Origin of the sequence: Lysinibacillus cavernae (assembly GCF_009724685.1) — a bacterium.
In the GTDB taxonomy this organism is placed as follows: domain Bacteria; phylum Bacillota; class Bacilli; order Bacillales_A; family Planococcaceae; genus Lysinibacillus; species Lysinibacillus cavernae.
On the sequence record NZ_WMEF01000001.1, the window covers coordinates 576,715 to 634,385 of the forward strand.

60 protein-coding genes and 1 riboswitch (1 of these 61 running past the window's edge) are annotated in these 57,671 nt (G+C 36.9%); of the genes, 30 read left to right on the forward strand and 30 right to left on the reverse strand.

The annotated features are described in order from the left end of the window. Window positions 1-7 precede the first annotated feature (7 nt). From GJU32_RS02835 to GJU32_RS02850, 5 genes are all read left to right on the forward strand, one after another. Window positions 8-595: an ECF transporter S component gene (locus GJU32_RS02835; RefSeq protein ID WP_155590416.1), complete on the forward strand. Its 588-nt coding sequence runs from the start codon at window positions 8-10 to the stop codon at window positions 593-595. Window positions 596-1,201: 606 nt separating this feature from the next. After that, window positions 1,202-1,333: a hypothetical protein gene (locus GJU32_RS23525; protein WP_274381797.1), complete on the forward strand. Its 132-nt coding sequence runs from the start codon at window positions 1,202-1,204 to the stop codon at window positions 1,331-1,333. Window positions 1,334-1,508: 175 nt separating this feature from the next. Beyond that, window positions 1,509-2,855 (forward strand): sodium-dependent transporter, encoded by a 1,347-nt coding sequence (locus GJU32_RS02840; RefSeq protein ID WP_155590417.1) that lies wholly within the window; start codon window positions 1,509-1,511, stop codon window positions 2,853-2,855. Between the two features lie 189 nt (window positions 2,856-3,044). Beyond that, window positions 3,045-4,379 carry a type I glutamate--ammonia ligase gene (gene glnA / locus GJU32_RS02845; protein ID WP_155590418.1) on the forward strand — a complete coding sequence of 445 codons (1,335 nt, stop codon included), beginning with the start codon at window positions 3,045-3,047 and terminating at the stop codon, window positions 4,377-4,379. A gap of 90 nt (window positions 4,380-4,469) precedes the next feature. Beyond that, a complete protein-coding gene (locus GJU32_RS02850) occupies window positions 4,470-4,655 on the forward strand; it encodes a sporulation protein Cse60 (protein ID WP_155590419.1) in 186 nt (61 codons plus the stop codon). A gap of 49 nt (window positions 4,656-4,704) precedes the next feature. Here GJU32_RS02850 and GJU32_RS02855 read toward each other — a convergent pair whose 3' ends face one another. Further along, window positions 4,705-5,091 (reverse strand): NUDIX hydrolase, encoded by a 387-nt coding sequence (locus GJU32_RS02855; protein ID WP_230874908.1) that lies wholly within the window; start codon window positions 5,089-5,091, stop codon window positions 4,705-4,707. Window positions 5,092-5,256: 165 nt separating this feature from the next. Here GJU32_RS02855 and GJU32_RS02860 point away from each other — a divergent pair, with 165 nt between their 5' ends. Next, on the forward strand, window positions 5,257-6,552 hold the full coding sequence (locus GJU32_RS02860; RefSeq protein ID WP_155590421.1) for a helix-turn-helix domain-containing protein: 1,296 nt from the start codon (window positions 5,257-5,259) through the stop codon (window positions 6,550-6,552). Between the two features lie 36 nt (window positions 6,553-6,588). On the opposite strand, the gene GJU32_RS02865 is transcribed toward GJU32_RS02860, so the two are convergent. Then, window positions 6,589-7,995: a M20 family metallopeptidase gene (locus tag GJU32_RS02865; protein ID WP_155590422.1), complete on the reverse strand. Its 1,407-nt coding sequence runs from the start codon at window positions 7,993-7,995 to the stop codon at window positions 6,589-6,591. A gap of 26 nt (window positions 7,996-8,021) precedes the next feature. Beyond that, a complete protein-coding gene (locus GJU32_RS02870; protein ID WP_155590423.1) occupies window positions 8,022-9,257 on the reverse strand; it encodes an MFS transporter in 1,236 nt (411 codons plus the stop codon). Between the two features lie 290 nt (window positions 9,258-9,547). On the opposite strand from GJU32_RS02870, the gene GJU32_RS02875 reads away from it, so the two are divergent. From GJU32_RS02875 to GJU32_RS02885, 3 genes are all read left to right on the forward strand, one after another. After that, window positions 9,548-10,411: an AraC family transcriptional regulator gene (locus GJU32_RS02875; protein WP_155590424.1), complete on the forward strand. Its 864-nt coding sequence runs from the start codon at window positions 9,548-9,550 to the stop codon at window positions 10,409-10,411. Between the two features lie 161 nt (window positions 10,412-10,572). Next, window positions 10,573-11,076, forward strand: coding sequence for a pyridoxamine 5'-phosphate oxidase family protein (locus GJU32_RS02880; protein ID WP_155590425.1), 504 nt, complete (start codon window positions 10,573-10,575; stop codon window positions 11,074-11,076). Window positions 11,077-11,166: 90 nt separating this feature from the next. After that, window positions 11,167-11,955, forward strand: a complete 789-nt coding sequence (locus GJU32_RS02885) for a GNAT family N-acetyltransferase (RefSeq protein WP_155590426.1) — start codon at window positions 11,167-11,169, stop codon at window positions 11,953-11,955. 9 nt (window positions 11,956-11,964) lie between these two features. Here the strand turns inward: GJU32_RS02885 and GJU32_RS02890 are convergent, their stop codons facing one another. Beyond that, on the reverse strand, window positions 11,965-12,228 hold the full coding sequence (locus tag GJU32_RS02890; RefSeq protein WP_155590427.1) for a phospholipase A2 family protein: 264 nt from the start codon (window positions 12,226-12,228) through the stop codon (window positions 11,965-11,967). A 183-nt stretch (window positions 12,229-12,411) separates the two neighbouring features. Here GJU32_RS02890 and GJU32_RS02895 point away from each other — a divergent pair, with 183 nt between their 5' ends. From GJU32_RS02895 to GJU32_RS02905, 3 genes are all read left to right on the forward strand, one after another. After that, the gene (locus GJU32_RS02895) at window positions 12,412-13,461 is read left to right on the forward strand and encodes a DUF418 domain-containing protein (protein ID WP_155590428.1); all 1,050 of its coding nucleotides are present in this window, start codon (window positions 12,412-12,414) and stop codon (window positions 13,459-13,461) included. A gap of 134 nt (window positions 13,462-13,595) precedes the next feature. Continuing rightward, window positions 13,596-14,258: a hypothetical protein gene (locus tag GJU32_RS02900; protein ID WP_155590429.1), complete on the forward strand. Its 663-nt coding sequence runs from the start codon at window positions 13,596-13,598 to the stop codon at window positions 14,256-14,258. Between the two features lie 23 nt (window positions 14,259-14,281). After that, window positions 14,282-15,544, forward strand: coding sequence for a glutathionylspermidine synthase family protein (locus GJU32_RS02905; protein ID WP_155590430.1), 1,263 nt, complete (start codon window positions 14,282-14,284; stop codon window positions 15,542-15,544). 45 nt (window positions 15,545-15,589) lie between these two features. On the opposite strand, the gene GJU32_RS02910 is transcribed toward GJU32_RS02905, so the two are convergent. Continuing rightward, window positions 15,590-16,063: a YbaK/EbsC family protein gene (locus GJU32_RS02910; RefSeq protein ID WP_155590431.1), complete on the reverse strand. Its 474-nt coding sequence runs from the start codon at window positions 16,061-16,063 to the stop codon at window positions 15,590-15,592. 125 nt (window positions 16,064-16,188) lie between these two features. On the opposite strand from GJU32_RS02910, the gene GJU32_RS23295 reads away from it, so the two are divergent. The 4 genes from GJU32_RS23295 to GJU32_RS02925 all read left to right on the forward strand — a co-directional run bounded on the left by GJU32_RS23295 (window position 16,189) and on the right by GJU32_RS02925 (window position 18,245). Continuing rightward, window positions 16,189-16,698, forward strand: coding sequence for a hypothetical protein (locus tag GJU32_RS23295; RefSeq protein WP_230874909.1), 510 nt, complete (start codon window positions 16,189-16,191; stop codon window positions 16,696-16,698). Between the two features lie 26 nt (window positions 16,699-16,724). Beyond that, window positions 16,725-17,336, forward strand: coding sequence for a PstS family phosphate ABC transporter substrate-binding protein (locus tag GJU32_RS23300; protein WP_230874910.1), 612 nt, complete (start codon window positions 16,725-16,727; stop codon window positions 17,334-17,336). 31 nt (window positions 17,337-17,367) lie between these two features. After that, window positions 17,368-17,464, forward strand: a riboswitch (guanidine-I (ykkC/yxkD leader). Between the two features lie 125 nt (window positions 17,465-17,589). Next, entirely contained in the window at window positions 17,590-17,931 is a 342-nt protein-coding gene (locus GJU32_RS02920; RefSeq protein WP_155590432.1) for a DMT family transporter, read from the forward strand. After that, complete coding sequence (locus tag GJU32_RS02925) at window positions 17,931-18,245, forward strand: DMT family transporter (RefSeq protein ID WP_155590433.1); 315 nt, start codon at window positions 17,931-17,933, stop codon at window positions 18,243-18,245. Before GJU32_RS02920 ends, GJU32_RS02925 begins: the two co-directional genes overlap by 1 nt. 47 nt (window positions 18,246-18,292) lie before the next feature. Here GJU32_RS02925 and GJU32_RS23305 read toward each other — a convergent pair whose 3' ends face one another. The 4 genes from GJU32_RS23305 to GJU32_RS02945 all read right to left on the reverse strand — a co-directional run bounded on the left by GJU32_RS23305 (window position 18,293) and on the right by GJU32_RS02945 (window position 22,099). After that, window positions 18,293-19,171, reverse strand: a complete 879-nt coding sequence (locus GJU32_RS23305; protein ID WP_155590434.1) for a glycine betaine ABC transporter substrate-binding protein — start codon at window positions 19,169-19,171, stop codon at window positions 18,293-18,295. Window positions 19,172-19,258: 87 nt separating this feature from the next. After that, on the reverse strand, window positions 19,259-20,113 hold the full coding sequence (locus GJU32_RS23310; protein ID WP_155590435.1) for an ABC transporter permease: 855 nt from the start codon (window positions 20,111-20,113) through the stop codon (window positions 19,259-19,261). Beyond that, a complete protein-coding gene (locus GJU32_RS02940) occupies window positions 20,106-21,305 on the reverse strand; it encodes a quaternary amine ABC transporter ATP-binding protein (protein WP_155590436.1) in 1,200 nt (399 codons plus the stop codon). Before GJU32_RS02940 ends, GJU32_RS23310 begins: the two co-directional genes overlap by 8 nt. 158 nt (window positions 21,306-21,463) lie before the next feature. Then, window positions 21,464-22,099: a GntR family transcriptional regulator gene (locus GJU32_RS02945; protein ID WP_155590437.1), complete on the reverse strand. Its 636-nt coding sequence runs from the start codon at window positions 22,097-22,099 to the stop codon at window positions 21,464-21,466. Window positions 22,100-22,368: 269 nt separating this feature from the next. Between GJU32_RS02945 and GJU32_RS02950 the strand changes: the two genes are divergently transcribed. From GJU32_RS02950 to GJU32_RS02965, 4 genes are read left to right on the forward strand one after another with little or no spacing between them, the layout of a single operon-like run. Continuing rightward, a complete protein-coding gene (locus tag GJU32_RS02950) occupies window positions 22,369-23,100 on the forward strand; it encodes a GTP cyclohydrolase II (RefSeq protein WP_155590438.1) in 732 nt (243 codons plus the stop codon). Window positions 23,101-23,115: 15 nt separating this feature from the next. Beyond that, window positions 23,116-24,228, forward strand: coding sequence for a bifunctional diaminohydroxyphosphoribosylaminopyrimidine deaminase/5-amino-6-(5-phosphoribosylamino)uracil reductase RibD (gene ribD / locus GJU32_RS02955; RefSeq protein ID WP_155590439.1), 1,113 nt, complete (start codon window positions 23,116-23,118; stop codon window positions 24,226-24,228). Next, on the forward strand, window positions 24,225-25,310 hold the full coding sequence (locus GJU32_RS02960; protein ID WP_155590440.1) for an FAD-dependent monooxygenase: 1,086 nt from the start codon (window positions 24,225-24,227) through the stop codon (window positions 25,308-25,310). The genes ribD and GJU32_RS02960 overlap by 4 nt, the downstream gene beginning before the upstream one ends. Window positions 25,311-25,326: 16 nt before the next feature. Beyond that, window positions 25,327-25,884 carry a 5' nucleotidase, NT5C type gene (locus GJU32_RS02965; RefSeq protein WP_155590441.1) on the forward strand — a complete coding sequence of 186 codons (558 nt, stop codon included), beginning with the start codon at window positions 25,327-25,329 and terminating at the stop codon, window positions 25,882-25,884. A gap of 44 nt (window positions 25,885-25,928) precedes the next feature. Here GJU32_RS02965 and solA read toward each other — a convergent pair whose 3' ends face one another. The 4 genes from solA to GJU32_RS02985 all read right to left on the reverse strand — a co-directional run bounded on the left by solA (window position 25,929) and on the right by GJU32_RS02985 (window position 31,025). Beyond that, window positions 25,929-27,047: an N-methyl-L-tryptophan oxidase gene (solA, locus tag GJU32_RS02970; protein ID WP_155590442.1), complete on the reverse strand. Its 1,119-nt coding sequence runs from the start codon at window positions 27,045-27,047 to the stop codon at window positions 25,929-25,931. 126 nt (window positions 27,048-27,173) lie between these two features. Further along, the gene (locus tag GJU32_RS02975) at window positions 27,174-28,523 is read right to left on the reverse strand and encodes a uracil-xanthine permease family protein (RefSeq protein ID WP_155590443.1); all 1,350 of its coding nucleotides are present in this window, start codon (window positions 28,521-28,523) and stop codon (window positions 27,174-27,176) included. 51 nt (window positions 28,524-28,574) lie between these two features. Continuing rightward, a complete protein-coding gene (gene guaD, locus GJU32_RS02980; protein WP_155590444.1) occupies window positions 28,575-29,942 on the reverse strand; it encodes a guanine deaminase in 1,368 nt (455 codons plus the stop codon). Between the two features lie 192 nt (window positions 29,943-30,134). Continuing rightward, window positions 30,135-31,025, reverse strand: a complete 891-nt coding sequence (locus GJU32_RS02985) for a LysR family transcriptional regulator (RefSeq protein ID WP_155590445.1) — start codon at window positions 31,023-31,025, stop codon at window positions 30,135-30,137. 116 nt (window positions 31,026-31,141) lie between these two features. On the opposite strand from GJU32_RS02985, the gene GJU32_RS02990 reads away from it, so the two are divergent. Together GJU32_RS02990 and GJU32_RS02995 are read left to right on the forward strand one after the other, a co-directional pair. After that, entirely contained in the window at window positions 31,142-32,326 is a 1,185-nt protein-coding gene (locus GJU32_RS02990; protein ID WP_155590446.1) for a YbfB/YjiJ family MFS transporter, read from the forward strand. A 185-nt stretch (window positions 32,327-32,511) separates the two neighbouring features. Continuing rightward, window positions 32,512-33,252, forward strand: coding sequence for a class I SAM-dependent methyltransferase (locus GJU32_RS02995; protein ID WP_155590447.1), 741 nt, complete (start codon window positions 32,512-32,514; stop codon window positions 33,250-33,252). 171 nt (window positions 33,253-33,423) lie between these two features. On the opposite strand, the gene GJU32_RS03000 is transcribed toward GJU32_RS02995, so the two are convergent. The 6 genes from GJU32_RS03000 to GJU32_RS03025 all read right to left on the reverse strand — a co-directional run bounded on the left by GJU32_RS03000 (window position 33,424) and on the right by GJU32_RS03025 (window position 38,817). Continuing rightward, window positions 33,424-34,224: an ABC transporter ATP-binding protein gene (locus tag GJU32_RS03000; RefSeq protein WP_155590448.1), complete on the reverse strand. Its 801-nt coding sequence runs from the start codon at window positions 34,222-34,224 to the stop codon at window positions 33,424-33,426. Next, window positions 34,224-35,255, reverse strand: coding sequence for a FecCD family ABC transporter permease (locus tag GJU32_RS03005; protein WP_155590449.1), 1,032 nt, complete (start codon window positions 35,253-35,255; stop codon window positions 34,224-34,226). The genes GJU32_RS03000 and GJU32_RS03005 overlap by 1 nt, the downstream gene beginning before the upstream one ends. Continuing rightward, a complete protein-coding gene (locus tag GJU32_RS03010) occupies window positions 35,252-36,286 on the reverse strand; it encodes a FecCD family ABC transporter permease (protein ID WP_155590450.1) in 1,035 nt (344 codons plus the stop codon). Before GJU32_RS03010 ends, GJU32_RS03005 begins: the two co-directional genes overlap by 4 nt. 1 nt (window position 36,287) lies before the next feature. Beyond that, window positions 36,288-37,352 carry an iron-siderophore ABC transporter substrate-binding protein gene (locus GJU32_RS03015; protein ID WP_155590451.1) on the reverse strand — a complete coding sequence of 355 codons (1,065 nt, stop codon included), beginning with the start codon at window positions 37,350-37,352 and terminating at the stop codon, window positions 36,288-36,290. Between the two features lie 414 nt (window positions 37,353-37,766). Continuing rightward, on the reverse strand, window positions 37,767-38,252 hold the full coding sequence (locus GJU32_RS03020) for an NUDIX hydrolase (RefSeq protein WP_155590452.1): 486 nt from the start codon (window positions 38,250-38,252) through the stop codon (window positions 37,767-37,769). Between the two features lie 19 nt (window positions 38,253-38,271). Then, on the reverse strand, window positions 38,272-38,817 hold the full coding sequence (locus tag GJU32_RS03025) for a GrpB family protein (protein WP_155590453.1): 546 nt from the start codon (window positions 38,815-38,817) through the stop codon (window positions 38,272-38,274). 137 nt (window positions 38,818-38,954) lie between these two features. On the opposite strand from GJU32_RS03025, the gene GJU32_RS03030 reads away from it, so the two are divergent. After that, entirely contained in the window at window positions 38,955-39,422 is a 468-nt protein-coding gene (locus GJU32_RS03030) for a 2-thiouracil desulfurase family protein (protein ID WP_155590454.1), read from the forward strand. Between the two features lie 43 nt (window positions 39,423-39,465). On the opposite strand, the gene GJU32_RS03035 is transcribed toward GJU32_RS03030, so the two are convergent. Then, window positions 39,466-41,850, reverse strand: a complete 2,385-nt coding sequence (locus GJU32_RS03035; RefSeq protein ID WP_155590455.1) for an FtsX-like permease family protein — start codon at window positions 41,848-41,850, stop codon at window positions 39,466-39,468. 3 nt (window positions 41,851-41,853) lie between these two features. Next, window positions 41,854-42,612 carry an ABC transporter ATP-binding protein gene (locus GJU32_RS03040; protein ID WP_155590456.1) on the reverse strand — a complete coding sequence of 253 codons (759 nt, stop codon included), beginning with the start codon at window positions 42,610-42,612 and terminating at the stop codon, window positions 41,854-41,856. Window positions 42,613-42,778: 166 nt separating this feature from the next. Between GJU32_RS03040 and GJU32_RS03045 the strand changes: the two genes are divergently transcribed. Further along, window positions 42,779-43,525: a DUF4184 family protein gene (locus GJU32_RS03045; protein ID WP_155590457.1), complete on the forward strand. Its 747-nt coding sequence runs from the start codon at window positions 42,779-42,781 to the stop codon at window positions 43,523-43,525. A 34-nt stretch (window positions 43,526-43,559) separates the two neighbouring features. Here GJU32_RS03045 and GJU32_RS03050 read toward each other — a convergent pair whose 3' ends face one another. The 6 genes from GJU32_RS03050 to GJU32_RS03075 all read right to left on the reverse strand — a co-directional run bounded on the left by GJU32_RS03050 (window position 43,560) and on the right by GJU32_RS03075 (window position 49,317). After that, the gene (locus GJU32_RS03050) at window positions 43,560-45,002 is read right to left on the reverse strand and encodes a sensor histidine kinase (RefSeq protein ID WP_155590458.1); all 1,443 of its coding nucleotides are present in this window, start codon (window positions 45,000-45,002) and stop codon (window positions 43,560-43,562) included. Between the two features lie 9 nt (window positions 45,003-45,011). Beyond that, on the reverse strand, window positions 45,012-45,722 hold the full coding sequence (locus tag GJU32_RS03055) for a response regulator transcription factor (RefSeq protein WP_155590459.1): 711 nt from the start codon (window positions 45,720-45,722) through the stop codon (window positions 45,012-45,014). 32 nt (window positions 45,723-45,754) lie between these two features. Beyond that, the gene (locus tag GJU32_RS03060; protein WP_155590460.1) at window positions 45,755-46,462 is read right to left on the reverse strand and encodes an ABC transporter permease; all 708 of its coding nucleotides are present in this window, start codon (window positions 46,460-46,462) and stop codon (window positions 45,755-45,757) included. Between the two features lie 19 nt (window positions 46,463-46,481). After that, entirely contained in the window at window positions 46,482-47,354 is an 873-nt protein-coding gene (locus tag GJU32_RS03065; RefSeq protein ID WP_155590461.1) for an ABC transporter ATP-binding protein, read from the reverse strand. Between the two features lie 221 nt (window positions 47,355-47,575). Further along, window positions 47,576-48,592 carry an ABC transporter permease gene (locus GJU32_RS03070; protein WP_155590462.1) on the reverse strand — a complete coding sequence of 339 codons (1,017 nt, stop codon included), beginning with the start codon at window positions 48,590-48,592 and terminating at the stop codon, window positions 47,576-47,578. After that, window positions 48,589-49,317, reverse strand: coding sequence for an ABC transporter ATP-binding protein (locus GJU32_RS03075; RefSeq protein WP_155590463.1), 729 nt, complete (start codon window positions 49,315-49,317; stop codon window positions 48,589-48,591). Before GJU32_RS03075 ends, GJU32_RS03070 begins: the two co-directional genes overlap by 4 nt. 263 nt (window positions 49,318-49,580) lie before the next feature. On the opposite strand from GJU32_RS03075, the gene GJU32_RS03080 reads away from it, so the two are divergent. Continuing rightward, window positions 49,581-50,567 (forward strand): ABC transporter substrate-binding protein, encoded by a 987-nt coding sequence (locus GJU32_RS03080; protein ID WP_196426564.1) that lies wholly within the window; start codon window positions 49,581-49,583, stop codon window positions 50,565-50,567. A 185-nt stretch (window positions 50,568-50,752) separates the two neighbouring features. Here GJU32_RS03080 and GJU32_RS03085 read toward each other — a convergent pair whose 3' ends face one another. The 3 genes from GJU32_RS03085 to GJU32_RS03095 all read right to left on the reverse strand — a co-directional run bounded on the left by GJU32_RS03085 (window position 50,753) and on the right by GJU32_RS03095 (window position 53,495). Continuing rightward, entirely contained in the window at window positions 50,753-51,550 is a 798-nt protein-coding gene (locus GJU32_RS03085) for an ABC transporter permease subunit (protein WP_196426565.1), read from the reverse strand. Further along, window positions 51,547-52,440 carry an ABC transporter ATP-binding protein gene (locus tag GJU32_RS03090; protein ID WP_155590466.1) on the reverse strand — a complete coding sequence of 298 codons (894 nt, stop codon included), beginning with the start codon at window positions 52,438-52,440 and terminating at the stop codon, window positions 51,547-51,549. The genes GJU32_RS03085 and GJU32_RS03090 overlap by 4 nt, the downstream gene beginning before the upstream one ends. 155 nt (window positions 52,441-52,595) lie before the next feature. Beyond that, window positions 52,596-53,495, reverse strand: a complete 900-nt coding sequence (locus tag GJU32_RS03095) for a hypothetical protein (RefSeq protein ID WP_155590467.1) — start codon at window positions 53,493-53,495, stop codon at window positions 52,596-52,598. A 454-nt stretch (window positions 53,496-53,949) separates the two neighbouring features. Between GJU32_RS03095 and GJU32_RS03100 the strand changes: the two genes are divergently transcribed. The 5 genes from GJU32_RS03100 to GJU32_RS03120 form a co-directional block, all read left to right on the forward strand. Next, window positions 53,950-54,510, forward strand: a complete 561-nt coding sequence (locus GJU32_RS03100; RefSeq protein ID WP_155590468.1) for a hypothetical protein — start codon at window positions 53,950-53,952, stop codon at window positions 54,508-54,510. Window positions 54,511-55,073: 563 nt separating this feature from the next. Next, window positions 55,074-55,646: a class I SAM-dependent methyltransferase gene (locus GJU32_RS03105; protein WP_155590469.1), complete on the forward strand. Its 573-nt coding sequence runs from the start codon at window positions 55,074-55,076 to the stop codon at window positions 55,644-55,646. Then, window positions 55,646-56,233, forward strand: a complete 588-nt coding sequence (locus GJU32_RS03110) for a DedA family protein (RefSeq protein WP_155590470.1) — start codon at window positions 55,646-55,648, stop codon at window positions 56,231-56,233. Before GJU32_RS03105 ends, GJU32_RS03110 begins: the two co-directional genes overlap by 1 nt. A gap of 52 nt (window positions 56,234-56,285) precedes the next feature. Beyond that, complete coding sequence (locus GJU32_RS03115; protein WP_155590471.1) at window positions 56,286-56,987, forward strand: response regulator transcription factor; 702 nt, start codon at window positions 56,286-56,288, stop codon at window positions 56,985-56,987. Next, window positions 56,971-57,671, forward strand: partial view of a sensor histidine kinase gene (locus tag GJU32_RS03120; RefSeq protein ID WP_155590472.1) — the 5' portion only. 814 nt of this gene lie beyond the right edge of the window; 701 of the gene's 1,515 nt are visible here — the first part of the coding sequence; its start codon is at window positions 56,971-56,973; its stop codon lies off the right edge, out of view. The genes GJU32_RS03115 and GJU32_RS03120 overlap by 17 nt, the downstream gene beginning before the upstream one ends.

A 57,671-nucleotide genomic window follows, 5' to 3' on the forward strand; every position in this document is an offset into this window, starting at 1 on the left:
GTTTTCTATGAAGAAAAATGTCAAACTTCAATCGTTTATTACGATTGGCATGCTGAGCAGTATTTCATTTTTATTAATGCTTTTTAATTTCCCAATTCCGCCATTCCCAGCATTTTTGGAAGTCGACTTTAGTGATATGCCTGCTTTACTAGCGGCCATCACAATGGGGCCAGTTGCTGGTATTTTAGTAGAACTATTTAAAAATGTGTTGGATTGGATTTTCTCAGGTACGCCAACTGGTGTGCCGGTAGGCCATATGGCAAACTTTACAACAGGTATATTATTTATATTACCAGTAAGCTTTATTTTTAATCGATTCAAATCAATTGCTGGTCTTGTTGGAGGTTTAGCTACAGGAACAGTTGTGATGGCAGTGGGAATGAGTCTTTTAAACTATGCAGTATTTTTACCAATGTATACGTACTTCTTAGGAATGGAACCTGTTGTAGGTGACTCACTTTATAAAATGATCGTCGCTGGAATTTTACCATTTAATATTGTGAAAGGTATTTTATTAACGGCAATCATGGCGTTATTATTTACAACAATGCGTAAATGGATTGACCGTCAGCGCTCTATGTATATAGCAAAATAATTTGCGATGAACCTCGGGTGAATGTCCTCGAGGTTTTTTTGTTGGGGATGGATAGAAATAGAAAACTGGTGGATAGAAGTATTAAAGTGACGGATAGAAATATTAAAGTGATGGATAGAAGTATTAAAGTGATGGATAGAAATAGAAATAGAAATGGTGGATAGAAGTATTAAAGAGATAGATAGAAATGCAAAAGTGGTGGATAGAAGTATTAAAGTGATGGATAGAAATAGAAATGGTGGATAGAAGTATTAAAGTGATGGATAGAAATAGAAGTGGTGGATAGAAGTATTAAAGTGATAGATAGAAATGCAAAAGTGGTGGATAGAAGTATTAAAGTGATGGATAGAAATAGAAATGGTGGATAGAAGTATTAAAGTGATGGATAGAAATAGAAAACTGGTGGATAGAAGTATTAAAGTGGCTGATAGAAATAGAAATGGTGGATAGAAGTATTAAAGTGACGGATAGAAATAGAAAACTGGTGGATAGAAGTATTAAAGTGGCTGATAGAAATAGAAATGGTGGATAGAAGTATTAAAGTGACGGATAGAAATAGAAAACTGGTGGATAGAAGTATTAAAGTGGCTGATAGAAATAGAAATGGTGGATAGAAGTATTAAAGTGGTGGATAGAAATAGAAAACTGGCGGATAGAAGTATTAAAGTGATGGATAGAAATAGAAAACTGGCGGATAGAAGTATTAAAGTGACGGATAGAAATAGAAATGGTGGATAGAAGTATTAAAGTGATGGATAGAAATAGAAATGATGGCTAGATGTATTAACTGACAAAAATAGAAAAAAGTAATAGAATATGAAAATCGACTAGTTCTTTATTATTATAACCTAGTCCAAGGTCAAGTTTTCATGTAGAATAGAGAAGAGTTTAGAATGTTGAGGAGTTTGAAGAGATGAGTGAAAAAAAAGGACAGTGGTCAAGTAAATTCGGGTTTATTTTAGCATCAGCGGGTGCTGCGATTGGACTAGGGGCAATTTGGAAGCTTCCGTATGTGACAGGACAAAGTGGCGGAGGAGCGTTTTTCCTAATCTTTGTGCTATTTACATTGTTGATAGGGTTGCCTATGTTATTGTCAGAGTACATTTTAGGTCGGGGTACACAATCGGAGGCAGTAACCGCGTATAAAAAAATTGCTCCAACAAAACCAGGCTGGGCTTGGGTCGGTCGGATGGGCGTGCTTGGTTGTTTTTTATTATTAACTTTTTATAGTGTTGTTGGAGGCTGGATCTTTATTTATAGCGGGCTAGGTGTAGCTGGAACTGTAATAGATTCTGCAATTGATCCAGCTGAGCTATTTGGAAAGATTATAGGGACACCTTGGATCACACTAGTAGGTTTGGCTTTGTTTACATTAGCAAATGTACTTGTTATTTCATTAGGTGTACAAAACGGGATTGAAAAGGCGAATAAATGGATGATGCCGTTGCTCTTTATCATGTTCATTGTCCTTGTTTTACGTGCTGTCACGTTGGATGGCGCAATGGAGGGAGTAAAATTCTTTTTATGGCCAGATTTCTCTAATATTACTAGTAAGGCATTATTAGAAGCATTAGGGCAATCATTCTTTGGTTTAGCGGTAGGGTTTTCATGTCTTGTTACATATAGTTCCTATCTGAAAAAGGATGTCAGTCTTCCAAATTCAGCAGGTTCTGTCGTGTTGCTAACTGTACTTGTCTCATTTTTAGCGGGATTAGCGATTTTCCCAGTTGTGTTCGCCTTTGATTTAGAGCCAGCGGCAGGACCGGGTTTGTTATTTATGGTGTTGCCAACAGCTTTTAGCCAAATGCCTTTTGGGGAAGTATTTTTAGCAATGTTTTTATTGTTATTTTTATTTGCCACATTAACGTCTTCGTTTAGTTTATATGAAATTATTGTAGCGGCAATTATGGAACATAGTCAGAAGTCTCGTCCGATGTGGACGTTTATTCTTGGTGTAGTCGTGTTTATTGCGGCCATTCCAGCAGCGCTTTCCTCTAGCCTTTTATCGGATATAACTATTTTTGAGAAAAGTATTTTTGATGCAACTGATTTTTTAGTGTCAAACTTAATGCTGCCGTTAGGGAATTTCTTCATTGCTATCTTTATTGCGTATGTAGTGGATAAGGAATTTGTGAAGAGAGAATTGCTGATGGGAAGTCAAATGGGACAGGGCTATTATTCGACATACCGTGTGTTAATGTTAGTTGTTGTACCGATTGTTATTCTGGTAGTGTTCGTTAATATGCTATTGCAATATTAAAATAAAGGTAGGTGTATCCATTGAGAAAATGGGTACACCTTTTTAATGTATCGAAAATCAAGATAAGTATATTCTAAAAAAACAATGTAATAAAACCTAACATAAATATTGCGTATTTTTCACTTTCAATGTATTTTAAGAATAGTTATAAAAAACGTGTTAACTAAAATTACATTGGAGTGGTGAAAAATGAAACATTATACAAAAGAAGATATTGTACGCCGAGTAAAGGAAGAAAATGTGAAATTTATTCGCCTACAATTTACAGATATATTAGGAACAATCAAAAATGTAGAAATACCTGTTAGTCAATTAGAAAAAGCACTGGACAATAAAGTCATGTTTGACGGTTCATCGATTGAAGGTTTTGTGCGTATAGAGGAATCAGATATGTATTTAAAGCCTGACTATGATACATTTGTAATTTTTCCTTGGACGGCTGAAAAAGGAAAGGTGGCACGCTTCATTTGTGATATTGCGAGACCAGATGGTACACCATTTGAAGGGGATCCTCGTTCCAATTTGAAACGTGTTTTAAAGGACATGGAGGACTTAGGCTTTACTTCATTTAATTTAGGACCAGAGCCAGAATTTTTCCTGTTCAAGCTGGATGAAAAGGGGCATCCAACTCTTGAATTGAATGATAGCGGTGGCTATTTCGATTTAGCACCGACTGATCTGGGGGAGAATTGTCGTCGTGACATCGTCTTAGAGTTAGAAGGTATGGGTTTTGAAATTGAGGCTTCCCATCATGAAGTAGCACCTGGTCAGCATGAAATTGACTTTAAGTATGCAAGTGCCATTGAAGCATGTGACAATATTCAAACGTTTAAGCTAGTTGTAAAAACCATCGCAGCACAGCATGGACTACATGCCACATTTATGCCAAAGCCGCTTTTTGGTGTCAACGGCTCAGGAATGCATTTTAATCTATCGTTATTTGAAGCCGATAAAAATGCTTTCTACGATGAACATGCGGACTTACAATTAAGTACAACAGCACGCAGCTTTATGGCAGGGATTATAAAGCACGTACATGGCTTTACAGCTATCACAAATCCACTTGTTAATTCCTATAAACGATTAGTACCTGGCTATGAGGCTCCTTGTTATGTAGCATGGTCTGCTCAGAACCGTTCACCACTTATACGTATTCCAGCAGCTCGTGGTCTATCAACACGTATTGAGTTACGTTCAGTGGATCCAGCAGCAAATCCTTATTTAGCAATGGCTGTTATTTTAGCATCGGGACTCGACGGTATACGTAAAGATTTAACGCCTCCTGCGGCTGTAGATCGTAATATTTATCAAATGACAGCATCGGAACGGGAGTTAAACGGTATTGATAGTTTACCATCCTCATTGGAATATGCGCTTATAGAATTAGAGATGGATACCATTGTACGAGGTGCATTAGGTGATCATATTTACGATAAATTCACCGCTGCAAAAGAAATTGAATGGAATAAATATCGCACACGCGTCCACAACTGGGAGCGTGAAGAATATTTAACGATGTACTAAAAAAGTGTTGGAGCTGTTTGGCTCCAACACTTTTTACATGTGACATTACCTTCTTTTTGAACTATCATTAGAGTAAAGGAGTGTGGGGCAATGACACAAACGACTCAAGTTGTAACAATTCAAAACAATGATATTGTACAATTTGAACATGATATTAATCGAGCTTTAGTAGATTTGCAAAGCTTTTTTATACTTGATATCAAATACAATACTCTCTATATTGGGGAACAGACGGTCATCCATTCTGCTTTAATTATTTATCAACATAACGAATAGCATACACCTATGTACAGCAAGATGAGTCATGTCTAAGACGTGACTTTTTTTATTTGAATAACGATAAAAGAAATGTTCGATCTTCTGGAAAAGTTAATGCTAATTGTGTCACTTCATCTTTAGATTTCCATGCGATGTCATAAATTAATTCGTCGGGATCATGAATCATCATTTGTCCACCAGTCACGACAGTTTCAAAGTAACGAACTTCCACTACTTCATTCAGCTTTAGATAAATTTCTTTAATGATATCTACTATATAGCCGGTTTCTTCATAAACTTCACGGATACAGCAAGCTTTAAAATCTTCGATTGCCTCTTTACCACCTGATGGAACAGCCCATGTTTTTTCTTCTTCAACAGTTCCTTGCAATACCATTAACAACCGATTATGTTCATTCAAACAAATAGCAGCAGCACCTTGCCATTTTGACAAGAAAAAAACCTCCATTTCATCTTTGTTTATACTATTTTTACCTATAAAGTGCGCGATTGTAAATATGTATGAAGCTGACATATATAATTTATATGCATTCTATATACTTTTGCTATAATAAAAATATCAAATTTTTCATGTTGTCCGAACAGAGGAGGGGTATTCTTGAAAATACGGTTAGGTCTTCTAGGTCCTTCAGACTCACTTGAATTTGTGGAATCTGTCCTGAAAAATTGGCCGGAGTTTATATGTACCTCGATAGAGTGTTTAACAGAAGAGGATTTAGATGACAAAGTAACACCTCTATTGAAAGAAGAAATGGATATGTGGCTGTGTACGGGTTTAATCACCTATAATATCGTGCAAAGCTGGAATCAGCTAGAAGCACCCATTTTCTATGTTGTTTATAAAGGTTCTTCCTTGTATAAAACAGTGTTACGAGTATTGTATGAACAAAAAATTGACGTAAACGAAATTAGCTTTGATGCTGGGGATAGTACCGCATGGGAGCAGGCTTTAGTTGAGGCGGGAATCGAAGTAAAGCCTAAATTTGTGGAATCGGAGACGATATCATTAAACGAGCTTGTAGTATATCATTTTAAGCTTTGGGAAAGTGGTCAAACAAAGGCAGCCATTACAGGTCACCCCATTCATCATGAGTTGCAGCGACTAGGTGTTCCGACTTATCGACTGTTTCCATCCTCTATGGCAGTAGAGGCAGTTGTGACGAATATGCTGCGTACGTATGAAATGTTACGTTATAAGGCGACGCAAATCGCCGTTCAAATCATTGAGATTGATCCATTTTTAGGAATCGCAAAGGATAGCTTCTCAACAGATGAGCTGTTTAGAATGGAGCTTAAGATTATGGAGCATTTGCTGACATACACTAAAAGCATTCATGGTTCTATTAAATCTACAAGATTTGGGCGCTATGTGATCTTCACTACTAGAGGTTTAATGGAGGATATAACGAGAAATTTTAGACAAATGCCTGATATTGAAGATTTCACTCAGCTAGATCAAGAGAAGATGACTTGTGGAATTGGCATTGGACAAACGGTATATGATGCAGAAATTAATGCTGGGAATGCCTTATTGCATGCGAAGGAATGTGGTAAGGGTTCATGGATGATTTGTTTTGATGATAAAAAAATAGCTGGACCACTAGGAAAACCAGAACAACTTACATATTCCTACACCTCAGAAGAATTAGAGGCATTAAGTCAAGAAACATCATTAAGTGTGATGACATTAAATAAATTAAAATCTTCGTTGAAAAAACTAGCAAGTGATGAGCTGAATGCCAATGAGCTTGCTAAATATATGCAAATACCAGCAAGAAGTGCACGCAGAATATTAACAACACTTGAGGAAAAGGGATTTGCTGAAGTGGTTGCAGAGGAAAAGCCTCACACTCGCGGACGTCCACGTAAAGTATATAAAATTTCCCCATTCTAAAAAGAGAGCCCATGTAAGAATGGACTCTCTTTTATATTAAAAACGAATTTTATATTGCTTTACCTCTGGTGGCAGGGGGGAAGTATACATCTCACCAGCTCGGCGTTCCACCAATTCTGCCTTCGCTTGCTCAATTAATTGTGGTTTTTGAAGGATATCCAGTGCTGTGGCAGCCATGATTTTACCAGCATGAAGCATGCCTTTGTGTGCTAAAGATGTTGTACCTGTAGCTACGATTTGCCATGTATGAAGAGGCGTTCCAAGTGGTTCACATGCCGTCATGCATTGTGCAGTTGGAACAATCCAGCTAACGTCACCAACATCTGTAGAGCCTGCCATAAATTCATCTGGCCTAAATGGGTCGATGACATCCGCAATATCTTTTCCAGCTAGTTCACGATTTCTTTGCACATCTACCTTTTTTTCCTCTTCGGATAAGGTTTCGCGAATAGTCTGCGCAAAGTGAATTTCCTCAGCTGTATAAGATGGAATACCTAATTTTACGAAGTTTTCATACATAATTTGTTCTAACGTTGTATTAGGTATCACATTAGAGAGGGCTGAGGCGAGATCAATGGCTACCTCTGTACCTGTCATCAGAGCAGCACCTCTTGCAATATCACAAATACGTTGGTAGATATCTTCCGTTTGAGATACTCTTGGGGCTCTCACAAAATATAACACCTCTGCCTCGGCTTGTACGACATTTGGAGAAGATCCACCTGTATTTGTGATGGCATAATGGACACGTGCTTCAGGGATGATATGCTCGCGTAAATAGTTCACTCCAATGTTCATAAGCTCCACAGCATCAAGGGCACTTCTACCTAAGTGAGGGCTAGCGGCAGCATGAGCACTTTTACCTTTAAATTTAAAATATACTTCGTAACAAGCAAGTGTAGCGACAGACATGATATTATTCGTCGTTCCTGGATGCCATGTCAGGGCAATATCGACATCATCGAAAACACCTTCTCTTGCCATAAAGGTCTTACCGCCACCGATCTCCTCGCCAGGGCAGCCGTAATAGCGAACCGTCCCTTTAATGTTGTTTTCTTGCATGTAATCACGAAGTGCAATAGCAGCGGCAAGTGAACCTGTACCTAATAAATTATGACCACAGCCGTGACCATTTCCTCCTGCTTGTAGGGGATTCGGCTGCGCTAAACCGCCACTTTGACTTAAGCCAGTAAGCGCATCAAATTCCCCTAAAAATGCGATGATAGGTTTGCCACTACCAAAAGTCCCCATGAAGGCGGTTTCAATATGGGCAACACCTTTGCTTACTTCAAAACCTTCTTCCGCTAGTGTCTTGCATAATAGTTCAGCAGATTTAAACTCTTCAAAACCTGTTTCTGCATATTGCCAGATTTCATTGCTCACTTCAATTAATTTTTCTCGTTTTTCCTCAATAATTTGAGAAAGCCTATTATGATTAGTCAAATAAACGCACCCTTTACTTTCATTTTTTAAGCATGATCAATTAAACTACTATTCTTTGACGGAATTCTATAGAACACAGCACAAACTATAACAATGACTAAAGCGCCAATAAGGAAGAAGAATGCCGCCTGAAATGATCCGCCAAAACCATCAATTAGGGCACCCATTGCCGTTGGTGCAATAAAACCTGCCATGCCACTGGCAAAATACATCATCCCTAAAAACGAACCGATGATTTTTTGAGAAACATACTTAAGTGGAATTGCCAGTATAGCCATTGAAATCGCAGAATCGCCTATTGAGAAAACACTCTGATAGGAAATGGCTAGCTGAATAGTGGACGCATTGAACATCATATACAAGCATAGGCCAGAAACGATGGCACCAACTAAAACAATTATTTTTTCCTTTCCAGCCAGCGCTTTATCGATTAAAAATCCAGTGACAATAGCAGCGACTAATCCACAAGCTTGTGGAATCATAGCAAGGGATCCTACTTCTCGTAAATTTAGATCACGAGTTTGTTCTAAATAGGAGGGTAGCCATGAGGAGAAGCCCCAATGGACTGTACTTGAGCAAAAGTACATCACGACAAGGAGCCATAAAAATGAACTTTTATAGAGCTCTTTCATTGGACGATCATCGGAAAGCTCTGCTGCTGATTCTTGCTGTTTTACAATTTGTGGTGGGTTGTAATATTTAAATAATAAAACAGTGACAACTAAACCTACACCACCAATGATGTAAAACATTGTGCGCCAACCCCAAGTATCTGCAATTAAACCAGCCAAATATAAAGCAAGAACACCACCGATTAATTGAGCAGCTAGTAGCATCGATTTAGCTCGTGCACGAACATCCTTCTTGAAAATCTCTGTAATTGCAACACCACTACCTGTTGGCAAACCACCGTCACCTAGACCGAGTATAAAGCGGATAGCTAAAAGAGCCATAAAAGAGCCAATCATCCCAGTAAGTAGGGAGAAGAGGGAAATCATGAATACAGCAATAACAATTATTTTTCTAGAGCCAAACTTATCAGATGCCCATCCTGCAAGCAGGGTCATTAGTGCACTGCTTAGCCAAAAACTGCTGATGACCATCCCACTTTGTGTTTGCGTTAAATGTAATTCCTTACTAATTGGAATAATTGCAACATTCATACCAAACAATGTTAATGAATCGACTAACCATGCTAGAAATAACAGTGAAAAGATAAAATTACGTTTACCAGCACTCATTTCTGTACGTAAAACATTCATTCAATTCTGCCTCCTTTTTATAGATCCTTACATTATTCTTCATTCGCTATTTAAGGACAATAAAGGTCTTGTCCGTTATTATAAATACATTATTGTTATTTTTCAATATATTTTGATTTCGAGTACAATGAAATTTAGAGGAGAAAGAGAAAAAAATGTATATAAAGTACGGAATTAAGCAGGGTGAAGAGTTCAAAAAAGTGCTTCCAATTTGACCTGTCCAACGTTAGCATAAAAAGACAGGATATACAGCATTATCTATTTTAAGATGGTATCAAGGAGTGAGAGCAATGAGTTGGATTGAGTCGATACAAAAGGCTATTAATTTTATGGAGGAGCATTTGTTAGAGGACATTACTATTGAACAGATTGCACAGGAGGTTAATTCTTCTGTCTTTCATTTTCAACGAACGTTTGCCATTTTAACGGATATGTCCATTGCGGATTATCTACGTCGCAGAAAATTAACATTAGCTGCACAGGAATTAGTGGATACGGAGCAAAAAATAATCGATCTCGCCTACAAATATGGCTATGAAACTCCTGAAGCTTTTACAAAAGCGTTTCGTAAACAGCATTATGTAACGCCTAGTGAAGCAAGAAAGAAGCGAGGTCCATTACAATCATACAATCGCCTGGTCATCCAGGTAAGCTTGAAGGGAGCAGAACCAATGAAGTATAAAATCGTAGAAAAAGAAAAGTTTCAAATTGTTGGTGTAAAAAGAACGTATAATTGTCAAAATGGTGAGAACATAAGAGAAATTCCATCATTTTGGCAAGAGGTAAATGAGAGTGGCTTTGACCATCAGCTCTACCAATTAAATAATGGTATCATAAATGGCGTACTAGGTGTTTGTGTACCAAATACAAGCCAAGGAGAACAAGGCTACATTGATTACTGGATTGCAACAAATCATGTAGGTGATGTGGGAGAAGAGCTATTAGCGATGGAAGTACCAGCATCAAAATGGGTAGTGTTTGAGGTTCATGGTCCTATGCCAGATGCGATGCAAAATACTTGGAAACAAATTTATTCTGAGTGGTTCCCATCGAATCCATACGAACCAGCAGGAACAGCAGAGCTTGAGGTTTACCCTGAAGAAGATGCATATAGCCCTGATGCATACGCTGAAATTTGGATTCCAATTAAATAACAATAAAGCCAAGAATGCTAAAATAATGCATTCTTGGCTTTTCTTATTCAAAAAAATATCCTTTTTTTAGGTATATTAAAGATGTAAAATATATATATGTTAAGAGTTAACGATTTAATAGTTTTATAAATCGTTACACATTTTCATGAGGGGGTTAAAATATGACAAGAGGTGCTATTCAAAACAAGCGTGTAGAAATTTCTAAAGAGGAAACACAGCAATTCTTGAAATTGGGAAAAGTAGCGCATGTTGCAACTGTTGATGATGAAGGTTTCCCTTACGTCATTCCGTTTGTCTATGTGTATAAGGGGGATGATAAACTTTATTTGCATATTGGCAATATACGAGAAAGTCATTTTTGGTCAAATATCAAACAAAATCCAAAAATCTGTATAGAAGTGAGCGAAATGGGCGATCTACATCCAGGGAAAAAATATGCCTGTCAATCGGCATTAGTCTACCATAGTGTAGTACTATTTGGACAGGTAGTACGTATTGAGGATGAGTCAAAGAAAGAATGGTTCTTTGATGCGCTTCTTGAGAAATATGGCAATCCTGAATGGACATTTGAAAAAGAAGGCTATCCAATCATGCCTAAAATTGAATTATTTGAAGTACAAATAGAAAAAATAACAGGAAAAATGAATCAAGGCATGTATCATTAATTTAACAGAGCTAAGAATGTTAGATTATTACCATTCTTAGCTTTTCTGTTTTACAGTAAAAAAATATCTTTAAAGAATGGAGAGATATACATGATAAAGGTTGCGAAAGAAAATTACCCCATCATAAAACAAACAATTAAAAGAGCGCCGACATTTGTTTATAGTATACTAGACGGACTAATAGAAGGATCTGTTTATACGGATACAGACACTTTCCAAACATTATTATTTCACACGAAATCAGGAATTTATTATGTCCATGGCAAATCATCTGAGACTGCAATTGATCACCAGCTTACATGTTGCTTCCAAGAATCTATAGAGCAAAAGAAACGTTTTACATTATTCTCTTACTCAGAACATTGGCATAATAAAATTGAGCAACTGCTATATGATCAAGTTAAAAAATTAGAACGCTACACATTTACATTTGATGAAAATATTTATAACCGTAGGGAGAAAAATGGGGTACACAATTACGAGGTTAAAGCTATTACAGAACACCTTATTAATAATTCACTGGAATTTGGTCAGACATATTATGATGAATATTGGGATTCTACTGCTCATTTCCTTGAAAAAGGAATTGGTTTTTGTTTCGTACATAATGAACAAATTATTAGTGAAGCTGTATCGATTTTTAAATCGAATGACTATGCAGAAATTGATATTATGACAGATTCAAATTATAGAGGGCAAGGATTAGCTAGCAGGATTGCAGAGACATTTATCGATCATTGCCTTGCCAATCAACTAAAGCCTTGCTGGGATTGTGATATTTCGAATACGGCATCCATTCATTTAGGCACAATACTAGGATTTACAAATCCACAAAAATACGCCATCTATATAAAAAAAGAGCTCACGCAGTTATCGTGAGCTTTAAGATTAAAAAAATCGATTACGTAATTCGAACACACGATAAAACAGCCTCGCATCTCTAGCCATTTTATTGGGTGCATTCATATGGGGGCGAAGGCAGTTTTGAAACAATTCATCACAGTATCTTATATTACCGTGGCGTGCATAGCATTCGTCGTGTAGTTTACAGCATGCATCCACTGCATTTGTAGGCTCACCTGGACCAGAGCAACCAGGTCCACAGTATCGATAACCGGGGTAACAAAAACCGAACTTGCGATTTCTATTCATCTGCTAAACCTCTCTTTACTATGTTTTTACTATAAAATATGTAACATTTCTCAGTAGAAGAGGATAAAAAACTATAAGGCTATTCTTTTTGATTTGTAAGGTTCCTGTAAGCTTTAAAAAAAATAGCTGTAAGGATGGGGAGTTATGCTTGCTATAGCATAAAAGATAAGGAGTTAATTTAACATGAATTCATCCATTACACAAAAGGAACGCATTGTTTCCTTGGACATTATTCGAGGATTAGCGTTATTTGGAATTTTATTTATTAATGTAGGCGCCTACCAAGTGATTATGGAGGGTGGCCCAATGCCTGATTATAGCGGCATCAATGGCGTAATAGATGCACTTATCGATATCTTTATTGAAAAGAAATTCTTTTCTATTTTTTCATTCCTCTTTGGCGTTGGTTTTTATATTTTTGCTTCACGTGCAGAAGCACGAGGGGATAGACCAAGATGGCGCTTTGCCAGACGTTTATTTGCTCTATTGATTATTGGGATACTTCATATTTTCCTATTTTGGGGTTCAATTCTTGCCATTTACGCAGTGATTGGATTTTTATTGTTACCATTTTATCATGCAAAGGTTTCAACAATTTGTAAGTGGTTAATGACAATCATCACACTTCATATCCTTGCTATACTAGGTCAAATGTATATGCCTTCTAATGCCATTTTATCAGCAATTTACGGTTTTTTAGGCAATGATGCTGTAGCTATTTTTATCATGTTTTTAAGTGGTTTTTTAGTAGCGAAGGCTGATTGGATTGGTCATATTGGAGCACATGCTAAAAAAATAAAATCGCTGCTTTATGTGACATGCCCATTCTTTATTGGATTTTCACTGTGGATTTGGTTTGCATCACAAGCAGATGACCAACAATTACAATCGATTATTGGTTTAGGAGTTGTTCCAACAACGTATTTTTATTTAGCTTGTTTATTTATGCTATTAGAGAATAAACAAATTGCGAAGCTTCTTCAACCAGTTAGTCGAGTTGGACAAATGGCATTTACAAACTATTTGGCACAAAGCTTTATTGGTACAGCTATCATCTCTATAATGGGTTTAGAAGTAGTTTCACCATCAGATATTGTAGTAATAGCGAGCATCATTTTTATCATTCAAATTATTTTTAGTATGATTTGGTTTAAATTCTTTACTATTGGACCATTTGAAAAGCTATGGCGTTACATGACATATGGCAAAAAAGTAATGACAAAACAATCATAAACACTTGAAATCCCAAACGTTCAAACTGTTTGGGATTTTTTTGTTAAATAAAATTGTATTATTTTGTAAAAAGTGAAACTTACCATTGAATACATCCGTAAAATAGTTACCTGAAATAAAGGAGCGTTTTAATTATGGCGAAGCAAATGAAAAAATATATGGCTGTGACAACGGCATCTTTCATGGCTGTACAGTTAGCGGCATGTGGAAATAGCGAAACTCAGACAGTAGAGGAATACCCTACACCATCCTCCACTTCAAATCAGATAACGGAAGAACAAAATCAAGTAACTACAAGTGATGAATTAGTGAGTGTTTACAATAGCGAAATGGCCGATGCATGTAATGAATGGCAAGAAGGCGATGATGGTTCCTATGAATGTATTGATGAAGATTCTCCTTACTATGCACAGCATTTCTTCAATGGTCTCATGTATGCAACGGCTGGGGCAATGATAGGAAGTGCTATCTATAAAAGTCGCAATTTAAAAAATGGTAGGGATCGTGATGAGCAGAGTGGTGGTAGCGGTTCTACAGTACCTCGATCGACACAGAGCGGTAAGGATGAGAGTAAACAAACAAATGGGAGCACGAACAGCACACAAAATAAGGCTGGTACAACATCAGGTAGCTCCACGTCAAATAGTTCAAACAGTTATTCGAGTGGGCAGCGGTCCTATTCAACGGACAGTTCATCTAAGAGCTCTAACTCCTATTCTAATAGTTCTTCCTCTAGCTCAGGAAAATCTGGGTTTGGTTCAGGAGGGGCATCTCGTGGTGGCTCGTCCTCCTCTTAAAGTTTGGAAAGGGAGCAAATAATATGATGAATCATACGCAACAACGAAAAGCATTCTATGCGAAATACCCTGACTTTTTTCCTGACTTTGAGGATTTAGAGTACGCCCTGTATGATGTCTTAGCATTGCCAAAGCAGCAAATCGATAAAATTCACTATGCAACACAAATACTATGGCGCATCTTTTTAAAAGTGGGAAAACAATTTAAGCATTTATCTGTTGATCAGCTCTTAGCATTAGGTATTCGTCCTGAAATGATTCCGTATATCCAACTAGATTATTTACAGCAACAATCTGTCCTTGCACGTTTTGACTTTATTTGTACAGAGGATGGCGACATTAAATGTCTAGAGTTGAATGGGGAAACACCTTTTCTTGTGCAAGAAACATTCGAGATGAATGAAGCACTATGTCAACATTTTGATTATAACAATCCTAATGATGTAACAGCCTTACACAAAACATTGTCGAGTGCACTTTTTGCAGCTATTCATTATTTACATGATGTCAAAAAGCCAAAGGTCGTCATCACTGGAAAAACAGAGACAGAGGACTATGAGGAGTTTTGTCAGGTGCAGTTTATAAAGCGCTGTATTCCATTTGATATTGATTATGTACCTATTAAGGATCTAATCATTTTTCCTAGTGATACGCCAAATGTAGCGCAGGGTCTTTACACACCTGCTATGGAGAAGATTGATATTTTATTTCGTCCTGCTCACCCTGTAGAGTTTTTATTAGATGATGTGGCTTCAGATGGGGATCGTATTGGACTACATCTTTTAGAGCTTGTCAAAAAACGACAGCTAGCCATTATTAACCCACCAGCTGCGTATGTATTACAATCAAAAATCTTATTGTGGCTAATATGGGAGAGGAGAAACGATCCACTACTCTTTAGTGCAGAGGAACGAGCAGCAATTCAACAATATATGCTACCTACATATCTTACAGCAGAGTCATTTATTCGAGATGATATACCTTATGTTAAGAAACCTGTTTATTCTCGTGAAGGGAATACAGTGGAAATTTACGCGGGTGATGGGAAGAAGGTAAACGCCTCAACGTCAACACATTATGACGATAACCTCTTTATATACCAGCAATATGTGGAGATGCCCAGTATGACGATTCAGTTAAAAGAGGGATACCAGACTAAGAAATGGCTAATCGGTTCATTTGTTGCAGATAATCGAGCATGTGGTTTAAGTTGTCGTGTCGGCAATCAAATTACAGAATGGGATTCACATTGGCTAGCTATTGGTTACAGTAGCAATCGTATATAGTGGAATCGGCGAGACTTGTTAAAAGTTTCGCCGGTCACTTAGTTATTAATCATGCCAACCTTTACATACATCAATCCATTCTTTATAGGGTGTATACGTTTCGAGCTCTGAAATGGTTACCTCGATTGCAGAATTGCTACTACCGCATGCTGGAAACACTGTTGTAAAACGTTTCAGCGATGCATCTAAATAAATGGCTACACCTTCGTTAACACCAAAAGGGCAAACCCCTCCGACATCATGGCCAATCATAGCCTCAACATCATCTTTAGATAACATCTTTGCCTTTGTACCAAACGCAGCCTTATATTTTGCATTATCGATTTTTGCATCACCTGCAGCAACAATTAATATGGCTCCATCATTCACAAGGAATGATAAAGATTTGGCTATGCGTTCAGGCTCACAGCCTAGTGCCTGTGCTGCCAATTCAACTGTTGCGGAGCTTTCTTCTAATTCTTGTATTTTGTGCTCTACATGCCATTGTGCTAAATGATTGCGTACTTTTTCAATTGCCATATGTACATTCCTCCTATTTATATGATTTTAACATAATTTTCTGAATATATAGCTGTGAAAGCTCTTGTTTTCGAATATGATTAATGTATAGGGTGTAAAATTACACTAAAAAGGAGGGCGTTCCTATGATCAAATTTATTCAACTAGTATCTGTGTTGATCGGTTTATCAGTTGTAACATTAATGGTTGCGCTTATTATTACACTGAACGGCAGCAAGCATTTTATGCAGCTAGCCTTTACAGTGCCGGTATGTTTATTTATCTTGTTTGTTTGTAGCATGTTTAAATGGACGAATAGTAAAAAGCAAAGAGGGTGGCTATTTAGTGTAATGGGAATCGCCTTATTGGTTGCTTCCATCCAACCGATTCAGCATTATTATAAAATGAGTATTCCCACTGTAGATGCAGAAATTGATATATCCGCCTATCAGCCATTTACAATGCGCAACAAAGTAGTTAAGTCTGACTCAAAAGCATCATTACAATTGGAGGAGTCATTACCACGATTAGATGGTGCGACAGCTATGTACCCTTTGTATGCGGCATTTGTTGAGGCTACTTATCCCAAAAATGACTATTCTCCATATGATAGTAAAATCAAAGTAAGTCGTACACCACAAGCCTATGAAAATTAATTGCAGGGGATGTTGATCTTATCTTTGTGGCAGCACCTTCAGTTTCACAAGAATGGCAAGCAGAAAAGGAAGGCCTTACATTCGACATGACACCGATCGTGCGAGAGGCATTTGTCTTTTTTGCGCACCATAAAAACGGAGTGGATAATTTAACACTTGAACAGGTGATACAAATATATGCTGGGGAACTTACCAATTGGCGTGATGTAGGCGGTGAGGACGATGCAATCCGTGCTTTCCAACGGCCAGCGGATAGTGGGAGTCAAACAGCACTAGAAAAATTGATGGGTAATACGCCAATTATGGATGCACCTTCTGAAGATATTGTGTCAGGAATGGGAGGAATCATCCATGAAGTAGCAAAATACCGTAATTATAAAAACGCAGTTGGCTTTACGTTCAGATATTATTCTACAGAGATGGTCAATAATAAAAAAATCAAGTTACTATCCATTGATGGAGTGGCACCCACTAAAGAAAACATTCAAAATGGTACATACCCTTTAGTATCTGAATTTTATGCAGTTACTGCAGGAACCAAAAATCAAAATGCTCAGAAGCTGATTGATTGGATAATTTCTGATGAAGGGCAAGCGATGGTAGAAAAAGTCGGCTATGTACCAGTGGAAAAAAATTAAATAGTTTGCTATACTAAGAGCAACAATCGAATTAAAAGTTTTCTAGGGTTCCGTAGCCTTTGCTAGTCTGGTCCGAGAGAAAACCACAAATTGATTTTGTGACACGGAAGGATAAAAGCCTGGGAGATACTGTTTATTAACAGTTTCTTCAGGCTTTTTTTGTTTGGCTAAAATCAAGTTATTTGGCGAATGCTAGAAAAGTGATTTATCAATTAGTTATTCGTTCGTGTCTCATAAAATGGAGGGATTTATTATGAATAAACATTGGTTAAGTGTCATTATCGCGGCTTGCTTTGAAGTCGGCTGGGTCATTGGTTTAAAGCATGCAAATAGTATGCTGGAATGGATTGGGACTGCTATTGCTATTTTTATTAGTTTTTATTTACTAATTAAAGCAGGGGAACATTTACCAGTAGGTACGGTCTATGCTATTTTTGTCGGATTAGGAACAGCAGGGACAGTATGTGCAGACAGCTTACTGTTTGGAGAGCCATGGAAATTAGCAAAAATCGTATGTATTGTTGTTTTACTTGCAGGGGTTGTGGGCTTAAAGCTTGTAACTGGTGAGCCGAAGGAAAATGAGGTGACTGAATAATGGCATGGATGGCATTAGTTGTTGCAGGGTTATGTGAAATGATGGGTGTATATATGATTAGTAAATATAATAAGACAAAGAATATGAAAAATTTAGGGTTATTGATTTTCGCCTTTACATTAAGTTTTGTGGGCCTTGCCTATGCTATGGAAACATTACCAATGGGGACAGCCTATGCTATTTGGACAGGAATAGGAGCAGCTGGAGGAGCTTTGCTAGGTATGCTGTTTTTTAATGAATCAAAGGACTGGAGACGAATGGTTTGTATTATACTTGTATTAGGAGCAGCCATTATGTTGAAGTTATTATCATAAATAAACATGCACTTCCGTTGTAAAAGGCGGAAGTGCATGTTTTTATATTATTTTTTTACATCTTTTGTCCATTCAGCGACTTTATCTGGATTAGCTTCAATCCATTCTTTAGCAGCATCTTTTGGATCTTTGCCATCCATTACTTCCAGCATAACACTTTCTAAATCTTCTGCTGTCCAATGGAAGTTATCTAGAACAGAATATACATCTGGTAAATCTTCTTTCAAGCCTTTACGAACAAATGTATTAATGGTCTCTTCTCCGCCAAATACACCTTTAGGATCTTCTAAGTATTTAAGATCATATTTAGCGAATTTCCAGTGTGGTGACCAGCCTGTGACAATAATTTCTTCCTTATTTTTAAGCGCTTTAGCTAGTGAAGTTGTCATTGCACCTGAAGAGGAAGTAACAAGATTCCAATCTGCTAAATTATCATATTCTTCTAATGCTTTTTCTGTAGCAGCTGTAATACCAGCACCAGGCTCGATACCTGTAATTGTATGATCTGCTACATTTGTTAAATCTTCAATAGAGTTAACATTCATATAGCTTGGTACAACTAAGCCAATTTTTGCACCAGCAAGGTTTTCACCTAGCTCATCTAAATCGGCTTTATATTTTTCATATTGTGATGCGTGTGTATGTGGTAGCCATGCAGCAACCATACCGTCTGCCTCCCCTTTAGAGACAGCCTCCCACATAATTGCATTATCCAAAGGAGTTAATGTCACGTTATAACCTAAGTCTTCGAGTACCTGCCCAACAACATTTGTTGAGGCGATTTCTGTATCCCACTCAACATAGGCTAGATTGACCTCCTTAGAATCACTGTTTTTTCCAGAACCCGAGTCTCCTCCACTACATGCAGCAAGCATGAAGCCTAGGCCCAGAGCCATTCCTAACTTTGATAGTGTTTTCAGTTTCATCGAATCTCCCTTTCTATTTCTCTTTTTGTATCAAACTGCCGACACGCATCTTTTGATGGGTGTTAGCTAGAAAGTTTAACTATGTTTCTATAATGCTTTCTTTTTATTGAAGCTTTGTGTTAATCGGTCAATGATGATAGCAAATATGACTAAGCCTAAGCCTGCAACGAAGCCATTCCCAACTTGTGTACGTTGTAAGGCTGTTAAAACTTCACGTCCTAGACCTGGAGCTCCAATCATGGATGCGATAACTACCATAGAAAGTGACAGCATAACGGTTTGGTTAATTCCTGCCATAATCGTTGATTTAGCAAGAGGAATTTCAACTTTAAATAGTTTCTGACTAGCTGTACTACCATAAGAATCTGCTGCCTCCACTAATTCTTTCGGTACTTGACGAATACCAAGGTTTGTCATACGTACAGTTGGGGGTAAAGCAAAAATAACAGAAGCAAAGACACCAGGCACAATCCCGATGCCGAAGAAGGCAACTGCTGGGATTAGATAAACAAAACCAGGCATTGTTTGCATGAAATCAAGTATTGGTTTGATAATGTTTTCAGCTATTGTTGATTTTGACATTAGGATACCAAGTGGAATACCGATGATGATGGATATAATACTTGAAAAGATAACGAGCGTGGTTGTCTCCATAAGATTCGTCCATAATCCTTGGTTATAAATAAACAACAAGCCTAATAATGAGAATGCAGCAAGCCCGAATTTTTTACCTGATACGAAGAAGGCAAATAGCACGACAAGTAATATTAAAATAATGGCTGGGATACTAATTAATAAATCAGTGACCTGATTCATGAGTAGTTTTCCAAATTGCTGAATTGAGTTAAAGAACGCTGAAAAATTACTCGTCAACCAGTCCATAGCTGATTCTACCCATGAAGCTAGTGGTATTGCTGGAATATTATCTAAAAAATTATTCATGTACTTCGGCCTCCTCATCGCTCGTTGAAAGTGCTTGGATGACAACGCCCCTAATTAAAACACCCAGTAAGCGATCATCTTTTACAACTGCAATAGGAGTAGGTGAATTGTAAATCATACCTAAAATATCCTGTAGTAGCATATCTGGCGGAACGGTTAACACCTCTGATTGCACAATAGAATGGACAGTTTGTTCATGCCTTTTAGCTGCAGCCAGTGCATCATCTGCAGTAATATAGCCTTTTAAATGTCGATTTTTATCAACGGCCATTAATAAACTAACTGCTTCTTGACGCATACGTTTGAGTGCTACTGTAGGACCATCAAGGTCTACATTGACATAAACAGGTCGCACCATGACGTTTTCTGCTGTTAATACTTTAGAACGGTCCACATCTTCCACGAATGTTTTGACATAATCATTTGCTGGGTTGGTTAATATTTCTTCTCCGGTACCAATCTGAATGATCGAACCATCCTTCATAATGGCAATGCGATCCCCAATGCGTAATGCTTCATTTAAATCATGTGTAATAAATAAAATTGTTTTTTTCAATTTTTGTTGAAGATCAAGTAGCTCATCTTGCATTTCTTTTCGAATCAATGGATCGAGTGCAGAAAAAGCTTCATCCATTAGTAGTATTTCAGGATCGTTGGCAAGGGCACGTGCTAATCCAACACGCTGCTGCATACCACCTGATAATTGACTTGGGTATTGATCTTTGTATGCGAGTAACCCAGCATTTTCGAGAGCCTGTTCCGCTTTTGCTTGGCGCTCTTCCTTTGAAATACCTCGAATTTCAAGGCCGTATTCGGTGTTTTGAAGTAATGTGCGATGGGGGAATAAACCGAAGTTTTGGAAAACCATACTCATTTTGTTTCTTCTGACAGTCCGTAGACTTTCTTTTCCCATAGTAGAAATATTTTCTCCATCGATATATATATTTCCGCTCGTTGGTTCGATAAGGCGGTTTAAGAGCCGTATAAGTGTTGATTTACCACTTCCTGACAATCCCATGATCACGAAGATTTCTCCTTCGTTGACCGTAAAGCTTGCATCGTATACACCAACAGTCGCACCTGTTTCTTTTAAGATATCAGTCTTACTTTTTTGTTGCTTAACGAGTTCTAGTGCTTGGGGAATATGTTTGCCAAACACTTTTGATACGTGTTCTATTTTAATTTTTTCCATAGAAGCACTCCTTTCGTAGATTATTACTATGTGAGGATAATGATACCCAAAAATAAACAAGTAACAACTTTACTGTAACAAAGGGTTGTTACTTTTGTCAAATCGACTACTAAGAAAAAAACCGCTTAAACGCTGTTATATCAGCGCTTAAACGGTTTTTAATTTGGGTATAAAAAGCTTTGAACTCTGGCGAAGCTTTCATCATTTCCAACAAAATAAATAATGTCGCCTTCCTCGAATGAGACATAAGGACCAGGCGATAGTAATAATTCGTTGCCACGTCGAATGCCGACGATGGTACTGGATGTATTTTGCCAAAAATTTAAAGCTTGAACAGTTTGATGGATACATGGACTATCAGCTGTCATTTCTAATTGATAAGGAATGAATGGATTGACTGATCGATAATGCTCCGTGCGGCTAATGAGCTGCTTTGCCTTGTCTTGTAAATTTATTAATTCATGATGCTGCTTTTGAATACTTGTTAAAAGTTCACTTTGTATTTCGTGAATGGATTGAACATCATGAAATTGTCTGACGAATTGTGCTGCTTTTTCATACGATTTGATGATAACGCCGCTACCTTTTGAAGCCTCCACAATTTCTAAGTCTTGTAAAACGGCAATGGCTCTTCTCGCAGTCTCTGCCGACACATTATATTGACTTGCAAGTGAGGATCTTGCGTATATTTTATCGCCAATGCGGTATTTTCTTTCTACAATCTTGGAGGCAAGATCTATTGCTATTTGCTGATATTTTGGCTGCTTTACTTGAACACTTTTTTCTAAGTTCATTTTAAACTTCCTTTCGTCATTACAGTACCACAGCTTATTATAGACTAGCCTGCACAGAAAAAATAGCATCTCCATAAGCTAGTAGTATATGATGAAAAAGTAATGATAAAATTTTTGTATCTACCATTTATAATTAAAGAATAATAGCTGTTGTTTGACACTTTTTAGTTATTATTATAAACTTAGTTACGTTATGTAAGTGATGTGAAAATACATGTGCTCAGTTGGTGTAGTTAACCAACTGTTTCTATAGAAGGTTGGAGATTATTATGACAATTACGACTAAAGTTATGGACATAGTGAAAGATAAAATGACAATTGTAAAACATACAAATACAGAAAATATTTGCTTAGTTGGACCAGTGAAATTGCCGGTTAAACAAGGTGATTTTTCTGCAACATTTCAATGGTATAACTGGCTTAAAGTCGATGTGAGTTTATCAAAAGAAGAAATCATTGATGGATTAGCCAATGCCAATTTAGCATTTTTACAACAATCATCTGTGCTTGTTTATGGTGATTTTACCCACTCAGAGAATGCTTTAATCCGAATGCATAGTATTTGTCACACAGGTGACATATTTGGCAGTCAGCGCTGTGATTGTGGCTACCAATTGCATGAATCTATGAAAATGATAGTGGAGCATGGCTGTGGAGCCATTTTTTATTTAGCCGATCATGAAGGTCGTGGCATTGGGTTATTCTCTAAATCTCTTGCTTATTTATTACAAGAGGAAGGATTGGATACGGTTGAGGCCAACCATGCACTAGGTTTCCCAGACGATACACGTTCATATGATGAAGCACTCGCGGTTTTAGCTTCCCTACGTACAAAACCTGTCACACTCATTACAAATAATCCAAAGAAATTGGCCGCACTACAAGCTCGTGGCATGGGAGCAGAAGGGCATGTTCCTTTATGGGGCGGTTTAACAGAGACGAATCGTTTTTATTTAGAAACAAAGGTTGAAAAATCTGGACATATAAGCGAAAAGCAATAAGTGGAGGCTGCGATGATGACGAGTTTAGATGAAAAGTATATGCAACTAGCACTAGATTTAGCGGCCAGTGCCAAAGGGAATACGAACCCTAATCCACTTGTTGGGGCAGTGATAGTGAAGAACGGTGTCATTGTAGGCACAGGCTTACACAGAAAAGCAGGTGAACCACATGCAGAAGTGCATGCATTTCGTATGGCCGGTGAGCATGCGCAGGACGCTACACTTTATGTAACGCTAGAGCCTTGTTCCCATTATGGTAAGACGCCGCCTTGTGCGAATCTAGTAAAGGAATCTGGCGTTAGTCGAGTTGTGGTTGCGATGGAAGATCCCAATCCAGCTGTAGCTGGCCGTGGCATTCAGTTATTGCGTGATGCAGGAATAGTGGTAGAAGTAGGTGTTTTAGAGCAACAAGCGCGCCGTTTAAATGAACGTTTCATTCACAACATGCTTACGCAACGACCATTTGTTATTTCGAAGTTTGGTATGACTTTAGATGGGAAAATAGCCACACATACAGGGCATTCTAAATGGGTGACGGGCGAGACTGCGCGTGAGGATGTTCACCATATTCGCCATGAAGTAGATGGGATTTTAGTGGGTGTTGGTACGGTCATCGCTGACAATCCATCTTTAACAACAAGATTAAAAGATGGATACGGAAAAAATCCAACACGTATTATTATGGATAGTTCTCTTCGTACTCCTGACCATGCGAATGTATTAAAGACTGAAGAAGCGCAAACGATCATTGTTTGTGGTGAGGATGTAAGCCAAGAAAAGATAGAGGTATTGACAAAAAAAGGGGTCACAGTTTTACCTGTACGTAAAAATGAACATGGACTTCATATTGATGATATGCTTGAAAAGCTTTATACGCATGGTATTACGGATATTTTACTTGAAGGTGGAGCTAAAATTAACGCTTCCTTTTTACAGCAGCAGGCCATTGATAAATTTGTGATTTATCTAGCGCCTAAAGTTTTGGGAGGTAATTTATCATTAACACCATTTGCTGGCGATAATCCCTCTTTCATGAATGAGGCATGGAATGTTGAATTTACTTCATTCGATAAAGTAGGCGAGGATTTACGAATTATCGCTTATCCAAAGCAAGGTGAGGAAAAGTGAACTATCAAGCAGATGTTTGTATTGTAGGAGCAGGGCCTGCTGGTGCGTTATTGTCCTATTTACTAGCAAAAAAAGGACTATCGGTGATCCTACTAGAACAAAACGCAGTACTAGGTCAGGCATTTCGTGGGGAGCATTTAAATGAGGAAGGCGAGGCTGTTTTAAAAAGTCATCATCTTTTTGAAGCAGTCGAGTCGTTCGGCTTATTACGGATGGAAAAGCTTGAATATTATGCAGATGGTAAAGTATTTAAAACAATTCTTCCTGAAGAAGCGGTAGGACATTTAGGCATTCATGTACCTCAAGCCCATTTATTAAAAGGAATATTAAAAAAAACACAGCGATTTCCAAACTTTATTTGCTTGCTACATACAAAGGTGACGCAGCTCATTGTGGACGCTTCTGGGCGCTATAGTGGAGTCATAGCAATAAAAAATGGGGAAACCATTACGATCGACAGCCAATTAATTATTGGTGCTGACGGTCGATACTCTACTATTCGTAAGGAAGCACATATTGATGTTCAAAAGCATAAACATGGCTTTGATTTACTGTGGGCTAAAATTCCTGCTCCTCCAGGTTGGGAGCCGTCTATTAAAATGGCACTTATCGGTGACAAGCAATTGTCATTATTCACGCAAGTTGCTGGCTTTGTACAGATTGGGTGGAATATTGAGCAAGGTAGTTTTCCTCAGCTTCGAAAACAAGCATTTACACCGTTTATCCATCAGCTTACAACGCAATTTCCTGCATTGACCGATATAGTAAAAGAGCATATTCAGACTTGGAAAGATTTTGTGTTATTAGATGTTTTCAGTAGTCACTGTGACTGTTGGGGTACCAAAGGTCTTGTATTATTAGGGGATGCGGTCCATACGATGACGCCGACAGGTGCGTTTGGGTTGAATAGCGCCTTAAAAGATGCTGATTGTTTGGCTTCCTTGTTAGATAAAGACTCACTTGCTTATTTTGATGTTCAAGAGTTTCAGCATATGCGAAAACAAGCGATTGAATATGTCTTAGCAGTACAAATAGAAAGGGAACAAACCTTTGCTTCACATTTTGTAAATAGAGCATCCTGAAAGGAAGTAGCACTAGATGAAATTTGGCTTTGATATAGATGATACACTCATTGATTTACGAGCACATGCCTTTGCCATTTATAATAAAAAATTAGGTAAAAATATTCCATTAAACATTTTTCATGCCTTAGCAAGAGTTGAAATTCACGAGCCCTTTGGATTATCGGATGCAGAGGGAGCAGCCATGTGGAATAGTTCATTAGAGGAGATTTATTTTACGGACTGTCCTTCTTTTGCAGGGGCATTAGAAACGCTCCAAGCTTTAACGGAGCAAGGACATGACATTTACTATATTACATCACGCCCGAAACAATACTGTGCTCAAACAAAAGCGTGGATGGAAGCGCAAGGTTTTCCAATAACAGACGGTCATTTTTTCTGTGGGATGCAAGATGCAGAAAAAGTCAGCATCATAAAAGAGCTAGCTCTAGATGTTTATGTTGATGATAAACCAGCAGTATTAGAAACACTTCATGCTGTGACAACAACAGTGATCTTAAAAAATCAATCCTATAACCAGCATGTGAATTTACCGCGATTGTTTGATTGGCAAGGGTTTCAAACGATGATATAAAAATAATGGATTGGTGCAACGACAAAACGTTGTACCAATCCTTTTTATTGAAATCGATTGAGTTGAAATGGTGATAAATCCTGCTTACTTTTGCCTTCTATGATAAGGTCTGAAAGTACTTCACCAACAGCACTACTAAATTTAAAGCCATGACCGGAAAAGCCAGCAGCAATCACAATGTTTTGATGCTCAGGTAACAAATCAATGATAAAATCTTCATCTGGTGTCATTGAATATTTGCATGTTTTTCCATATTTAATAGCTCCATGCTGGGGCATAAATTCATGAATGAAATGTTGTAAATCAACGGTATCTGATTCATCAAAAGGGCGCAAAAGGTCGTTTGGATTGATCGCTTCGCCGCCATCATGACGTCCAAGTTTTAGTCCTGCACCATCAATACTTGGGAATCCATAGTACGTTGAATCTGCCAACTCAAAACAATAAGCGGGAAAAACATCTTCACGATAAAGCTGCTCATTCGCCTCAAACCAAGCGAATGTTTTTCGTATGGGTGTTACAGGAATGTCGATGTTCATTGTAGAAAGTAATTCAGTTACCCATGCACCCGCTGTTACAATTAACTGCTTGGCATTATAAATATGATTAGCTGTCTGTACTTGTACAATTTCTCCAGGGTGGATGGCAAGTACTTTTTCATTTGTTTGTAAGCTTGCACCAGCGTCCAACGCTAATTTTTTATAGGCTTCAATGCATGCTTCTACACGAAGGACGCCAGCTGTAGGCTCAAAGCAAGCGACAAAATTTGCTGGCAAGGATAATCCTGGCCACTTGTTCATCGCTTCAGATGCTGTGTAGTGCTCGAGTGCTAAATCATAGAGCGCTGCACTAGATTTCACATTTTGAATAAAGGCGCATGTTGGTGCTCCAATATTTACTACACCCGTTTGTAAAAATAACGTTTCATCTACTAAAGTTTCAAGCTCTTGCCATAGCTCACCAGCTCTTTTAACAAAAGGTACATAGCTAGCCCCTTCACCATATGCAAAGCGGATAATTCTGGTGTCTCCGTGATGGCTACCTTCTTCGTGTGGTGGAGCAAGGGCATCTAACAAAAGAACGTTTTTACCTTCCTTTGCTAAATAATAACCAGCTGCCATGCCCATAGAGCCAGCACCAACTATTATGACATCATATACCATTATAATCCCTACTTTTTTGCTCAAGTATAACAGATTAATAGAAAAGGATACAGAAATTTTAGAAAATAAATAGACACAGCACTTCTATCCAAATAGAATAGCAGTGCTGTGTATGAGATGTATGTGCTATTTTGAGCTTGGTAAAACTTTGTTAAGGACAATGGCCACTAGCGCAGCAGTTGCGATGGGTGAACCAAATAAATATTGCACAGTTGTAGGTAAAGAATATAAGAAGTCATCAGGCAATAAGGTCAGAGCTAAAGTTAAAATGATAGGAATAGCGATTACATACATTTCCTTTTCGCCAATCTGTTCATTTTTCATGACCTGTAAACCACTAATGGCAATAATGCCACAGACAATCACAAATACACCACCAATGACAGCTGAAGGAATGGCTGAAATCAAAGCAGCTAATTTACCCGAGAAACCAAATACAATAAACCACATTCCTGCAGCAATGAATACTCGACGGCTGGCAATCCCTGTAATGGAGATAACACCTGCATTTGTTGAGTACCCCGTAACAGGAGTAGAGCCAAGTAATGAAGCAATAAAACAGCCTATTCCTTCACCAACAACGCCTCGATTAATTTGTTTATCTGTTAATGGTTTGTCGATAACGTTGCTGATAGCAAACCATGTTCCAGTTGTTTCTGCCATTAAGACGATATAAATAATGACCATTGTGATAATCGCTGAAATATTAAAACTAAAGCTGAAATCTGCAAATGGAATTTGTGGCATACTAAACCATTTTGCTTGCGATACAGCAGATAAATCTAAAACACCCATCATATTTGCAGCAATACTACCAGCGATTAAGGCTATGATGACAGAAGCAATACGGAATAGACGCCCTTTTTGATGGAAGATTGTGCCTAACATGACGCAAATTAATAACACAGATGCTGTAATCAGTGCTAAATAGATATTCTGATGAATGGATGCGCCTGCTCCTTTAAAAATATTATCACTTAGTCCGACAGGCATTAGAGCAAGGCCGACAACAAAGATAATCGTTCCGCCAACAATAGGTGGAATAAATGTTTGAACAATTTTATTGAAAATGCCCGTGTATCCTAAAATAATGACTAAAATGGCCCCAATTAAACTTGCGCCTAGCACGGTGCTCCAGCCTAAATCACCACTACCACTTGCTGCATAAATACCAATAATAGCGCCTAGTGGAACATAGGAAGGACCTTGTGCCATCGGTAATTTCATACAAAAGTGTGTTTGGACAATAGTCGCGATTCCTGCAGCAATGAAGGTTGATTGAATTAATGCACTTGCTTGTCCCGTTTGTAAACCAATTAGCATGGCAATTAAAAATGGTACAACGTAAACATCCATGGCCATGACATGCTGTAAACCAAGTATGGCTGATTGGCCAATAGAGACTTTTTCATCTGGTAATACGGTTAATTGTGTTTTTCTTGTTTCGTTAGTTAGTTTACTATGTTGCGTTTCCACGAAGATGTACACCTCAAAATGGTAAATTTTTAATTTAGAAGAAAAGAATCATTAGACTCTCGTATGGACTTTATTTCCTTGCACCCAAACCTCACGGATATTTTCTGGACGCACAAGATACATCATTTTTTGGAAAATATCGCGTAAATCCTCGTTGCTATCGAAAATAGGAAGCTTAGCAGATGGGATTTTTGTATCAATGATTTGTACATCCCATGTATAGTTTTCCTGTAAACGACCAATTGGAAGACTTAAGCTTTCTCCACCACCAGCTGTTGCTAGATAGAAAGCCTCATTAATGGTAATACGGGAATTTGGCACACCACGCTTTTCGGCTACAATGGCTGTATCTACACCATCCTCTAACATTCTCGATGACATAACAGCCTGTTTTGCATTATCGAATAGGCTTGGAGAAAACCCTCCTGAAATATCTGAACCTAATCCAATATCAACGCCCATTGCATGGAAGCGAGCAATCGGAATAACACTATTAGCAAAATAGGCATTTGAGATTGGACAATGGCCAATAGCAGTGCCAGTTTCAGCAAATAATCGTGCATCATCATCACTTAAAAAATTACAATGAGCCATGACCGATTTATCGCCTAATAAGCCAAAATCATGTAAGGCAACGGCATCATTTTTATTAAATCTCTCTTTTACATAGCCATGCTCCCAGTCGCTTTCGCTACAGTGAGATTGAATATGTGTATCGTATTTCGCAGCTAATTCACCTAACCCCTTTAAGGCGTCGTCTGTACAGCTTGGAATAAAGCGTGGTGTGACAACGGGGTAAACACCTTGTTTAGTCGATTTGGCTAATTCTTTTACTTCTAAAATAAATTCTTCTGTATCTGCTAATGCGGATTGTGTGTTAGCATCCCGATAAAAAAATGGATTTTGCTCAGGATCATCCATAACCACTTTTCCGACTAGTCCTCGTTGGCCCTTTTCGGCACAGATTTTAGCTAAAAGTATGCTTGCCTCCTTATGGACTGTCGCGAAATATAAGGATGTTGTTGTGCCGTTAGCTAGTAGCGTGCTCACTAAATCCTCATAAACCTCTTGGGCAAACGCTAAGTCGGAAAATTTGGATTCGATAGGGAAAGTGTATGTGTTTAGCCAATCATAAAGAGGAATGTCTAATGCTGTACCAGATTGCGCCCATTGCGGTGCATGGACATGTAAATCAACAAATCCTGGTAAGAAATATTGACCTTCAGTTAATGGATGGAAGTTATTTTGATGTTGATATGTAGTTAATAGTTGTTGGTATTCAGCATGTTCAGGAGCAACTGCTTTGTCAATCATGCCGTCAGCATTAATGAAAAACAAATAATCTTTTAAAATTTGCACTTCAGTTGCAGATTTACTAGTAAATGCTGTCCCTTTGAAAATATGCGTATATTCAGTCATAAAAACCACCTTAATGTTCGTTTATTGATAATATCATGGATTATTATAGGCTATTTAAACTACTAAGTCTATAAAAAAACGAATATTGATGGTTGGGTGATAGAAATATATAAACATATCCAACTACATTTTTACAGCTTTGACAAGCGTTGATGGATAAATAGAAGGCACTCATTTTCAAGTGCCTTCTTTCTATTTAATCGATTCATTGATAATGTGAAGAAATTTATGAAAGGAGGAGGAATGATGTTGTTCATTTTTTCGTGTACAAAGATAGATAGGGCGTTGAATATCGATATCCTTAATAAAAACACGGGCAACTTGTTGCTGTTGTATAAAGCTAGAAGCGGCTATGGATGGAGCGAGCATTGTACCGAAACCTGCTGCAATAGCATGAATGGATTCATTGATTCCATCAAGTTGTAACCCTACTTTAGGTGGGGGAATCTTATGTACTTTACATAATGCATTTAAATATTCTTTCGTGGAGCTACCATCTTCCCTCGTGACAAAAGGCTGTTGCATAAGTTCTGCCAGTGAAACTGTTTGCGCCGCAAGAGGATGGTTATACGGTACAATAAACCAATAATCTAAATTCATTAGAAATTGATAATTAATATCGGGATGATGACCATCTTCTTTGACGATAAAAGCTAAATCAGCTTTATAGTGAAGTAATTCCTCAATGACTTGCTGTGAATTAGCTGTTTTTAAATGAATATTTGTTGCTGGATAAACTTGTTTAAAATGAGCCAGCCATTTGGGTAGTAAGAAATGGGAGGGAACATGTGTAGAAGCAATTTGCAATTCCTCATTGCCTGTATTTTTTAGCTGCTCTATTTTATGTTCAATATCCGTTTCTAAATCAAATAAGCGTTGTGCCTGTTTATATAAAAAAGTACCGTTGGGTGTTAATGTAATACCTCTGCCTTTCGATTCCAATAGTGAGAAACCTAGCTCTTTTTCTAAATTTCTGATTTGAATGGTTACAGCGGGCTGGCTAATCATAAGAGCTTGTGCAGCTTTGGAAACACTATTGAGTTCAGCCACCTTTGTAAATAACCGTAGTGCATGTAAATTCATATCAATACACCTTTCATAAATTTTTTTAATGCTTTTATATACATTATATATTAGATTTATTAATTTTCGCTCTGTATCCTTTTAATTACAGTAGAGAACATGGGGAGGGCATAAAGATGAATCGACAACATGTGGGGATTGTCTTTGGGGGAATATTATTACTAGTTGTAGCAATGGGCATTAGTCGCTTTGCTTTCACACCCATTCTGCCGTTTATGCGTCATGATGTAGGGTTTTCATTAGAAGTGGCTGGATTTTTAGCTTCAAGCAATTATATTGGCTATTTCATCGGAGCATTGTGGGCAGGATTTATTTATCGTCAACGAAAAAATGTTTTATTGGCAAGTGTCGTTTTCAATGTCGTTTCAGTCGGATTAATGGGCTTAATACAAGTGTATAGTGTGTGGCTAGTTCTCCGTTTAGTAGCAGGTATCACAGGAGGTCTTATTTTTGTTTTAACGTCTAGCATTATAATGGATTATTTGGCGAAACATTCATTATCACGATGGTCTGGCTATGTATTTAGTGGCATTGGCCTAGGTATCGCTATTTCAGGTTTATGTGTACCTGCTCTAGAAGCAAAATTTGCATGGCAGGGCGCATGGCTAGGACTAGGCATATTATCAGCCATTTTTTTACTCGTTACGACTATTTTGTGGAAAGATTTAGAGGTGCAGGACAGCATAAAAGTCGCAAAATCTCTCGGTACGAAAATGACAAGGGGCTTTATGCCATGGCTTATTCTGTCCTACGGTTTAGAAGGACTAGGCTATATAATTACAGGTACTTTTTTAGTCGATATTATTCATAATATTCCTTCTCTTCAAGCTTACTCCTCATATAGCTGGGTCATTGTGGGGCTAGCTGCTATTCCATCTGCACCTGTTTGGACGGTCTTGTTAGAGAAGTTTTCAGCTATAAAAATTTTGTTTGTGGCATACATACTTCAAGTGATAGGCATCCTGTTACCCGTATTTTCACAAACTGTATGGAGCGTTCTGTTAGCATCATTTTTATTCGGTCTAACCTTTGTAGGAATTGTCACGCTCACAACTTCCTATGCTCGTCAGCTTTTCCCAACAAAGAGTGGATTCGTTGTATCCTTATTGACAACCTATTATGCATTTGGACAAATTATTGGCCCTATTGTCGCAGGACAACTGGTGAAAGTTTATAGTAGCTATAAAGCTGCGCTTGTATTTGCTGGTATCATTGTCTTTCTAGCATTGCTTGTTATGGTAGTTGGTAGATGGCTGACCGTTAAAAAACAAGCTGTCTCGAAAAATACAATTTCTATATAACGCATAAAAGCCATAAATCCTATTTGGATTTATGGCTTTATCATTTACTTAAAGATGGCGTGCCTCTATCTACATGATAATAAAAAATCAAATAAAAGTCTATTTATTTTTTTATTTATATGGAAAAATAGACAAGTGCACAAGAGACGTAACGTTACGATACTACTTTGAAATGAGGAATTTACATGAACACAGAACAAGCCATTCAACGTTGGAATCAACATGCAGAAAGGTATACAGCTAACTATGATGAGCATGGTGGTATTCATCGTGAAGTATTGTTAAATCCAGCTATCTTTTCTTTATTGGGAGAGGTAGACGAAAAACATGTGTTAGATGCAGGTTGTGGAGAAGGGTACTTAAGTAGATTGCTAGTAAAAAAAGGTGCTACAGTTACGGCCGTTGATTTTTCTCAAAAGATGCTGGATATTGCTAAGAAAAGAACACATAGCCAGGATACTATTCGATTTTTACACGGGAACTGTGAAGATTTATCGTTTTTAGCAGATGAACAATTTGATTGCATTATTTCAAATATGGTTCTCCAAGATTTAGAGGATTACAGGTCCGCGTTGCATGAGATGTATCGACTCTTAAAACCTAATAGCACGTTTATTTTTTCAATACTTCACCCATGTTTTGTGACGCCAAATAGTGGATGGATAAGGCATGAACAGCTAGATCAGCAGTATTGGAGAGTACAGCGTTATTTTTACGAAGGCACCTATCAACAACTAGATGCGGACCCACCAATTGTCCTCTATCACCGTACATTATCAAGCTATGTGCAAGCGATTATTCAAGCTGGCTTTACCATTGAAAATATGATAGAACCAAAGCCATCGCAAGAGATACTAGAGAAGTATCCTCAATTTGAGGAGGATCTACATTGTGCAGACTTTATTGTTTTTAAATTAAGAAAATAAAGGGGAGACCATGAGATTATTCCATGGCAGTCTACTGTAACAATTTTTTATCCTCGGCTATGTGAGCGAGCAGATTTTGATTTCAGTAATGGACTAATTTGGATGGTTAAAACAGAAGCTTTCGTTCATAAAGCACAAAAGGGAATGTCTGGATTGACATTCCCTTTTTAACTAGACAGCATGATAACGACCAACAGGAACAATTAAAGGTGTTTTAGAAACAGGGTCTTCAATAACCATGCTATCTAAATCAAATGTTTCTTTAATTAACTCACTTGTCACAATCTCTCTTGGCGAACCTTCTGCTAGTAAACGACCATTTTTTAATGCAAATAAGTAGTCTGCATAACGCGCAGAAAGATTAATATCATGCAATACCATGACAATGGTTGTACCATATTTTTTATTTAATTCTGTTAGCAAATCCAAAATTTCAACTTGATAGGTAATATCTAAAAAAGTTGTCGGCTCATCTAAAAATAAAATATCAGTTTGTTGAGCTAATGCCATAGCAATCCACACACGTTGACGCTGACCACCTGATAGTTCATCGATATTGCGTTCAGCAAATTCTGTAATGTTCATCATTTCAAGTGCTTCTGCAACCGCCTCATAATCTTGTTTAGACCACCCTTTAAACAATGTTTGATGAGGAAACCGACCACGCCCAACTAAATCAGCCACTGTAATTCCCTCAGGAACGGTAGGGGACTGAGGTAAAAGTCCTAACACGCGAGCTAGTTGTTTTGGTGGCATTTGATGAATTGATTTGCCATCTAGCATGACATGACCACCAGTTGGCTTAATGAGGCGTGCCATTGTTTTCAATAAAGTAGATTTTCCGCAACCATTCGCACCAATAATAATGCTAATTTTGTTACTTGGAATAGCAATGCTGACATTTTCTAAAATCGTTTTTTGTTCGTAACCAGATGTTATATGTTCAGCTTGAAGCGTATGTGTTGGTTTCATCATATATCTCCCTTTCGATTGATTCGAATTAACAAGTAAATTAAGTAAGGTGCACCAATGATTCCTGTAATAACACCTACTGGATATCTAGCTGTAAATGCGAATTGACCAATTAAATCAGCAGCCAATACTAAAATAACACCAATTAGACCAGCTGGAAGTATATTTGAAAACCCGACACCAACTAACTTTTTGGCAATTGGTCCAGCAAGGAATGCAACAAAGGCGATTGGTCCTGTAGTTGCTGTAGCAAGTGCGATGATCAATACAGAACAAATCATTAAAATGATTCGTGTTTTGTTTGTGTCTACACCTAGAGAGGTGGATGTTTGTTCACCAAGCTCAAGCATTTCTAAATGTTTCCCGAAAAATAAAAGTACAGGTGTAAATACAATGACAATCATCATTAATGGATAGATTGTCTCCATTTTCGCACCGTTTAAGCTTCCACTTAACCATCTCATTGCACTTGGAATATCATGTGTATTGCCAATTAGCATTAAATAAGAGATGAATGCATTTAGCATTGCTTGAATACCAATCCCGATTAAAATTAATCTGCCGATTGAGAAAGAAGCGCTTCTTGATAAAGCATAAATAATTAGTACAGTAGCTAAACCACCAATAATTGAAGCTATGGAAACAACGGTATTACTTGCTTGTAGGACAATAATACAAAATACAGCAGCAGCACTTGAACCTGCTGTAATACCAATAACATTTGGATTGGCTAAAGGGTTACGCAACATAGTTTGAAAAATATAACCACCAATACCGAATGCAAAGCCAGCAAATGTACCAGCTAGCATGCGTGGTAGTCGAATTGTACCTACAGCGAAAGAGGCACCTTGTACTTGTTCGCCTAGGAGAACACGAATAACATCTTCGACAGGATAAATCGTGTTACCAAGCATTAGCATTGTGCCACAAAGTATTATGGAAATAAGAGTCAGTACTGAAGTTATTATGACAAAACGTCTTTTTCTTCGTTGTCTGCCCTTCATTATGGAAATCAATGTTTCATTCATCATAACGCACGCATTTTCGCTTTCATCGTAATTAAAATCAAGATAGGGGCACCAATAAAGGCTGTTAAAATACCTACCTCTAGCTCACCAGGACTGCCCAGAAGTCGACCACAAACATCTGAAAACGTTAAAATAATTGCTCCTGCTAAGGCGGACATAGGAAGGATAAAGCGTATATCTGGTCCAATAATAAGGCGGACAACATGAGTTGCTAATAAACCGATAAAGCCAATAGGTCCTGCTAGTGCTGTAGCAGCCCCACATAAAAGAACGCCACCTAGTGCTGCAAACATACGTAGTGTACCAGTACGAACACCTAAACCAGTTGCCACTTCATCGCCGAGTGCTAAAGCATTTAATGCTGGGGCAGTGAAGAGGGCAATCAAAATACCTACAACTAAAAATGGAGTAAATAACTGAATAGCTTCCCAGCTCCCGGCTCCTACACTACCAACTTGCCAAAATCGAAATTGATCCATTACATTCGTACGCGGAATCATCACCGCAACAACTAATGAAGATAAAATGGCACTTGTAGCAGCCCCTGCAAGTACAAGCTTTAATGGTGTAGCGCCACTTGCACCCATAGAGCCTATTCCAAAAACAAAAATAGCAGTGATAATTGCACCCGCTATTGCTAACCATATATATTGATTTGCTGAACTAATGTCTAAAAAAGCAATACCACAAACGACAAAAAGTGAGGCTCCTGTGTTAACCCCCAAAATACTTGGATCTGCAATTGGATTACGTGTAACAGCTTGCATGAGTGCCCCAGAAACACCTAATGCCGCACCACACAGTAAACTAAAAATTGTTCGGACGATTCGTTGTCGAACAACAACGGCTTCATGCGACTGGACATCGGGATGGAACAAGCCATCCATTAGTCCAGTCCAGCCAATTGTACGAGAACCGAATATTAGCGAAGCAATTACGCATATCGCAAGAAAAATGATAAGAAAGAGCAAAACTTTAGCAAAATTTTTAGGGAAAAATAACTGCTTCTGTTCGGTAGCTTGTATCTTATTCATATTACTTTATATTTTTTGCTACATCTGAGATTAATGATAAATATTCATCAATTGTATAGTCAATTGAAAGTGGGCTAGGGGTACCAGCAGCTGCAAGAGGAGTATTATCGCCAATAACGACAACATTCCCGTTTTGAATAGCAGGTACTTTCCCTAAAATTGGGTCAGCTTGTAATGCAGGTAAAGTTGTTTCATCTCCGTAAGCAATAAAGATTTCTACATCAGATAAAGCATCTGCATTTTCAGCGCTTAATTCAATATAGAAGCTACTTTTATCTGTAATTTGCTTTGTAACGCTTTCAGGATATTCCATACCTAATTCAGTTAAGAATTCACCACGTGGGTCTGCAGGTGTATAAACATAGAATTTTGATAAGTCAGTTGCAGTAAACATAGCGAATGCAGCTTTTTTACCTTTAATAGCAGCATGTTCACTCACTTTATCTTGGATTAATTTTTCAGTGTCTTTGATTAATTGTTGACCAGCTGCCTCCATACCCATACCTTGAGCGTTTAATGTAACTTGGTCACGCCAAGAAGTTACCCAAGGAAGTTCTTTATAGGCAACAACAGGTGCGATTTGACTTAATGTATCGTACTCTTCTTGCGTAATACCAGAGTATGCAGCAAGAATGACATCTGGATTAGAGTCAGCAATGGCTTCGAAATCTAAACCGTCAGTATCTTGATAGATGTTTGGTTTTTCTTCACCAAGCTCTTTTAATTTTTCAGCAGTCCAAGGAAGCATACCACTACCATCTTGTACACCATAGTTAGCTGCAGAGAAACCTACAGGAACAACACCTAGTGCTAGTGCAACGTCATGGTTAGACCAAGCAATTGTTGCTACACGCTCAGGCTTTTTTTCAATAACCGTTTCACCAAAAGCATGTTTAATTGTAATTGGATATTGCTGTTCATCTTTAGTTTCTGATGTATTACCTTTTGTTTGTTCTTCTTCTTTTTTAGCAGTGTCTTTATTGGATGAATCAGAACAAGCTGCTAAAGCTAAAACCATTAATGATAAAAGCATAACTATGAACATAGAATTTTTTATTTTTGACATTTTCTTAACCTCACTTTATTTTGTGATAATGATAATCCTTATCACTCAGAAAAAATACTACGCTAATTTCAATAAAAGTCAACAAATTTTTTTGCATTTTGTCGTTTTTCAGCTTCATTGAAATAGTTCTTTGGTATTGAAAATACTGTTTTAGAAAAAAACGGAAATGATTCTTACGGCATGGTTATGAAACAAATTGTGTTAGGATTTTTACTTTAAATGTACAGGGAGGCTTTTATCACTTTATAACAAGCACTAGAGGTAGGGCAATGAAAGCGAAGCAACAGGTACAGCTAGAAGACTCCTTCAATGTAATCTTCAAATATACAGTCTTGAATTGGTCGATGTGCAGAATGACACTAAAAAACCAAGCCTCGTCATGCACCTATTGCATGGACGAGGCTTGGTTGTATATTAGACAGTAGTCGTTTGTTCGATTGGTGTTGAAGAGACATTAACTAATTTCTTGTCTTGATATGTAAAGATAAATTCATAGATAGTTGTTTCATTGAGCATTGTAGGTAAATAATATTTTAAGTCCGCAATACCTACATTTTCAGGGTGGAAAATCCAGTCCAGCTCTTTCCAATCAAGAATACCTTCTGCCACCTTTATGGGAGTAACATATGTAAAAGATTCAGGTAGTTCTGCTATAAATGCATACATACAACCATAGTTCACAACGCCATCTGTCCAGGTAATTTTACCTTTATAGGTAATATCCTCAACCGTAATGCCTGTTTCTTCCTTGATTTCTCGAAGTGCACCAGCTAATGGCGTTTCATCCTGTTCAATTTTGCCACCAACACCATTCCACGCGCCCATCCATTGTGGCTTATCTCTATTTAATAAAAGGATATAATCACCCTTCTTCAGAAAACAAATTGTAAATTCAGCCAAGTTTGTTCCTCCTTTTTCTTTAGCTATCTGAATTTGCAGGAGACCAGCCTGTACGCTGACTCCAGTGATTCGCTTGTTTTAATATTTCCCATATAACAGCTTCTTTAGAATCCGTATAAAGTTGACGATTATGTGTGTATTTCTTAGCTAGTTCATATTTTACTTGCTCATAGCGCCGACAGTAGTCTGGATGACAGCGTAAAAAATCTCGAAATAATAAGGCTAGCTGTTCTGCCCAACTACCAGCCTGCCGGACATGGATATGAATACGCCTATTTCCAGGAGCCTCCCGAAAATAACGTTTAGAGAAATCAGAATTATCTACTCGAAAGATAAAACCTAGGCTTTCTAGCGGGATTTTAAATGCCTCTAATGATGTTAACGTTTCGACGGATATCTGTATATCAATGATGGGTTTTGAGGCTAAGCCTGGTACAGCTGTTGAACCAATATGATCAATTCTAAGCGCTATATCTCCTAAAGATTCGCGCAATTTGGAGCCTAAAGCATGAAATTCTTGTGCCCATTCAACTGTATAAGGCAAAATTAAAATAGAATCAGACATTTTTTCCTCCTTTGGTAGTTTGATGAATAAAAATATTGTATCAAAGAAATCGACATGTCACTTCAAAATTTTGTAATGAACTCGTGTTAAACTAATTTTATTGATTGATAGGAAGGTTAAGGAAATGGGGAGTAGCAATGATTTTAATAAGTGCTTGTTTAGCAGGATTGAATGTACGTTATAATGGCACGAGCAGTCTAGATGAAAGAATACAGAAGCTTGTGTTAGAAAATAAAGCGATCACTATTTGTCCAGAACTGATGGGAGGTTTTTCAACCCCTCGTGAGCCCGCGGAAATAGTAGGGGGAGATGGGGAGGATGTTCTTGATGGCAAAGCAACCGTAGTTGAAATGTCTGGTCGGAATGTCACAGAACTATACTTAAAGGGCGCTTATGCGACTTTACAGAAAGCACTTGAAGTAGGTGCGACTAGGGTTGTGCTAAAGGAGTATAGCCCTTCATGTGGTAGTGTAATGGTTCATAATGGCGAGTTTAATGGCACTAAATTAGTTGGTGCAGGGGTGACCACTGCATTGCTTAAAAGAAACAATATAGCCGTTTTTTCTGAAGAGACTATTTCAGAATTATTAATCGCACATAAGTAACTTCGTAATTGAGAAACATGCCCCCAAGCTTTGGGGGCATGTTTTATTCAACAATCAAAAGGCGAGGTGAAGTTCTAGCAATAACTCGGGTCGATATCCAGCAACCAAGACAGGCAGCTAAAACACTTACAAAGCTTATTCCGATACTAATTGGCCAGTTTATAACAAGCGGTAATTCAAGTAAGCCATACTCTAAAATAATGCTTTGGAGAGCTAGAGGAATTAATTTTATACCAATAAAGATTCCTAGAAAAGCCCCTACTATTGAAAGAATGAACATACCTGATGTAATGGACCATCTAATATTTGCAGAGGTCATGCCAATGGATTTATAAATGCCATAAGTAGTGCTTTCTTTTCTAACGTTAATTCTAGACACACTAAAAACTATGATACACGTAACGATGATAAATAAAATGCCAACTATAGCAAGTGGGGTGACTAGGACTGCCACGACTTCTTTAAAGACAGCATCTAATAATGTTTGTTGCGTGACAGCAGAGATAGAGCTTTTAAAGTAACTATTAAGATCCTCAACAATCTGGGTCGAGGATGTTTCGTCTAAAAGATTAATCATACTTACTTCAGAAGAAGAGTAAGTAGCATGATAAACTTTGATAACATCTGATGTAACCCTCGCTGAATTTGACATATTCGCTATAGATTGATATATCCCAGTAACAATGAGGTGATGAGGTTTCCCTTCAATAAAAATTTCTACCACATCCCCTAAATTTTTATCTAAAGCACTAGCGACATTTATACCAATGGCCATTTCATTTTCACTTATAGGATTACGGCCAATGATCGTCTCGTAGCCAACCGCATCAAAACTCCCTTCGATCACATTGACACTAATGTTTAAAGGCGGGTTAGTCGCGTTAGGTAGTACGCCTGTGAATTGATCAAGCCATGCGTAATTTTTAATTCGTTCATCTGCCAACAAAAACTGTTCAAATTGTTGTTTTGAAAATGTTGCATCATTAAATACTGTTACAACTACATGCGATGCATCATAGCCCCATGATGGTGAAGTCTCTTTGATGGAAACAAAGCTATTCAAAATGACTACACTAAAGACTAATATGGCAGAAGTTATAGAGGTAAGAACAATTGTAAGGATGGAACTTTTTATGTTCTTTGTTATACTTTTAAAGCCTATTTGAAGTTGGATAGGCAAACTAGCTAAACGAAAGAGTCTATTAGAGCTGTTTCTACGCCGATTCATTTTACTGTTTGCACTTTCTGACATGCCATATTTGATTGCCTGTACAGGTTCCACGTTTCTTGCTTTGTTTGAATAGAAGTAAGCGGTGAGCAGGACAATGCCAAATATGACTGAGGCAATTAACATAGTGTGTCGTAAATCTTGATTAATTGTGAAATGATTTCCTGCTTTTAGATAGGATAAGGAACTTTCTATAATAATTCTGGAAAGGAATTTACTTGCGATTAGCCCAGGGATGATAGAGAAAGCTGACAACAATCCGAATTGTAGTACGTAGGTTACACTAATGTCTCTAGACGAAAGACCAAGAGATTTAATGACACCTATTGTTCTGTAATTCGTTAAAATGGCATCGGAAATGCTAAAACCAATAATAAATAAGGAAATCAAAAGCATGGCTATACCAAAGGTTATCATGATAAAGCCTATGATTTTATTAATAATTAAATAAAATGAAGCTATTTCTTCGTATTCCATTTTAGATTCAAGGTATGGACCCTGTAGAAACTTTTCAAATTCCATCCAATAGTTTGCACTTTGCTTATAGTCATCGAAGCGTAGTGCCATCATGTACTGTTCAGAACCTGCCATCGTTTCAAATTGATTTTGGTAGTCAGCATTGTTCATCCAAATACGAGCATTGGTTGTAAAAGGACCACCATATGGCATATCCACAACAATAGCAGAAACAGTTAAGTTAAACGTTTTTTCACCTGTATGAAATTCAATAGCCTCGCCTAGAGAAATATTAGCGGCTGAAGCCAACGATGTGGGAATCCAAATCGTCCCTTTTGCTGGATAAGCTTGTTTTTCTCCCTCAGAAAATAGTAATTGATCAATAACAAAGGGTGTTTTGGGCGTATTCATCATAAATAGGTATAAATTTGGCATTTCTATTCCGTTATAGGTAATTCCTGATAAATTTCTATACGGCATCAGGCTAGAGGTAGTGACGCTTTGTTGCTCTTGCCACCAATTGTTCATAGTAATGGGGTTATGAATGTCCTTACCCATAGTTAAAATCTGGTGGGCACCGTTTGAATCTTGATGTGCTTTTTCAAAAATATTGTTTGTATTGATCATGATCGTTACAGAGGTTGCTAGTAAAAGGGTAGACAATAAAAGAAGGATGGCGATGAGTCCATTTTGTAATTTTCTTTTTCTTATATGTGATGAACAAAGCGTTACAATTGCGTGCATCGTTTACTCCTTCCCCGCAACATAAGAAAAGATAATGTGTTCACGCTCTTGTATGTTGGCATGATCGTATTTTTCGAAGTTAATAATTTCTTCTATTTTTCCGTCTTGAATGATAATGAGCCGATTCGCACGGCAAGCCGCCTTCATATCATGCGTAATCATGACAACAGACTGCCCATTTCTGTTTAAATTCGTTAAAATATCTAATACGGCTACACCTTGATCGTAATTTAAACTTCCAGTAGGCTCATCTGCAAATAGAACTTCAGGGTTGTTGACTAATGCTCTAGCAATAGCGACTCTTTGTTGCTGCCCACCAGATGCTTGAGAAGGTAAACGATTTCGTTGCTCTTCAAGACCCATTAGGCCTAGTAAATGCTCTGCTTTTTGTATCACTTCTATTTTTCCTTTTTTTGCAATGTATCCTGGAAGAGCAATATTTTCCAATAATGTCATATCCGGAACAAGATTGCTACTTTGATAAACATAGCCGATTTTCTGTGAACGAAAGATAGCTAATTTTCTTTCTGAAAATGTATCTAATCGCTCTCCCTGAAAATAAACTTCTCCCGCAGTGATGGAATCAAGTCCACTTAACAGATAAAGAAGTGTTGATTTACCTGACCCTGAGTTTCCCATAATGACGGTAAAATCCCCTTTATAAATGTCGACATTCATATTTTTGATGGCATGGAATTGTTCACTCCCTGTTGAATAAGTTTTACATAAATTCTGAGCACGAATCAGTACCTCTTTTTCCACGATAAGCCTCCTCAAAATGATTATTTTTCATTAGTGTAATATGTATTTATTATCAGGTCCTTATGAAAATATTAATAAATTCTTACAGTCGGAGTAACCTTTATGAGTAAAAAACGTTATAATTAGCGATTTGGTATATGTTGTTGAAACATAGGAGGTTAAGGATATGCCATTAACTTTTGCACATCCAGCTGCTATATTACCTTTTTCTCGAAAGAGTAGATATATTCATTTTTCTGCAATGGTTTTAGGTAGTATGGCACCGGATTTTGAATATTTTTTAAGAGGCCGACCAATAGGGGAGATAGGTCATACCTTGATCGGGTTCTTTTTATTCAATCTCCCACTCGTTATATTGATCTACTTTATTTATCATCGGTTGATCCATCAGAATTTGATTAACCATTTACCGGCGTTTTTACAGGATACTTATAGTCATCAAATGACTGGAAGTATAACATGGAAGGTAGTTGTTTTTGGCTACTCGGCAATATTGGGTATGCTAACGCATGTCCTCTGGGATTCATTTACACACCAAAATGGATTTATGGTTACAAATTTCCCACTTCTTTCTCAAACATATACTTTATATGGATACCAAATACCATTCTATAAGCTTCTTCAGCATGGGAGTACATTGGTTGGTAGTACGCTTATTTTTGGTTATTTATATTACAGAGCATCTTTCATTAAAAATAACAATACGCCAGCTATTTCTCCTAAACAAAAATTCTTTTTTTGGCTTTTAGTAGTTGTTTTAACGCTCGTCTATACAAGTCTTTGGCAGCTTATCAATTATGAATCTTTTAGTAGCTATGGAATAGTGGTTGTTCGTATCATTGATTCATTTTTCTGTAGTGTATTAACACTGTCGCTATTTTTTTCGTATCGACAAAAACAAAGAAAAGGATGAAATAGAAAAAGACTTCCAAAAAATAGGAGTCTTTTTATGAGATAGGTAGTGTAAGTGTAAATGTAGTGCCTTCCTTGTGCTTGCTATGAAAGGAAATAGAACCATCATGAGCTTCCATAATATGCTGGCAAATGGATAATCCGAGCCCTGCTCCTTCATTTTTAACAGCCGTTTTTCTTCCAGAATGACGACCTCTAAAGTAACGTTCAAAAATAAAAGGCATATCCTCAGGTAGCATCCCATTTCCAGTATCAATCACTTGGATAGTTAGTAATTGATTTTCGACAATAGTAGTAATAGTGATGGAATCACCATTGGTCGTATGCTTTAGAGCATTGGTGACAAGGTTAGCTATTACCTGCTCTAGTCGATGCTCATCTACTTGAATGAGGACATTAGGAATGTTATCTGGTCCAACAAAATGAATGTTAGTTGTTTGAACAAAATGCTGAATCGGTTGTAGAATGTTTGAAAGTACATTTCGACTATATTGCTCTTTTAAATTGACTGGTATATGTCCGAGTTCCTTCAGGGTGTGAATAAATAAATCATCAATTAGCCTCGACATTTTTTCAGTATTAGTCTGCATGATTTGAATATATAACATAAGAGATTCTTTATCTGGGCAAATGCCCTCTGAAATAGCATCTAAATAGGCTTTAATGGTTGTTAAAGGAGTTCTCACTTCATGAGAAATACTAGATATGAGCTTTTTTTGATTTTGCTCTTGTTCATCCCGCTGTAAGGTTAGATGCTTTATTTCCAATCGCATTTGATCAAATACAGCGTACAATTCACCCATCTCATCTAATTTAGAATGGAAGGTAATTTGATCGTAATTCCCTTTGACAATTTCTGCAGTACTTTTTTTCAGCTCATGTAAAGGCAATATAATATCTTTACTAGCTTTCCGTATCATAGAGAAGGAGAGGGAAATGATAAAAAGGCATAGTACGCCGATAATTACTAATATAACGAAGTAGCTAGAATTAGGCGGTTTTAAGGGAAATAGAACGTCTTTGTTAATTAAAAAAATAGCATTCCCAATCTGTTCGTTGTTAATTCCATTCATAACAGGAAAGGCGATTTTTATTTTTCCAGGCTCTTGTTGTGCTGTGAATAAATCATAATGTACATCATTTTTGATAGTAATAGAAGCTGGAAAGTCTTCATCTATTGTATGAAAAATTACTTTTCCATCTAATTGAACGACGGTTATATCAATTTCTTGTTGTTTGCTCATTTTTTGGAGGGGACTACGTAAATCTGAATCTAGTGCTAATTTTGTAAAATGGTCTTCTATGTACAATAAAAGTTGATTTACTGATAATCGAATTTGATTGATCACATATTTCTCTTGTGATTCTTTTTGAGAATTCATTGAAGTTGACCATAGTAAAAGTGCACAAATAAACAAAAGTAAAACACAGATTACGATGGACCATAACCATTTGTTCATCCAATTTTTTAAATACATTTTATTCTCCTATGTGTGATTTGGTGTACTAAATTTATAGCCAACACCCCAAACCGTTTGAAGATAGATAGGGTTAGAAGGATCGATTTCAATTTTTTCTCGTAGCCGTCTAATATAAACCGTAATCGTATTTTCATCTCCGTATGTGTCATACCCCCAAACTGCATCAAGCAGCTTACTTTTAGAGAAAACTTGATTTCTATTTTTAGCTAGGAAAAATAACAACTCAAATTCTTTTGCTGATAGGGAGATAGTCTTGTTATCACGCAAAAAAGTATATTCGTTTTTATTTATTTCCATATTATCGATGTAGATGACTTCCAGCGGATTTACATTGTGTTGTAGCCATCTATCCTGTTTTCGTAAATGAGCATGTATTCTTGCCACAAGCTCACTTAAAGAGAATGGTTTTGCCATATAATCATCAGCACCAAACCCTAACCCCAGTACTTTATCCGTGTCACTGCTTCTTGCACTTAAAATGAGTATTGCAACATTACTATTTTCACGGATTTTGCGACATAATTCGATGCCATCACCATCCGGTAGAGAAAGATCAAGAATAATAAAGTCAGGCATTGTCTCTTGCAGATAATGGATGGCCTCATGGGCTGTGTTCACAATATGCGAATCGAACTGATTGACACTGAGGTAGTCCTTTATGATATTGGCAATATCATGTTCGTCTTCTACAATTAAAACTTTTGGTTTCTTCAACATAAAAAACGTCGCTCCTTCTTAAGAAATATTTATCATTTCCTTTTCCTGTTCGCTAGAAAGAAAAACAAAAGGACGATAAAGGATGTGTAAATAAATATCCAAGCAAATTGCCAAAAAAAGATGTTTGGTATACCTTTAATTTGATCGTCTATGCTCATCATTTCTAATGAAAGATGGACAGGTGGAAGCAGCCAAATAAGTCCATTTATTTGGAGAATGTTGTTCTTTATTGTAGCAATGACGACAGAAATAATGAGGATGCATAATACACCCCACCAAGTATTTTGTCTATTTTTCACGAGCTCCCTTGTAAATAAAGCTGTGAGTGCAATAGAGAGTAACGATAAACTAAAGTGAGATAAGAAACCTAATAAGATATGTAATCCTTTTGGCCTCTCGAAGAAAGCATCAATCAAGATTGGGTAGATTATTGAAACACAACTTAAGCTGAAAGCAATTAGACCACAAATAATTAAAATCCCTAAATTGTAGTGAACTGGACTTCTAGTATGAAGTGTGGTGATTATTTTTTGCCCCTCATCCTCTGCATGGAATAACGTAACAGTAAACCAGCCCATTAAAAAAAAGAGCAAAAGCGATGTAAAGGAATAGCTATCTAGTATTGGATTAGGAACAAATGTATAGTTAACGACTAGACACAAAATGAAAATTGTAAAAGGTGGCACGTAATGATAGGTTCTGAAATAATTGATAAATTGATAGCGCAATAAACTCGTCATACTTTTTTGATTCCTCCTTTCAAAAATGAGAAGAGAATTGCTCTTTATTGTGATTTATTGTGGCCAAATATTTGATAGAGGCATTTTTTTGTAGTAATTTCAGCAAAATTTGATCTGAATCTTTTTCTTGAACAATCGATACTATCTCATACTGTCCGCTAGATAAAAGCCGTTTATGTTGAATCTCAATAAAAGGAAAAATTTCATTCAGTGAAGGTAGGCTAGAGATTTCAAATATTAATTTATGTACAGGATTGTTAGACAATTCCTTTGCCTGAATAACTTTGTTTTGTTGAATAAGCAAAACCGAATCAACAAGGTTCTCAAGTAATTTAGTTTCATGACAAGTTAGAATAATACTTAGTCCTTTGTCTCTTACTTTAGTCAGGATTTGCTCGAAATCATTTTGTGCTTTGGCATCAAGTCCTGACAATGGTTCATCCAATATTAATAGATCTGTTTCTTCCAGCATCGCCTGCATAATCATTACCTTTTGTTTCATGCCTTTAGAGAAATGGACAATCCTAGTATTTCGAGCATCTATTAATTGAAACAGTTCAAGTAAATCTTCTATCTTTTGCAAAATTTGTTTTTTGTTCATTCCTCGAATACACCCCATATGATAAAGATATTCTTGGGGGGTAAATAAAATATGGGAAGGGGTCACTTCAGGTACATAACCAATCTTTAATGCTTGTCTGTGCTTAACAATGAATCCGCTGTCGGGTTTTAGTAATGCTGCCATGATCTTTAGTAACGTACTCTTTCCAGAACCGTTGTTCCCTACAAGGGCAATAATTTGATTGGCAGCAATTGAAATCGATACATTCTCTAAAATTTTTTTCCCATTATATTGTTTGCAGATGTTTTGTACTTCTAAAATAGTAGTCATCTTCACACACCTTTATTTTCGGTTATTGATAAGTAATGTTTTATTCACTTGATTCGATGTCTTGCATGTTAAGGGTATAAATCAATTAGTTGACCATAAAATCATTATAATGAAAATTATTCAATAACTTCAATGAAATTGGATAAATTTCCTGTTTTTAGTTAAATCGATGCCGAAATAAAAAAGTTCTGCTCTTCAATGGCAGAACTTTTAACTCTTGATTACAACGAACGATATTTTTTTAAACTGATAATATTTAATGTTATAAAAACAATGGCGAAACAAGTAAGGATACTTAGATTCACTAGAATGTCATTAAAAGAATAACCTTTATACATAACGCCATTCAATGCATCCGCAGCATAGTATAGAGGCATGATACGCCCAATATTTTGAAGCCATTCCGCCATGCTATCGAGCGGAAAGATGCCCGAAAAGAATACTTGCGGAACAATAACAAGTGGAATAAATTGCATCATTTGAAATTCTGAAGCAGCAAAGCTTGATAGCAATGCACCTAAAGATAAGGATACTAGGGCAACCACTATATTGATGAGTAAGACGAGCCAAATAGAGCCCACATGGACGATATCAAGCACATAGATGCCGAACAGCACAATAATAATTGTTTGTAGAAAGGCAAATAAACCATAGCCGACCATATAGCCTGCAACAATTTCTGAGCGTTTAATGGGTGTCGCTAGCAAACGCTCCAATGTCCCAGAAGTACGTTCCTTTAACAGAGCAATCCCTGTAATTAAAAAGACAAAGAAGAACACGAAGAAGCCAATTAACATGGGACTAAAAATATCGAAAATCGCCGTATTCTCATCTCCGTATACATAGTCTGTTTCCAAACTGCCCGTAGAAGCTTGTGTAGGCTGCAAAATTTGAGCAAGTTGCATCGTTAAAGCTTTTGCCCGAGAAGGATCATCGTTTAATAGCGTTAATTTACGCTCATTTAGCGAGATTGCTAGCCATCCATCATACTCTTTGTTTTGTAGTTGCTTTTTCGTAAAATGATCGTCCTCAATAATTGTAAAATCCGCATTTTTCAATTTATCGATTAATGGTGCGGGCGCATTGGAGACGACAAGTGTGACAGAAGCTCCGTTACTATTAAAAATAAAGTACATTAACGACAATACAAGAAGCGGGGCTAAAAATAATAAAGCAAGCGTCCGTTTATCTCGTTTCATTTGTTGAATAATTCTTGTGACGATAGCAGCTATTCTCATCGTACGTCACCTCCAGCCTTTAAAAACACTTCATCAAAATCTTTCGCCTGGTAATGTTCTTTCAATTCTTGTGGTGTGCCTTGTGCAATAATATGCCCGCTTCTTAGCATAGCTAATTGATCGCATTTTTCTGCTTCATCCATTGCATGAGTTGTCACTAAAATCGTTTTTTGTTCCTCTTCTTTTAAACGAATTAGTTCTTGCCAAATTTCCTTTTTTAGGACAGGATCAATACCAACTGTTGGTTCATCTAAAATCAGTAGTTTAGGATTTTGAATAAGGGCTATAGCTAGAGATAATCGACGTTTCATTCCTCCAGAATAATTCATCACTTTCAGCTGTAAGTCATCAGTCAAACGGACAAGGCTTGCGGCATAATCTACACGCTTCATTCGTTCTGCCTTCGATAAAGAATAAAGCTTTGCAAAAAAATGTAAGTTTTCTTCACCCGTTAAATCTGTATAAAGTGCATCGGATTGCGCCATATAACCGATATCGTTCAATAATTGCTTATGTGGAACGACCAAATCTAACACTTGAATACTGCCATTATCAGGTTTCAGCATGCCCATAATCATTTTGATTAGCGTTGTTTTGCCACAGCCTGATGGACCAAGTAAGCCCATTAATTGCCCCGTAGGAATATCTAAGGAAAGGGGAGCAATAACTTGTTTATGCTGAAAATTTTTTTCAAGAGATTTAATAGAGATTGCACAGTTTCCCATATAGACCTCACTCCTTCACTGAACACAATGTTGATTTGATAAAAATTTTACAGTAGCATGTGGGCAAATACAATCAACAGTTTGCCAACATGTGTAAAGCTCGTTGAGTGGACGGATTTCGTTGCTTCGGAATCCGTAGATAAAAAGAGAGGTGTTATTAAAACGATGCGTATATCCATAACCTTTTAAAAACACCATTGATAATGATAATCATTTTCAATATAATGTTTACTAGAAACAGTTAAAGGAGAAGGATAATGGTAATGAATAAGTACATAAAAAAATCTATATGGGTAATGTTGTTAATGAGTCTACTGCTAATAATGGGGGCTTGTGGTAGCAAAAATGAGGATACATCTCAAGAACAAGAAGGGACAAATGATGATAAGGAATCCACAACGACTGAAACAACACGTATAGTAACGGATTCAGTAGGACGTGAAGTAGAAGTACCGATGGACCCGCAACGTGTAATTGTGGATTGGGATTTAGGTCACGTATTAGCTGTAGGTGTTGTACCCGTTGCTTCAACAACAAAGGTCATTGGTTATGGTGAATTTTTAAAAGAATATTATCAAGGGCAGGACATTGTAGATCTTGGAAATGAAGATGCTGTATCCTTAGAAACAGCTACTAGTCTAAAACCAGATTTAATTATTACGTTTGCAGAAAAAAATATAGAACAATATGAAAAAATTGCACCAACGATTGTGTTCAGTACAGATAACTACGACGGCGTGGAAGCAGAAATTACAGCGATTGGCGAAATGTTAAATCACCAAGAGGATGCTAAGAAGTTTATAGCAGATTACACAGAGCGTGCAAAAGTAGCTGAAGAAAAAATCAAAGCCGTCATCCCAGAAGGCATAACATTCTCTCTCTTTACGTTATCAGAGAAAGAAATTGCGGTGATTCCAAGTGGTAACTCAGGCGGTGATGCAATGTATGATTTATTAAAACTTACAGCACCAACATCGATTCAAAAGCTAATTGAAGATAGCAACGGAGATTGGCAGAAGCAACGTATTTCATGGGAAATTGTAGGTGACTATGTAGGTGATTATGTAGGTATTTTAGATTATGATCAAAAATATGAAACTACTTCTACATGGGATAATTTGGATGTCGTGAAAAATAACAAAGTGATTACATTCGATGGGAAGTACTTCTTCTCAGCAGATCCAATCTCTGTTATTAATCAAGCAGAACACATGGCAGAACAAATTATTGAATTAGTACATAAACAATAAAGTGAAACTTCAATCAGTGGGATTTTTCCAATTCCACTGATTGTTTGTCTTCACCTATCATTGTTTTACGGTCTGTTGATTGCCCACCTATACTTACGATTTATAGGGAATGTAGTAGCTAGTATGTAACGATAAATCTCTACATATCAATCTAGCAATTGAAAGACTATGTAGAAATTATCATGCTATAAATGTAAATCTCGTTTAACAAAGAAACGAATAGCTAAACTATAGCAAAGTAAGCCGATTAGTAAAAGAGCTCCCATCATCCACCAGCTAGAGCTATCTTGATGAATTAATTTATCTGAATCGAACAAGGTATAGATTGTGAAGTATTGTAATTTGTCTAATGAGCCGCCCATATTACTGAGTGCCTCAATAAGATAAAAGACAATGGGAATCCCAGCGCTATAGGCATAGGAAGTTCTTAAATCTTTACTGCTACAGGAAATAAGAAAGCAAAATCCACTAATGGCAAAGTGTAACAAAAATAGCCCGCAATTTAACAGAAGCAAGGCTGTTAAGTCCAGCTCATTCGGAAACAACAATTTCTCAAAGACGATCATCACCAAAGTGGTAACAGCAAGGAGTGTGAAAATACTAACAATCAGAAATAGTGCTTGTGTAAGAGCAATTTTAAAGCGAGTATTCGGTGTGGCGATTAAATAGGCCATCGAACCATTGTCGATATAGCCCATGATTAGCTTATTGGCTAACATAATAGTGAATACCAAAGGCAGAATCATCAATAAAAATCCATATAAGTACGTAGAAAGAAATTCAATTAATGTATCACCAATGCTGCTCATACCAAATGCGGCCATCATTTCAGGCATTGTTTCGGTAAATTTTTTTAGCATGTCCGTCATTTCAGGGTTATACATGTAAATTACACTGACAATATAAAGCAATAGTACGCCTATGATAATAGCAAATAGTTTAAGAGAGGCGAATAATTCATGCTTGAATAAAGTAAAGTTCATGATTCTGTACCTCCTCTTTCGTAGTAATGCATAAATATGTCTTCTAATGATTGTGAAATGACATCCAGATCCATAATTTTGTAGTTTGCTAAAGATTGAAGAAATGCTTGAAGATCACCTGTTATGGTAATGACAACTTTTGTTGAAGAAATCTGTTCAAGTACATATTTCTCATCAAAGAAACGAGTAAGCTCTTGTTCGTCTTGGAATTCAATCATGTATTTTTTTGACTTGCGTTTCTTTAAGTCTGCAATTGTTTCAATTGCAACTATTTTACCTGCATTGATAATCGCTACACGGTCACATGTTTTCTCAACCTCTTCAATCATATGGGAGGACATAAAAATAGTTGTTCCTTTGTCCTTTTCAGCTAAGATAAATTCAATAAATTTTGTTTGCATAAGCGGGTCTAATCCACTTGTAGGTTCATCTAAAATGACAATCTCAGGTTGATGCATAAAGGCACAAACTAAACCGACCTTCTGCTTCATGCCTTTCGACATTTTCTTTATAAGTCCAGAGGCATCTAATTCAAAGTAGTGCATTAATTCCTCAGCTCGAGTGAAGTCACTCACTCCTCTTAATTTCGCAATAAAGTGAATAAATTGTTTACCTGTCATTTTATCGATAAACGCAATTTCTCCAGGTAAATAGCCAACAAATTGTTGGATAGCCGCAGTTGATTCCCTACAATTGAGTCCTTTAATGGAACAATAACCTTCAGTTGGCTGTAAAAAGCCCATTAAATGACGAATAGTTGTAGATTTCCCGGCACCATTTGGTCCTAAAAAACCAAACACCTCACCTTGTGGAATCTGTAGATGAACATTTTGTATACTATAAAAATCGCCAAACCTTTTTGTTAAATGGTTTACCTCAATTATGGACATGCCAATCACCCCATTTTTTCATCGTAGTATTTATATCCATATTATCGTGGAATAAACAACTATTTGGAAGCTTTATAAGCATAGAAAAAAAGAACATGACGATGACCTTTTTCATTAGTCTCACACATGTTCTGATGTTAGCCCGTTGATCACATTTATTTGTCGTAATAATCGTTCAACGCCACTTCTAAACGTTCTTCCAAATACTGTGAAATATAGCTTAGCACAAATTGCTCTTTGTCCATTTCAATTTGTGCGGATTTGAACATCTTGGCAAAAAAACTTACTTTATGGTTCTGTGAAAATTGCTGTAAAGCTTCTGTACGTAAAGTTGACACGATTTCATTTTCAATATGACGTTCCCTAATTTTTTGCACAATATCCTTTACACTGTTTTCTTGAAGCTCAGAAATTTGTTTTTGAAGATGTTCATTTTCTTGTTTAAGTTCCACTGTTTCTTTTTGAATTTCCTCTACTTGAAGGGCAGAGTCAGAGGATAATCGTTGAAAGCTCTGAGCAAGAAAATCCTGATTTATGTTTACTTGTAACGTTCCTTGCTCTTCATTTGGCAAAATCTGAAAGAGACCTGTTTGGATCATTTGCTGTAGGACGTTTCCAAGCACATCAATTTTATGAGATAAATCCTCAGAATCCATAGTCGTTGCGGTAATTTGATGTTTCAGTAATTGATCATGTTCATCAATACCTAGCAATAATTTTATTCCCCTCACACGATACTCATCCTTCAATAATAGAATCATTCTTAGCCTAACGATAGCAGGTAGATTTAAACGAATATTACCACTCACATTGGGTGAAGCATTATCAAAAATGTACTGTTCAAACGGTTTTAAATAGTAGCGAAGCATGGCGTCTGTAATATCAAACCAGCCCGCAACCTCTGCTATTGTATAGTGTTTGGATTCATCGATGTCTGCTAAATAAGTATCTTGATAAAGGAACTCCTCTAAAGGCGTATGTTGTAGTGCAACAAACAATGGGTCATCTTGCACAATTCCAAGTACCATTTCTTTTGCATCATTTACTTTAAGCATCCTATCACACCCCACTTTATTTTTCCCATGACTAATTGTTCTCTATATAGGTTTCTATTCGATTGGAAGCAATTGTATGCCTATTTTATGTAGGAAATAATCATTAGAACGAAGTACCTTTTAACCTTTTATGACTCTTAAGGAAAATTTAACATGAACGTGAATGATCGATTACGTAAGGTTTTTGAAAATAGAGAGGGTTAAGGTATGTTGAACACATTATGTTAAAGTGGTGAGTTATGGCCAACAAGGAGTTTTAGCAGCGTAGAGCTTGCTAATCAATCAAATGTACTGATTCGCATATATGGAGAACGATTAGTAAAGAGTTGCTCCAGATGAACACCTTATAGCAATTGGCTAAAAATCATGTACTAGATTTATAAGTGTTTTTAAACTAAAAGCTATAGTGAAATTCCTTCATATTCTGTATATTGGTGTATGAGGAGGAGATTTAATGGCAAGAAAATTAATTTTACCATTACTTTTATTACTAGGTGTTGTAATGACTGGCTGTAGCCAGGATCAAGACAAAGATAATAATAATGGTGGAGACGTAGAAGTAAAAATACCAGCTACATTTTTCGAGGGACAGGACATAGATTCTGTTATTTCTAAGGCAAAAAATAGTGGGGTTAAGGAAGTCATTAAGAATGATGATGGTTCATTAACTTATAAAATGTCTAAAACAGAGCATAAAGAAATGATGAAAGGCTTAAAAGAAGGCATTATAGCAAGTGTAGAGGAAATTAAAGCTAGTGAAGAGTTCAAATCTATAAAAGATGTTACTTATAACAAATCCTTTTCTGAATTCACACTATCTGTCAACAAAAAAGAGTTTGAAAATAGTATGGATACAATGGCATCCTTTGGACTAGCTTTAACAGGAATGTATTACCAACTATTTAATGGTGTAGACGAAGGAAATAATAAAGTCACAGTAATTTTTAAAGATGAATCAAACGGAGAGGTAATTAATACAATTGTTTATCCAGATGATTTAAAAGAGAATAAATAAGTTTAAGAGCACCTTAAGGGGTGCTTTTTCTATTATAAAGAGGCTATACAGAAAGGAGGACTGTAAATGACTAGATCATTAACATTAATAACACCATTGAGACTAGCTGATGTCGTGGATTTTAAATGAAATGTCTCTCAGAGATTGGAGAAAACGATAATGAATAGGCCAGGCTGTTACAACTAAGTATTGAGGTACGCTAACCAGGTTCTTAAAACACGGGTAGAAAAGTTTATTACAGGCTGCTTATAGAAATGATCAAGATTATTAAATAACCGAGTATCAAAAATAAAACAAAAGTTATCAAATTCAATGAATACCTATCCGTTTATTTTTAGTACCCCAGTAAAAAATTCTGCGAATGTACTCCACATGAAAATACAGCAAAATACGACATACAGAGATGGCTCAAAAACAAAGACTTATTCATACTTAACCAATTGTAAATACAGCTAAATAATGTAAACTCTTAAGGAAAATTTAAGAATTCTCCTTGCAAATCTTTAAGAAATGCTCGTTATAGTTAGAATCATCAACGATAAAAGCAAAGCGAGGAGAAGTATATGCAATTCATCACATTCCTTACTGAATTTATAAAACACCCGAAAACAATTGGTGCGATATCACCTAGCTCCAAAAAGTTAGCTCATAAAATGGTACAACCCATTTGTTTTGAATCTGCCCAATGCATTGTTGAGCTTGGTCCTGGAATGGGGTCCTTTACAAATGAGCTTGTGAAGAGAAAACAGGAAGCGACATTACTGATTCTAATTGAACATAATATGATTTTTTGTGAAAAACTACGTCAACAGTTCGCGCATGAAGCTAATGTTGTTGTGATTAATGGTTCGGCAGAAAATTTGATGCAATATATGAAAGAGTTGAAAATCAAAAAAATCGACTATGTCATCTCAGGGCTACCTTTTACATCATTAAAGCCTGAAATGTCATGTAGTATTTTGAAAAATGTGAAGGATTGTTTGCAGAATGGCAAATTTATTACATTCCAATATTCACTCGTGAAAAAATCATTCTTCCAAGAATATTTTCAGGATATTTCTCATGAAAAAGTATGGATTAATATGCCCCCAGCTTATGTACTTAGCTGTAAACTTGGAAACATGAGGGCAAGTTAATGGAGTTACAGGATCTTTTATTATTTATTGAACAATATGGCTATTTTGCTTTGTTTTTTAGTTTATGGCTTGGCATTATAGGCATGCCGCTCCCAGATGAAATGATTGTGATGAGCGGTGGTTTTTTATCTTCATTAGAAAAAATGACTGTGTGGAAATCCTTTTTACTTACCTATTTAGGTGTTGTGTCTGGTCTTTCGTTAGGGTATGTCCTTGGTAAACTATTTGGACCTAGAGTACTCGATAAACTGGTTAACAAGAAAAAGGCAAAATACTTATTGAAATCGAAAGAATTACTAGATAACTATGGACGTTTCGCATTGGTGATTAGTTACTTTATCCCGATTGTCAGACATATCCTTCCGTACCTGGTGGGGATGAATAATATGTCCTTTAAAACATATGCATTGTTCTCCTATACGACGGGCTTTGTTTGGACACTCATTTATTTTACACTGGGTCTATTATTTGGCAGTCAAATTGAGTATATAGCTGCTCTTGCGACTAAATATGGTATTTATTTTGGCGTTTTCATCGCTATCATCAGCTGTTTTTATTATTTTTATATACGAAAATTAAAAAAATAGTTAAAATTAGGAACGTTCATATTGGCAAATAGTTGAATAATGGTGGGATTATATGAGTAAAGAAACAATTTTAATAGTAGATGATGAAAAGGAGATAAGAAATCTTATCGCCATTTATTTGAAAAACGAAGGATATCATGTGTTAGAGGCATGTGATGGGGAAGTGGGCTTACAGTTAGTAAAGAAGCATAAGGTCCATTTAATCGTATTAGATTTAATGATGCCGAATGTGGATGGCATTGAGATGTGTATGAAGGTAAGAGAAATAGCGGAAATGCCAATCATCATGCTGACCGCAAAATCTCAGGATATGGATAAAATTGTCGGCTTAACAATAGGTGCCGATGATTATATGACAAAACCCTTTAACCCTTTAGAGCTGATCGCCCGCATTAAATCTCAGCTGCGTCGCTATCTTAAAATGAATGGCTTAAATAGAAACAATGGTGATGAAATTGAAATCGGTGATTTACGTATCAATACAGCGACACATGAAGTGTTGGTTAACAATGAAAAAGTTAAGTTAACACCAAGGGAGTTTGCTATTTTGGAGTTGCTTGCAGGTAGTCCAGGTATTGTGATGAGTGCGGAGCAAATTTATGAAAAGGTTTGGAAAGAGGAGGCTTTTCAATCGGAAAATACAGTGATGGTCCATATACGAAAAATACGAGAACGAATTGAAACTAATCCAAGAAACCCTCAATATATCAAAACTGTATGGGGAGTAGGGTATAAAGTTGAAAAAGATCTTTAGGCCATTTTTTATGTTAAAGGGGCTAGTGAAGCATATTTGTGTGAAGATAAAAAACAATATACAGCGGAGCATTCGAATTCAACTATTTACAACGTTTATTTTATGTGCTCTTGGTAGCTTTTTAGTGTCTCGGGCAGTACTTCCATTGTTTGAGAATCTCAATGAGACAGTCAACGTTGATTATAGTTACAGTATGAAGATGATGTATTATCGTGCACACGATACAGCAGAATTGGCGACCCAAGAAAATAATATGGATGCATTAAAGCAAATGATTGAACAAGAAAATGAAAAAATAGAAGGTGATCAGAATGCTTTGAAAATTAGTGTGACGGATGAAGCCGGTGAGGTTTTATATAAAACAAAGCAGGTAAAAGAGCAAAACATCGATTTGCATGAAGAAATCCGACATGCCATGGATTTTGCTACGAATCAACCGTTTGATAATGCGTATCCTGAGTCGATTGAAACCTCACAGGAAGAATTTACAACCTTAGTGCCCCTGACATTACAGGGCAAAAATTATTATTTCTTTGTGAGTGGCCTTCCTCAAGGTGAAGCGATAACCAGTACGAGTGAAGGACCCATACCTTTTTTCATTGGTATCATTTTATTTATCTTATCGTTCTTTTATATAACAAAACGCAAAATGAATCAAATAGAGGAATTGGCGAAGGGGGTCAT

Bases quoted from the DNA above. Each gene is read 5' to 3' on its own strand.
- GJU32_RS02835 (WP_155590416.1), top strand. From the start codon at position 8: ATGAAGAAAAATGTCAAACTTCAATCGTTTATTACGATTGGCATGCTG.
- GJU32_RS02840 (WP_155590417.1), top strand. From the start codon at position 1,509: ATGAGTGAAAAAAAAGGACAGTGGTCAAGTAAATTCGGGTTTATTTTA.
- glnA (WP_155590418.1), top strand. From the start codon at position 3,045: ATGAAACATTATACAAAAGAAGATATTGTACGCCGAGTAAAGGAAGAA.
- GJU32_RS02850 (WP_155590419.1), top strand. From the start codon at position 4,470: ATGACACAAACGACTCAAGTTGTAACAATTCAAAACAATGATATTGTA.
- GJU32_RS02870 (WP_155590423.1), bottom strand. From the start codon at position 9,257: ATGAATGTTTTACGTACAGAAATGAGTGCTGGTAAACGTAATTTTATC.
- GJU32_RS02875 (WP_155590424.1), top strand. From the start codon at position 9,548: ATGAGTTGGATTGAGTCGATACAAAAGGCTATTAATTTTATGGAGGAG.
- GJU32_RS02880 (WP_155590425.1), top strand. From the start codon at position 10,573: ATGACAAGAGGTGCTATTCAAAACAAGCGTGTAGAAATTTCTAAAGAG.
- GJU32_RS02885 (WP_155590426.1), top strand. From the start codon at position 11,167: ATGATAAAGGTTGCGAAAGAAAATTACCCCATCATAAAACAAACAATT.
- GJU32_RS02890 (WP_155590427.1), bottom strand. From the start codon at position 12,228: ATGAATAGAAATCGCAAGTTCGGTTTTTGTTACCCCGGTTATCGATAC.
- GJU32_RS02895 (WP_155590428.1), top strand. From the start codon at position 12,412: ATGAATTCATCCATTACACAAAAGGAACGCATTGTTTCCTTGGACATT.
- GJU32_RS02900 (WP_155590429.1), top strand. From the start codon at position 13,596: ATGGCGAAGCAAATGAAAAAATATATGGCTGTGACAACGGCATCTTTC.
- GJU32_RS02905 (WP_155590430.1), top strand. From the start codon at position 14,282: ATGATGAATCATACGCAACAACGAAAAGCATTCTATGCGAAATACCCT.
- GJU32_RS02910 (WP_155590431.1), bottom strand. From the start codon at position 16,063: ATGGCAATTGAAAAAGTACGCAATCATTTAGCACAATGGCATGTAGAG.
- GJU32_RS23295 (WP_230874909.1), top strand. From the start codon at position 16,189: ATGATCAAATTTATTCAACTAGTATCTGTGTTGATCGGTTTATCAGTT.
- GJU32_RS02920 (WP_155590432.1), top strand. From the start codon at position 17,590: ATGAATAAACATTGGTTAAGTGTCATTATCGCGGCTTGCTTTGAAGTC.
- GJU32_RS02925 (WP_155590433.1), top strand. From the start codon at position 17,931: ATGGCATGGATGGCATTAGTTGTTGCAGGGTTATGTGAAATGATGGGT.
- GJU32_RS23305 (WP_155590434.1), bottom strand. From the start codon at position 19,171: ATGAAACTGAAAACACTATCAAAGTTAGGAATGGCTCTGGGCCTAGGC.
- GJU32_RS23310 (WP_155590435.1), bottom strand. From the start codon at position 20,113: ATGAATAATTTTTTAGATAATATTCCAGCAATACCACTAGCTTCATGG.
- GJU32_RS02940 (WP_155590436.1), bottom strand. From the start codon at position 21,305: ATGGAAAAAATTAAAATAGAACACGTATCAAAAGTGTTTGGCAAACAT.
- GJU32_RS02945 (WP_155590437.1), bottom strand. From the start codon at position 22,099: ATGAACTTAGAAAAAAGTGTTCAAGTAAAGCAGCCAAAATATCAGCAA.
- GJU32_RS02950 (WP_155590438.1), top strand. From the start codon at position 22,369: ATGACAATTACGACTAAAGTTATGGACATAGTGAAAGATAAAATGACA.
- ribD (WP_155590439.1), top strand. From the start codon at position 23,116: ATGACGAGTTTAGATGAAAAGTATATGCAACTAGCACTAGATTTAGCG.
- GJU32_RS02965 (WP_155590441.1), top strand. From the start codon at position 25,327: ATGAAATTTGGCTTTGATATAGATGATACACTCATTGATTTACGAGCA.
- solA (WP_155590442.1), bottom strand. From the start codon at position 27,047: ATGGTATATGATGTCATAATAGTTGGTGCTGGCTCTATGGGCATGGCA.
- guaD (WP_155590444.1), bottom strand. From the start codon at position 29,942: ATGACTGAATATACGCATATTTTCAAAGGGACAGCATTTACTAGTAAA.
- GJU32_RS02985 (WP_155590445.1), bottom strand. From the start codon at position 31,025: ATGAATTTACATGCACTACGGTTATTTACAAAGGTGGCTGAACTCAAT.
- GJU32_RS02990 (WP_155590446.1), top strand. From the start codon at position 31,142: ATGAATCGACAACATGTGGGGATTGTCTTTGGGGGAATATTATTACTA.
- GJU32_RS02995 (WP_155590447.1), top strand. From the start codon at position 32,512: ATGAACACAGAACAAGCCATTCAACGTTGGAATCAACATGCAGAAAGG.
- GJU32_RS03000 (WP_155590448.1), bottom strand. From the start codon at position 34,224: ATGAAACCAACACATACGCTTCAAGCTGAACATATAACATCTGGTTAC.
- GJU32_RS03005 (WP_155590449.1), bottom strand. From the start codon at position 35,255: ATGATGAATGAAACATTGATTTCCATAATGAAGGGCAGACAACGAAGA.
- GJU32_RS03010 (WP_155590450.1), bottom strand. From the start codon at position 36,286: ATGAATAAGATACAAGCTACCGAACAGAAGCAGTTATTTTTCCCTAAA.
- GJU32_RS03015 (WP_155590451.1), bottom strand. From the start codon at position 37,352: ATGTCAAAAATAAAAAATTCTATGTTCATAGTTATGCTTTTATCATTA.
- GJU32_RS03025 (WP_155590453.1), bottom strand. From the start codon at position 38,817: ATGTCTGATTCTATTTTAATTTTGCCTTATACAGTTGAATGGGCACAA.
- GJU32_RS03030 (WP_155590454.1), top strand. From the start codon at position 38,955: ATGATTTTAATAAGTGCTTGTTTAGCAGGATTGAATGTACGTTATAAT.
- GJU32_RS03035 (WP_155590455.1), bottom strand. From the start codon at position 41,850: ATGCACGCAATTGTAACGCTTTGTTCATCACATATAAGAAAAAGAAAA.
- GJU32_RS03045 (WP_155590457.1), top strand. From the start codon at position 42,779: ATGCCATTAACTTTTGCACATCCAGCTGCTATATTACCTTTTTCTCGA.
- GJU32_RS03050 (WP_155590458.1), bottom strand. From the start codon at position 45,002: ATGTATTTAAAAAATTGGATGAACAAATGGTTATGGTCCATCGTAATC.
- GJU32_RS03055 (WP_155590459.1), bottom strand. From the start codon at position 45,722: ATGTTGAAGAAACCAAAAGTTTTAATTGTAGAAGACGAACATGATATT.
- GJU32_RS03060 (WP_155590460.1), bottom strand. From the start codon at position 46,462: ATGACGAGTTTATTGCGCTATCAATTTATCAATTATTTCAGAACCTAT.
- GJU32_RS03065 (WP_155590461.1), bottom strand. From the start codon at position 47,354: ATGACTACTATTTTAGAAGTACAAAACATCTGCAAACAATATAATGGG.
- GJU32_RS03070 (WP_155590462.1), bottom strand. From the start codon at position 48,592: ATGAGAATAGCTGCTATCGTCACAAGAATTATTCAACAAATGAAACGA.
- GJU32_RS03075 (WP_155590463.1), bottom strand. From the start codon at position 49,317: ATGGGAAACTGTGCAATCTCTATTAAATCTCTTGAAAAAAATTTTCAG.
- GJU32_RS03080 (WP_196426564.1), top strand. From the start codon at position 49,581: ATGAATAAGTACATAAAAAAATCTATATGGGTAATGTTGTTAATGAGT.
- GJU32_RS03085 (WP_196426565.1), bottom strand. From the start codon at position 51,550: ATGAACTTTACTTTATTCAAGCATGAATTATTCGCCTCTCTTAAACTA.
- GJU32_RS03090 (WP_155590466.1), bottom strand. From the start codon at position 52,440: ATGTCCATAATTGAGGTAAACCATTTAACAAAAAGGTTTGGCGATTTT.
- GJU32_RS03095 (WP_155590467.1), bottom strand. From the start codon at position 53,495: ATGCTTAAAGTAAATGATGCAAAAGAAATGGTACTTGGAATTGTGCAA.
- GJU32_RS03100 (WP_155590468.1), top strand. From the start codon at position 53,950: ATGGCAAGAAAATTAATTTTACCATTACTTTTATTACTAGGTGTTGTA.
- GJU32_RS03105 (WP_155590469.1), top strand. From the start codon at position 55,074: ATGCAATTCATCACATTCCTTACTGAATTTATAAAACACCCGAAAACA.
- GJU32_RS03110 (WP_155590470.1), top strand. From the start codon at position 55,646: ATGGAGTTACAGGATCTTTTATTATTTATTGAACAATATGGCTATTTT.
- GJU32_RS03115 (WP_155590471.1), top strand. From the start codon at position 56,286: ATGAGTAAAGAAACAATTTTAATAGTAGATGATGAAAAGGAGATAAGA.